47 protein-coding genes (1 of these 47 running past the window's edge) are annotated in these 57,671 nt (G+C 30.1%); 25 read left to right on the plus strand and 22 right to left on the minus strand.

Annotated features, from left to right (window positions below; translation table 11 throughout):
* Positions 1-178: 178 nt before the first annotated feature.
* Positions 179-532 (minus strand): DsrE family protein, encoded by a 354-nt coding sequence (locus ACXLDF_RS10640; protein ID WP_457558562.1) that lies wholly within the window; start codon positions 530-532, stop codon positions 179-181.
* Positions 533-666: 134 nt separating this feature from the next.
* Between ACXLDF_RS10640 and ACXLDF_RS10645 the strand changes: the two genes are divergently transcribed.
* The 3 genes from ACXLDF_RS10645 to ACXLDF_RS10655 all read left to right on the plus strand — a co-directional run bounded on the left by ACXLDF_RS10645 (position 667) and on the right by ACXLDF_RS10655 (position 3,128).
* Complete coding sequence (locus ACXLDF_RS10645; RefSeq protein WP_457558507.1) at positions 667-1,701, plus strand: ATP-binding cassette domain-containing protein; 1,035 nt, start codon at positions 667-669, stop codon at positions 1,699-1,701.
* Positions 1,702-2,553: an ABC transporter permease gene (locus ACXLDF_RS10650; RefSeq protein WP_457558508.1), complete on the plus strand. Its 852-nt coding sequence runs from the start codon at positions 1,702-1,704 to the stop codon at positions 2,551-2,553.
* Positions 2,554-2,846: 293 nt separating this feature from the next.
* On the plus strand, positions 2,847-3,128 hold the full coding sequence (locus ACXLDF_RS10655; protein ID WP_457558509.1) for a hypothetical protein: 282 nt from the start codon (positions 2,847-2,849) through the stop codon (positions 3,126-3,128).
* 66 nt (positions 3,129-3,194) lie between these two features.
* Here the strand turns inward: ACXLDF_RS10655 and pepT are convergent, their stop codons facing one another.
* The 4 genes from pepT to ACXLDF_RS10675 all read right to left on the minus strand — a co-directional run bounded on the left by pepT (position 3,195) and on the right by ACXLDF_RS10675 (position 6,936).
* Positions 3,195-4,439 carry a peptidase T gene (gene pepT, locus ACXLDF_RS10660; protein WP_457558510.1) on the minus strand — a complete coding sequence of 415 codons (1,245 nt, stop codon included), beginning with the start codon at positions 4,437-4,439 and terminating at the stop codon, positions 3,195-3,197.
* Between the two features lie 109 nt (positions 4,440-4,548).
* Complete coding sequence (locus ACXLDF_RS10665) at positions 4,549-5,544, minus strand: hypothetical protein (RefSeq protein WP_457558511.1); 996 nt, start codon at positions 5,542-5,544, stop codon at positions 4,549-4,551.
* Positions 5,545-5,657: 113 nt separating this feature from the next.
* Positions 5,658-6,230, minus strand: a complete 573-nt coding sequence (locus tag ACXLDF_RS10670; RefSeq protein WP_457558512.1) for a macro domain-containing protein — start codon at positions 6,228-6,230, stop codon at positions 5,658-5,660.
* Positions 6,231-6,273: 43 nt separating this feature from the next.
* A complete protein-coding gene (locus tag ACXLDF_RS10675; protein WP_457558513.1) occupies positions 6,274-6,936 on the minus strand; it encodes a hypothetical protein in 663 nt (220 codons plus the stop codon).
* A gap of 157 nt (positions 6,937-7,093) precedes the next feature.
* Here ACXLDF_RS10675 and ACXLDF_RS10680 point away from each other — a divergent pair, with 157 nt between their 5' ends.
* Complete coding sequence (locus ACXLDF_RS10680) at positions 7,094-7,900, plus strand: CDP-alcohol phosphatidyltransferase family protein (protein ID WP_457558514.1); 807 nt, start codon at positions 7,094-7,096, stop codon at positions 7,898-7,900.
* Between the two features lie 13 nt (positions 7,901-7,913).
* Here ACXLDF_RS10680 and ACXLDF_RS10685 read toward each other — a convergent pair whose 3' ends face one another.
* Both ACXLDF_RS10685 and endA read right to left on the minus strand, forming a co-directional pair.
* The gene (locus tag ACXLDF_RS10685; RefSeq protein ID WP_457558515.1) at positions 7,914-9,641 is read right to left on the minus strand and encodes a PINc/VapC family ATPase; all 1,728 of its coding nucleotides are present in this window, start codon (positions 9,639-9,641) and stop codon (positions 7,914-7,916) included.
* A gap of 44 nt (positions 9,642-9,685) precedes the next feature.
* Entirely contained in the window at positions 9,686-10,342 is a 657-nt protein-coding gene (endA, locus tag ACXLDF_RS10690; RefSeq protein ID WP_457558516.1) for a tRNA-intron lyase, read from the minus strand.
* A 197-nt stretch (positions 10,343-10,539) separates the two neighbouring features.
* On the opposite strand from endA, the gene ACXLDF_RS10695 reads away from it, so the two are divergent.
* The 5 genes from ACXLDF_RS10695 (at position 10,540) to pepD (ending at position 16,771) form a co-directional block, all read left to right on the plus strand.
* The gene (locus tag ACXLDF_RS10695; protein ID WP_457558517.1) at positions 10,540-11,586 is read left to right on the plus strand and encodes a dihydrodipicolinate synthase family protein; all 1,047 of its coding nucleotides are present in this window, start codon (positions 10,540-10,542) and stop codon (positions 11,584-11,586) included.
* 36 nt (positions 11,587-11,622) lie between these two features.
* Entirely contained in the window at positions 11,623-12,879 is a 1,257-nt protein-coding gene (locus tag ACXLDF_RS10700) for a hypothetical protein (protein ID WP_457558518.1), read from the plus strand.
* Between the two features lie 87 nt (positions 12,880-12,966).
* The gene (locus ACXLDF_RS10705; protein WP_457558519.1) at positions 12,967-14,361 is read left to right on the plus strand and encodes a hypothetical protein; all 1,395 of its coding nucleotides are present in this window, start codon (positions 12,967-12,969) and stop codon (positions 14,359-14,361) included.
* Positions 14,362-14,375: 14 nt separating this feature from the next.
* Entirely contained in the window at positions 14,376-15,239 is an 864-nt protein-coding gene (locus ACXLDF_RS10710; RefSeq protein ID WP_457558520.1) for a rhomboid family intramembrane serine protease, read from the plus strand.
* Positions 15,240-15,262: 23 nt separating this feature from the next.
* Positions 15,263-16,771: a beta-Ala-His dipeptidase gene (gene pepD / locus ACXLDF_RS10715; RefSeq protein ID WP_457558521.1), complete on the plus strand. Its 1,509-nt coding sequence runs from the start codon at positions 15,263-15,265 to the stop codon at positions 16,769-16,771.
* 64 nt (positions 16,772-16,835) lie between these two features.
* Here the strand turns inward: pepD and ACXLDF_RS10720 are convergent, their stop codons facing one another.
* The gene (locus ACXLDF_RS10720) at positions 16,836-18,119 is read right to left on the minus strand and encodes an MFS transporter (protein ID WP_457558522.1); all 1,284 of its coding nucleotides are present in this window, start codon (positions 18,117-18,119) and stop codon (positions 16,836-16,838) included.
* A 144-nt stretch (positions 18,120-18,263) separates the two neighbouring features.
* Between ACXLDF_RS10720 and ACXLDF_RS10725 the strand changes: the two genes are divergently transcribed.
* On the plus strand, positions 18,264-19,064 hold the full coding sequence (locus ACXLDF_RS10725) for a helix-turn-helix domain-containing protein (protein ID WP_457558523.1): 801 nt from the start codon (positions 18,264-18,266) through the stop codon (positions 19,062-19,064).
* Between the two features lie 375 nt (positions 19,065-19,439).
* On the opposite strand, the gene ACXLDF_RS10730 is transcribed toward ACXLDF_RS10725, so the two are convergent.
* The 3 genes from ACXLDF_RS10730 to ACXLDF_RS10740 form a co-directional block, all read right to left on the minus strand.
* Positions 19,440-21,935, minus strand: coding sequence for a DsrE/DsrF/DrsH-like family protein (locus tag ACXLDF_RS10730; protein ID WP_457558524.1), 2,496 nt, complete (start codon positions 21,933-21,935; stop codon positions 19,440-19,442).
* 354 nt (positions 21,936-22,289) lie between these two features.
* Entirely contained in the window at positions 22,290-23,282 is a 993-nt protein-coding gene (locus tag ACXLDF_RS10735; protein ID WP_457558525.1) for a class II fructose-bisphosphate aldolase, read from the minus strand.
* A 131-nt stretch (positions 23,283-23,413) separates the two neighbouring features.
* Complete coding sequence (locus ACXLDF_RS10740; RefSeq protein ID WP_457558526.1) at positions 23,414-23,833, minus strand: GIY-YIG nuclease family protein; 420 nt, start codon at positions 23,831-23,833, stop codon at positions 23,414-23,416.
* A gap of 212 nt (positions 23,834-24,045) precedes the next feature.
* Between ACXLDF_RS10740 and ACXLDF_RS10745 the strand changes: the two genes are divergently transcribed.
* Positions 24,046-24,399, plus strand: a complete 354-nt coding sequence (locus ACXLDF_RS10745) for a hypothetical protein (RefSeq protein ID WP_457558527.1) — start codon at positions 24,046-24,048, stop codon at positions 24,397-24,399.
* A 220-nt stretch (positions 24,400-24,619) separates the two neighbouring features.
* On the opposite strand, the gene ACXLDF_RS10750 is transcribed toward ACXLDF_RS10745, so the two are convergent.
* Positions 24,620-25,981: an FAD-dependent oxidoreductase gene (locus ACXLDF_RS10750; RefSeq protein WP_457558528.1), complete on the minus strand. Its 1,362-nt coding sequence runs from the start codon at positions 25,979-25,981 to the stop codon at positions 24,620-24,622.
* 78 nt (positions 25,982-26,059) lie between these two features.
* Positions 26,060-26,530: an OsmC family protein gene (locus ACXLDF_RS10755; RefSeq protein WP_457558529.1), complete on the minus strand. Its 471-nt coding sequence runs from the start codon at positions 26,528-26,530 to the stop codon at positions 26,060-26,062.
* Positions 26,531-26,736: 206 nt separating this feature from the next.
* Here ACXLDF_RS10755 and ACXLDF_RS10760 point away from each other — a divergent pair, with 206 nt between their 5' ends.
* Positions 26,737-27,627 carry a hypothetical protein gene (locus ACXLDF_RS10760; protein ID WP_457558530.1) on the plus strand — a complete coding sequence of 297 codons (891 nt, stop codon included), beginning with the start codon at positions 26,737-26,739 and terminating at the stop codon, positions 27,625-27,627.
* Positions 27,628-27,708: 81 nt separating this feature from the next.
* Here ACXLDF_RS10760 and gpmA read toward each other — a convergent pair whose 3' ends face one another.
* Positions 27,709-28,452, minus strand: coding sequence for a 2,3-diphosphoglycerate-dependent phosphoglycerate mutase (gene gpmA, locus ACXLDF_RS10765; RefSeq protein WP_457558531.1), 744 nt, complete (start codon positions 28,450-28,452; stop codon positions 27,709-27,711).
* Positions 28,453-28,602: 150 nt separating this feature from the next.
* Here gpmA and ACXLDF_RS10770 point away from each other — a divergent pair, with 150 nt between their 5' ends.
* The 4 genes from ACXLDF_RS10770 (at position 28,603) to ACXLDF_RS10785 (ending at position 33,336) form a co-directional block, all read left to right on the plus strand.
* Positions 28,603-29,553: an energy-coupling factor transporter transmembrane component T gene (locus ACXLDF_RS10770; protein WP_457558532.1), complete on the plus strand. Its 951-nt coding sequence runs from the start codon at positions 28,603-28,605 to the stop codon at positions 29,551-29,553.
* Complete coding sequence (locus ACXLDF_RS10775; protein WP_457558533.1) at positions 29,546-31,294, plus strand: ABC transporter ATP-binding protein; 1,749 nt, start codon at positions 29,546-29,548, stop codon at positions 31,292-31,294. The genes ACXLDF_RS10770 and ACXLDF_RS10775 overlap by 8 nt, the downstream gene beginning before the upstream one ends.
* Before the next feature lie 154 nt (positions 31,295-31,448).
* A complete protein-coding gene (locus ACXLDF_RS10780) occupies positions 31,449-32,027 on the plus strand; it encodes an ECF transporter S component (protein WP_457558534.1) in 579 nt (192 codons plus the stop codon).
* 136 nt (positions 32,028-32,163) lie between these two features.
* Positions 32,164-33,336 (plus strand): hypothetical protein, encoded by a 1,173-nt coding sequence (locus ACXLDF_RS10785; protein ID WP_457558535.1) that lies wholly within the window; start codon positions 32,164-32,166, stop codon positions 33,334-33,336.
* Between the two features lie 54 nt (positions 33,337-33,390).
* On the opposite strand, the gene ACXLDF_RS10790 is transcribed toward ACXLDF_RS10785, so the two are convergent.
* Positions 33,391-34,713, minus strand: coding sequence for an adenylosuccinate synthase (locus ACXLDF_RS10790; protein ID WP_457558536.1), 1,323 nt, complete (start codon positions 34,711-34,713; stop codon positions 33,391-33,393).
* 234 nt (positions 34,714-34,947) lie between these two features.
* Here ACXLDF_RS10790 and ACXLDF_RS10795 point away from each other — a divergent pair, with 234 nt between their 5' ends.
* Positions 34,948-35,688 carry a hypothetical protein gene (locus ACXLDF_RS10795; protein ID WP_457558537.1) on the plus strand — a complete coding sequence of 247 codons (741 nt, stop codon included), beginning with the start codon at positions 34,948-34,950 and terminating at the stop codon, positions 35,686-35,688.
* Between the two features lie 6 nt (positions 35,689-35,694).
* Here the strand turns inward: ACXLDF_RS10795 and ACXLDF_RS10800 are convergent, their stop codons facing one another.
* Positions 35,695-38,577 carry an Eco57I restriction-modification methylase domain-containing protein gene (locus tag ACXLDF_RS10800; protein WP_457558538.1) on the minus strand — a complete coding sequence of 961 codons (2,883 nt, stop codon included), beginning with the start codon at positions 38,575-38,577 and terminating at the stop codon, positions 35,695-35,697.
* Between the two features lie 193 nt (positions 38,578-38,770).
* On the opposite strand from ACXLDF_RS10800, the gene ACXLDF_RS10805 reads away from it, so the two are divergent.
* Together ACXLDF_RS10805 and ACXLDF_RS10810 are read left to right on the plus strand one after the other, a co-directional pair.
* Positions 38,771-40,825 (plus strand): hypothetical protein, encoded by a 2,055-nt coding sequence (locus ACXLDF_RS10805; RefSeq protein WP_457558539.1) that lies wholly within the window; start codon positions 38,771-38,773, stop codon positions 40,823-40,825.
* Positions 40,826-40,938: 113 nt separating this feature from the next.
* Positions 40,939-42,450 carry a CoA-binding protein gene (locus ACXLDF_RS10810; protein ID WP_457558540.1) on the plus strand — a complete coding sequence of 504 codons (1,512 nt, stop codon included), beginning with the start codon at positions 40,939-40,941 and terminating at the stop codon, positions 42,448-42,450.
* 2 nt (positions 42,451-42,452) lie between these two features.
* On the opposite strand, the gene ACXLDF_RS10815 is transcribed toward ACXLDF_RS10810, so the two are convergent.
* Positions 42,453-43,379, minus strand: a complete 927-nt coding sequence (locus tag ACXLDF_RS10815; protein WP_457558541.1) for an ADP-ribosylation factor-like protein — start codon at positions 43,377-43,379, stop codon at positions 42,453-42,455.
* 158 nt (positions 43,380-43,537) lie between these two features.
* The gene (locus tag ACXLDF_RS10820) at positions 43,538-44,851 is read right to left on the minus strand and encodes an aminotransferase class I/II-fold pyridoxal phosphate-dependent enzyme (RefSeq protein ID WP_457558542.1); all 1,314 of its coding nucleotides are present in this window, start codon (positions 44,849-44,851) and stop codon (positions 43,538-43,540) included.
* A gap of 119 nt (positions 44,852-44,970) precedes the next feature.
* On the opposite strand from ACXLDF_RS10820, the gene ACXLDF_RS10825 reads away from it, so the two are divergent.
* The 3 genes from ACXLDF_RS10825 to ACXLDF_RS10835 all read left to right on the plus strand — a co-directional run bounded on the left by ACXLDF_RS10825 (position 44,971) and on the right by ACXLDF_RS10835 (position 49,860).
* Entirely contained in the window at positions 44,971-47,667 is a 2,697-nt protein-coding gene (locus ACXLDF_RS10825) for a hybrid sensor histidine kinase/response regulator (protein WP_457558543.1), read from the plus strand.
* Positions 47,668-47,713: 46 nt separating this feature from the next.
* The gene (locus ACXLDF_RS10830) at positions 47,714-48,781 is read left to right on the plus strand and encodes a hypothetical protein (RefSeq protein ID WP_457558544.1); all 1,068 of its coding nucleotides are present in this window, start codon (positions 47,714-47,716) and stop codon (positions 48,779-48,781) included.
* Positions 48,782-48,855: 74 nt separating this feature from the next.
* The gene (locus tag ACXLDF_RS10835; protein ID WP_457558545.1) at positions 48,856-49,860 is read left to right on the plus strand and encodes a protein kinase domain-containing protein; all 1,005 of its coding nucleotides are present in this window, start codon (positions 48,856-48,858) and stop codon (positions 49,858-49,860) included.
* 27 nt (positions 49,861-49,887) lie between these two features.
* Here ACXLDF_RS10835 and ACXLDF_RS10840 read toward each other — a convergent pair whose 3' ends face one another.
* The 3 genes from ACXLDF_RS10840 to ACXLDF_RS10850 all read right to left on the minus strand — a co-directional run bounded on the left by ACXLDF_RS10840 (position 49,888) and on the right by ACXLDF_RS10850 (position 52,890).
* A complete protein-coding gene (locus ACXLDF_RS10840) occupies positions 49,888-51,087 on the minus strand; it encodes a Cdc6/Cdc18 family protein (protein ID WP_457558546.1) in 1,200 nt (399 codons plus the stop codon).
* A 394-nt stretch (positions 51,088-51,481) separates the two neighbouring features.
* Complete coding sequence (locus tag ACXLDF_RS10845) at positions 51,482-51,685, minus strand: hypothetical protein (protein WP_457558547.1); 204 nt, start codon at positions 51,683-51,685, stop codon at positions 51,482-51,484.
* A gap of 464 nt (positions 51,686-52,149) precedes the next feature.
* Positions 52,150-52,890, minus strand: a complete 741-nt coding sequence (locus ACXLDF_RS10850; RefSeq protein ID WP_457558548.1) for a spermidine synthase family protein — start codon at positions 52,888-52,890, stop codon at positions 52,150-52,152.
* Positions 52,891-53,001: 111 nt separating this feature from the next.
* Here ACXLDF_RS10850 and ACXLDF_RS10855 point away from each other — a divergent pair, with 111 nt between their 5' ends.
* The gene (locus ACXLDF_RS10855; protein ID WP_457558549.1) at positions 53,002-54,459 is read left to right on the plus strand and encodes a CoA-binding protein; all 1,458 of its coding nucleotides are present in this window, start codon (positions 53,002-53,004) and stop codon (positions 54,457-54,459) included.
* 354 nt (positions 54,460-54,813) lie between these two features.
* The gene (locus tag ACXLDF_RS10860; RefSeq protein ID WP_457558550.1) at positions 54,814-56,187 is read left to right on the plus strand and encodes a hypothetical protein; all 1,374 of its coding nucleotides are present in this window, start codon (positions 54,814-54,816) and stop codon (positions 56,185-56,187) included.
* A 75-nt stretch (positions 56,188-56,262) separates the two neighbouring features.
* On the opposite strand, the gene ACXLDF_RS10865 is transcribed toward ACXLDF_RS10860, so the two are convergent.
* The gene (locus ACXLDF_RS10865) at positions 56,263-57,180 is read right to left on the minus strand and encodes a hypothetical protein (protein WP_457558551.1); all 918 of its coding nucleotides are present in this window, start codon (positions 57,178-57,180) and stop codon (positions 56,263-56,265) included.
* A 193-nt stretch (positions 57,181-57,373) separates the two neighbouring features.
* Between ACXLDF_RS10865 and ACXLDF_RS10870 the strand changes: the two genes are divergently transcribed.
* Positions 57,374-57,671 carry the beginning of a hypothetical protein gene (locus tag ACXLDF_RS10870; RefSeq protein ID WP_457558552.1) on the plus strand. It continues 431 nt past the right edge of the window, so the window shows 298 of its 729 coding nt (coding positions 1-298); it begins with the start codon at positions 57,374-57,376; the stop codon falls past the right edge of the window.

Raw genomic sequence — 57,671 nt, forward strand, 5'->3', positions numbered from 1 at the left:
TCCTCCAATGAGTAAAATGAGAATAAGAATGCTCCATATCCACATAATAAAGCAAAGATTCGAGGAGATTTAAATGATTCGATTATAACACATAAGTGCGATGATCAAAAAACTTAGGTCTTACAAAGAAAAATATTTTTTTTACAAAAAATCAATAAAAAAAAAGAATAATCATTCTCTAAAATGTAATTATCTTATATCCTCTATCAATATAGGATACCATTGAAGGATGTCCGTTCATGTCTCCGACAACAGGGAGGTTTTCTGCTCTAACATCATCAATGACTCCCATTTTAGTAGAACAAACGCGACATACTGCTGAAATCAGACCTGCTTCTTTAACCTTTTTATACAAATCAAAATATGGATGATCTGGTTGATCTCTAAATGTTTTTACTAATTTTGTTGCAGTTCCTTCAATTACAATTGTTACATCATAATTTTGGGAGCGCATATGTAAAGCATTAAGTAGTACATGTGTAAAACACATCATTTCTCCATTAAATGCAAATAAACAGAATTGTAAGGACATTTGAATCAAATAAAAATATACGTTTAGCTTGATAAATAATTCTTTTTAAAGATATTACAATTTTTATATATTGCGGTGTCTTATCTACATTCAACCAGAACCTTTAAAAATAGGATGCGTTTGGTGAAAAAACAATGAATTCTGATGATGTTGTAATTGAACTTCAACATTTAACTAAAAATTTTGGTAAATTTAACGCGGTTAAGAATATTTCATTAAAAATATATAAGGGTGAATGTTTAGGATTTTTAGGACCAAATGGTGCTGGAAAATCAACTACTATGAAGATGATCGCCTATCTTTTACGACCCAGTAAAGGAACTATTAAAATTAGGACAGATAGCCAGTTAAAATCTTTAAATGGACAAAATAAGGATAGATTATTGGAACAAGTTGGATTTTTAATTGAAAATCCACGTTTTTATAAAAACAGTACACCTCGACAAATTTTGACATATTTTGCTAAATTGAAGGGATATCCTCGTCAACAAATTAAATCACGGGTAGAACAAATTGTTTCTATGATGGGATTAAATAAGTGGATTGATGAAAAACTGCATAAATTTTCGAAAGGAATGCGACAAAAAGTTGGAATTTTGAGTGCGATTGTTCATGATCCAGATATTCTTATCTTTGATGAACCTTATACTGGATTAGATCCTGCGGTTAGAATAGAAGTACGAGATTTAATATTAAAATTGAAAGAAATGGGAAAAACTGTTTTCCTTAGTAGTCATCTATTATATGAAATCAGTGAGGTTGCTGACCGCATTGCGATAATTTCTCATGGAAGAATTATTGCATGCGATACTTTAGAGAATCTAGAACAACAAGCTCAAAGTAGTAAAATTCATTTAGAAGTTTTAAATGCCAATGAAATAGGTTCTACGTTAATTACAAAATTATATAAAATTTTACAGAATTTTATTGCAGCTAATTCTATTTCATATTATGATGATGGATCCTATTATACAATCAATTTCGATGGAAATCCAAATAAACAGCATCAAATCTTGAAATTATTAATTGAGAATGATATTAAAGTCCTTGAATTTTCTGTTCCTAAAGCAGGATTGTTAGAATCTTTATACCTTGATTACATTTCAAAAAGCGAAAATCAAGCTTTACAAGAGCAGAAAATGGCAATTAAAGTGGAGGCGATTCTATAAATGGTATTTGAATTACAAAAAGAGCAAGATCGTATCTATAGCCGTCAAAAACGCCTTACCCAAATAATTGATACAATATATTTTGAAATTCAATTAAATATTCGAAAAATGATGATTTTAGCTATTGTGGCATTAGGGATATTCATTTTATCTTTATTTTTAGGTTTATGGCAGTTGAATAATAAATCTAATGCTTTTCCTACAGTAGAATCATACATTTTTAACTATTTTTCTTTTATTCGATTGTTTATCTTAATTCTCGCTGTTAGTTATGGTTCTGACATGATTGTTATAGATTTTCAAGAACAAACAGGTAATATTATTTTTCCAAAAATATCAAAAGATCGGCTCTTTTTAGGTAGATTTTTGAGTCGGTTCTTCCAAGGGGGAATCATTATCATCTTTTATTATTGGTTGGTCCTTATCCCGATTTATTTTGAATTTCATTTGATTCCAATTGAATTTTGGAAAAGTTTAGGATTTGCACTTTTTTATTTTGTTGATCTCCTTGCATTCTGTGTTCTTTTTAGTGCTGTTGCAAAAAGAACAAGTGGTGCTGTAATCATAAGCCTATTAATAATTATCATTGCATTTCCAATTATTAATTCTATTATATCTCTAACAACTGATGTTGAACCATTATTTCTTTTAGATTATTATGGAAATATCATTTCTTCTATTTTATCTATGCCAGATCCTCGTTTTTCATCAATGGAAATAGAAGGGTTGACTACATATATTTGGTATACTCCCAGTGTTGGAAGTGCACTAATTGGATTAAGCGTTTATCTTATAATTATGGGGGGAATGGCTTTTATTATATATTTTTTTCGACAAGTAGAAGAGCAATAAATTAGTCAATTTCCTTTTTTTTTATGATATTTTTTTTATTTATATACATTTTAAGGAATTATTTCCAATAGGATTTCTAAGAGAGATACAAAATATAAGAGTTAAAATAAATAATGTCGTTAGTTAAGAGATTTTAATATTAACCCATTAACTTTTTTCTTAAATATTTCGATCTTTAATTAAATGACTATTTGAACAAAAATTGTCTCTTTTTTCTGAATATTAGAAAAATTCGAATTGGAAATCTTAAATAGATTACATTTTTTTATTGATTATTGTTAGGTGTATTTTCAATGAAAACATTTCTAAAAAAAAAGATGGCTAAAGCTGCAGAGCAAAGAGAACAAGAGTTACATTATCTATTAGATGGATTTTCTGCCGAATTAGAAGAAATGAAGAAAAAATTAGCCAATTTAACTTATCAAATTGAATTTTTCGGAGCAACTCCAGAATTAACCGAAAAAAAACAAGACTGTGAAGTTATGATGGCTTGGATCCAAAATCAATTTGAAGAAATTAATAAATCTTTAAGTTCTAATTCATCTTCTTATTCTCAACCTCTCTATACAAGTTGAGACTAAAAAATAAAAAAGAAAGTATTTTTTTTTGAAAAATTAAAAGAATTGATGAAAAAAGGCATTTTACGAGTATTTTTCAACATACAACTTAATTATATTCAATATTACCTGCACTGCTTTTTCCATAGCCATGATAGGAATAAACTCTTTTTTACTATGAAAATTATATCCACCTGTAAAAATATTGGGTGTAGGCATTCCTTCGAATGAAAAACGTGCTCCATCGGTTCCTCCCCGAATTGGTTCTTCAATAACTTCTAAATCTGCAAGTTGAATCGCTTCTTTGGCAATTTGAACCACTTCTGGGTATTGATCAAGAATTACTTTCATATTTCGATAAGATTTCTTAATTTTCACTTCAATGGGAAAATCAGGATGATTTGATTGAATTTTCCTTACTCCTTCTTTAATATGATTTATTTGCCGTTCTAAATCTTGTTCATCAAAATTTCTTAGAATAAACATTAATTTTGTTTCATCGGTAGAAGATTGAAGGTGAATAGGATAGTAATATGGTTCATAATCTTTTGTTGTTTCAGGTGCTTGATCGAGGGGGAAAAGTGCTAATAATTCAGGTACTAAATGCATGCTGTTTTTCATTTTTCCATAGGCGGAACCTGGGTGAACATTATAACCTTTTACTATTATTTTTCCACTGGCTGCATTGAAATTTTCTATTTCAATTCCCCCCATTTTGCCTCCATCAATTGTATATCCATATTTTGCACCAATTTCTGAGACAGAAATGGAATCTGCACCTTTTCCAACTTCTTCATCTGGAGTAAACACTATTTTTATCGTTCCATGTTTGATCTCTGAATGTTTTGAGAGAAATGATAGCGCTGTCATAATTTCAGCAATTCCCGCCTTATCATCCGCGCCAAGTAAAGTCGTTCCATCAGTAACAATCAATTCTGAATTAATAAAGCGGGATAAATCGGGAATTTCTTCAATACTAATGGATAATTCCGGATTATTTTCTAAGTAAATGGGTTCTCCAGTAAATTTGACGATCCTTGGGTGAACATTTTCACCTGGTGCTGCAGATGAAGTATCCATATGAGAATTAAAACATATAATTGGAATTTTTTGAGCTATTTCATTTGATAAATTGCTTGGAATTGTTGCAATTACGACTCCTTTTTCAGTTAACTTCACATCAGAATATCCTAAATTTTTAATTTCATCTACTAAAACTTTTCCCAAATTGAATTGACGATCCGTACTGGGGATTTTATCAATTCCTTCTTGGCTGGTTGTATGAATTGATACGTATTTAAGAAAACGTTTAACTACTTCGGAATTCATGGTTGAAAATTAAGAAAAGGAAACAAAAAAAGGTTATTTATTTTGATTTAAGTATTTTCAATTTTTTATGGTTTCTTTCTGTATCAATTGATAAAATTATACGAATAGATTAAGCAGATGGAATCTTCTTTAATTCACGTTTTTTTTTGGAATTTTCCTTCTCTTTCTTTTCATCGTTTGATTTTTTCCCCTTTTGGTAAATTTCGATACCTTGTACTTCATTGTTTTTACAATAAATTCTTAGTAAATTTGATTCAATATCGATATTTCCGTCTGGAATATTCTCCATCTTAGACCATTGAATTTCTTCGACTTCTTTACCGAAAAGAGTTGAAATCATTCGTTTTGGCGCATAAACTGAGTTTCCTATAATGATGTTCATTCGAGTTAAATTTTCGGGAGGAGTGGATTCAAGTATTAAATCTAAGATTTCTTTTTCAATTTCTTTAGAAAATTTGGATGATGAATATGTTTTAGGTGAATATGATGGAGAGACATGTCTTTTTCTTGGAATAGGATTGGAAATTATTGTTTTGTTATAAGGTGATATTGAACTACTTTTTGATGAAGTGAAGTTTTGAGTTCCTTTTGCTGCTACTTTTTGTTTGGCTTTCTGGACTTTTTCTAATTGCTTTTGCTCTTCAAGAATTGGGCTCCAATATTCTTCTTTTTCTTTCTTTTTAGTGTTTTTTCCTTGCAATAATTGTTCTTCTTCTAGTTTTCTTCGTTCTTCATTGCGTAGATAATACATATCTTCAGGTTTTTCTTCTTCAGAAACTTCATAAGAATTGATATTAAACGCTCGTAAGAACTCAATCGGTTCGTCACCAGCATCTACACTTACAATTTTTAAATGCATTCCTAATTTTGCTGATTCTTCTTGAATTTTACTTCCTACCCGAGAAGAGATAAATCTTTGACGGACTGGAGATTTTGGACCCTTCCATATAAAAATTCTGCGGATATCATAGCGAACTAGTAAAAATACTCCTTCACTTGTAAATAAACTGGACACTTCTTCCATCGGAATATCCAATTCTTCCTTATCGCCTTCGTGCGTCAATTGAAATACTCGGAAATCCCTATAATCTGAATCTAAATTCATTCGTTTCTCCTCATCTAAAGAATAATCAATATATAATTCGTATGTTGCTCTTATAAAAAATACTTTTCTTTAGAAATTTTTGAAACATTTTTCGAAAAAATCTAAGAAAAATTTCAATTTTCTATTAACTTATCCTGAAGTACTTGATAAAATACTGAATAACTTTCTTGTGTGAATAAGCATAAATAAACATGTAGATGTTTTGAAGAATTAGTTAAATGATCAAAAATTTCTGTAATCATATTTTTAGCCGCTCTCTTTAAAGGAAATGCGAATATGCCCGTAGAAATTGCCGGAAAAGCAATTGATGTAAGGTTAAGTTCAATTAATTTTTTAAGAGAATTTGATATTGTATTTCGCAATAATTTATCCGCTTCTTTTGGTGAATAAGAATGATATCTTGGGCCAACTGCATGAAATACAAATTTAATTTCTTTTAATTTCCCTGCAGAAGTTACTGCTACTTCACCTACAGGAGTATATCCAATGTGAATGCATTCTTCTTGAATTTTTATCCCTCCCTTTCTTCTAATTGCTCCTGCTACACCTGCTCCTAATCTTAACTGTTCATTTGCTGCGTTTACAATAACATCCAATTTTAGATTTGTTATATCTCCTAATACTAATTCTATTATTGGTTTGTGTGGGAAATTTTTAAGAATAATCTGATAACTATTTGGGGTCATAATTCTTCAGTAGATTAATTTTAAATTTAGATTAATGAATGTATTATTTAATAATTGAAAACCCACTGTCAAGTGTAATTTGTTGTTGTTTATTGATTTCTCTTAAAATTGGATTCGTTCTTGGAAGATTATTCTCAATTAATAGTCGTTCTTGAAGGGAGGATTCATAAATTAAACGCTCTTTCTCATAATTTTCTATTTTTTCTCCCTTTCCAAGTCGAGATGCTATTTCAATTGGTGGTTTTAAATAATATCCATAAACTTTTTGAAGTGAATTAAAGTTATAATTTTGCTGTTTGCAGTATTCAAATAATTTCTGGGCATAAGGGGGTAATTGTTCAAAGAGAAAAGGATCTTTGGATATGATTTTTATCACTAATGGCATATAATCGAGCTTTTGAGTGTAAATTTCATGAAATTTAGAGTGAATAATGTTCTTTTTTGAGACTAATCCAAATTTTTTTGCTAAAATAAAATTACGATACCATGAATATGGAAATAAAAAAAGAGAAAATCGCAATAAAAATATATCAATAATATAAAAACGGCTGAAAATTATGAAAAGAAATTGTAATAGTACTACTCCTAAAAAAATATATAATAGTGGAAGCCAAAGTTTGTATTGAATGATAATAAGTGTAATATAAATTAGAAAAATACTTATTAACGATGAAAGTATGGCTTTTTTTATTCGTTTTATTAACATTTAAATCCCAAAAGCTTTCAGTAATTTATTGATTTTTATATTAATTAAAAAAAAAAAGAAAGTTTATAATTTTAAGGCTTTGCATTTTGTATATTCACCTTATTTTTATGAAAAAAAAGAAGCTAATTTTTTAATGGAATAAAAATCAAAGAAATACATGCTAAAAAATCTGAAGCTTAAAGATTATGCAACCTTGCTAGGAACATTATGTGGCACTTTAGCGATCTATCTTTCAATATCTCCCTATAGAGCATATAGGGGTGCAATGTTCATGATTTTTCTCGGGGTTATTGCAGATCTTTTTGATGGATTTATCGCTCGTAAAACACAGCAATTCAACAAGTTTGGAATAGAAATAGATTCACTAAGCGATGCTATTGTTTTTGGGGTTGCACCAACTGTTATTTTAATTATGAATTATACAGAACCTGATGTTGTTATCATTGTTCCTGAATATTCTGTCTGGTTAATAATAATTCCTGGTTTTTTGCTAATTTCTGCAGGAATTGTTCGATTGGCTTGGTTTAATATTTCTGAGAATAGTGAAGTTTATCAAGGCATGCCTATTCCAATGACAGCAAGTGCCTTGTGCTTAATTATGTTGAGTGATTATTTTGCATGGGCGATAAATCAAGAAGTAACCCTCTATAATCGCATTATTTATTGGATGATGCCAGTAATTGTCATATTTTTCGCTTGGACTAACGTTACTGATCATATTTTATTCGGAAAGACCTATCGAAAGAAGTCTGGGTTTTTAAAGTGGATATATTTATTTTTAAGCATAAATTTCTGTATTCTTCCAGTACTTGTTTTTATTGATCGGTTTAAATTTGCAATAATTGTTTTCATTGCAACTCTTGTATTTTTAGGAATGTACATATGGTTTCTAATAATTGGATTACGCACTGCAAAATTAAAAAGAGATCAATTAATAGGAAATGAAAAAAAAGGAGGATCTTGATTCTCTTAATCGCTTAATTTCTTGATGCATATAAATTTCTATTTTTTTTTAATAATGAAATTATTTTTGAATAAACTGGACTATTGTTGCGAATGGATAGATCTCCTTGCTTATTTAGTGTTGCAGAAAACAATAATTTATCATTTGCATAAAAATTCACATATTGATTCGCAAGTGAGGGATCAACTGAAAGAATATACGCTTTTTTTCTTCGATAAATATCACAAGGAATCATATCATCGTTATAATTTTTTTTCCAATTTCGCCCACTTTGACCTTCTAATGGTTCGTAAACTTCCCTTTTAGAATAATTATTTCGTTTTTTCTTTGCACCTACTGGGGCTACAATTACATCAGAACCAAAGGCATAAATTTCATAATATAGTTCATTTGACAGGAAATTTCGCACTTCTATTACAGGTCGGGAAAGATCTCTATCAGCAAAGCCACTCGGTTTTTTCACAGTCATTTCTAAACATAAAATCTGAACAACCCTCCCAGCATCTATAAAAATGATAGTATCTATGATATTTGGAATAACTCCCAATTCAACCCGTCGAATAAATCTTTGTACGGCATCTACTGGACGAGAAGCGTGAACAACACCTACCAATCCGATTCCAGCTAAGCGCATATCTGCAAAAATCTTGAAATCTGATTCTACTCGCACTTCATCAAATATAGTAAAATCTGGACGAATTAATAAGATTATATCAGAAGTTTGTTCTAAACTTCCATTTAAAGGACCATATTGGGAGACCTCTGGTGGAACATCTAAATCTCGAACACTTTCAAGAGTTTTAACTAACTTATTTTTTTTCAAGTAATATTTCGAAAGTGCTGCAATAAATGTACTTTTTCCTGCTCCAGGATTTCCAGCAACAAGAATACCCTCTGCAATTTCTAAGCGATCATAAACCTTTTGAGGAAGATTATAATCTTCTAATGATAGATTAACCAGAGGTTTTACAGCTGTAATTTCATAAGAATTGCTAAATGGTGGACGACAAATCACAATTCGGAATTTTCTTAATTGAATAACAGTTACTCCTGATTCATTTCGTTCAATAAATGATTTTTCATCATTTTTTGCTTTACGAATAATTCTATTTGCAATTTCTGCGATTGTAAATGGTTCCATAGGTGTGTCTGATATCGCTTCAAGTTTCCAATCACCAGGTCGACCCCGTTTGGCCATTGGTAAACAATGTCCTCGAAGATGAACTGACATAGTATGATCATCAAAAAAGTCTTCAATAACTGCATTACTTAAGTCAGAATGAATTTCTTCTTGAATTTCTGGAATGTTCATGGTAAAAAGAACATCTACTCCTTGGACTAAAGCAATGGAGGATTGGACTTCATCAGCAGTTATTAAGATGGCTTTTACATCAAACGCATCTTTCCTAATTTGAGCATCCAATTCACCACCTGGATTAAGTTTAATTTGTTCTAATGTTGGTCGATTTCCAAATGTTTCAAGTTGAATTAGTCCTTTTTTTGATAAAGCATATAATTCTTGAATTACTTCTAAACCTACATTTTCTTGAGGTTTTGTCTGATTTGCTTGATTTTCAACTTCAGCTAACATAATTCGAGAAAGAATTATAGTTAATTTCTGAACTTCAGTAACTCTTTCTTTTTCAATAGGTATATATTCTTGTAAAGTTCCATTTTGAATTAAATCGATGATTTTTCGATTGTAAATAACAGAAGTATCAGGTAAAAATGTATAAGGCATAATATTTCACTTTGTTTCTTGTTTTTTATTTCTTTAATTTTTAATTACCAGTTTAATTCTTTATTTTTATTTAGAGAAAGGCTGAATTGTTCTAATTGATAATATGTTATATCTCCTAAACGATCTACTGTTGCAAGAATTAAAATTTTACGAGAATTAATTGATTGTTTTGTTATTTTATCTAATAAATCTAATCGAACTGCATTATCTTCTTCTAAAATGAAAATAAAGTACTTTGCAATATCAGTTTGGGGATTTGCACCTCGGGGAAATATTCTAAAATGTATATCATCTCCATAACCCAATCGCACAATATAACCTCGTTGACGTAGATCTCGATATACTAAATATCGGATCCAGATTTGTGGATCATCTTCTGCAATTTTAGTAAGTATTTGATCGCTACGAATCTGATTTCCATCGTTTGTATGAATTTTTAGTCGATTTCGTTCAACAAGTAGCAATGCTTCAATTATACTTAATTCCAATCTATTATCTGGTAAAAGTTCGCCAAAATAATTTTTTTCATGTAATATTTGTGCAGTTGGTGAATTATCTATTAATACTTTGTTTTTTGTCCAAAGACCAGTCAAAATTTCAATTTCTAAAGATTGAGAAGTGCTTTTATTTTCAACAATTAATTCTTCCTTTTCGTTAGGATAAATATCTTCTTGTGGAAGATTGAATTTGTGGGGGAACATTCCAAATATCCTCAAAATTTTCTTATTTACAGGCATATAATAGTAAAAATACAAAATAAAAAAGGAGACAATTACAAAAAAGTTTGTGATTTAAATTTATTATTAATATTTCCTACAAAATTCCTTCATATTATTAAAGTGAGCAAGAGATCAAGATTCCTCAAAATTTTTAAACAATTAATTCAAAAATTAAACAAATGTCGAATTTTGATCTGAAACGAAAGGAATATATTCAAAAACTTTTTCCTACTGGAATTCCCCCGTTATGGTGTCCTCCATTGACTCATTATCAATCTGATAAAAGTATTGATTTTGAGCGAATGAAGAAACATATCAATCATATCGCACCTTATATAAATTCTTTTTTAATTCCAGGGAGTACAGGGGATGGATGGGAGATTAATTTTGAAGAATATAAGCAAATTCTGCAATTTATTTTCAAAGATTTCACACCAAAATGCGAAATTAACGTTTTAATTGGTTTGTTACGAACCGAACCCGAAGAAATGCAGAAGTTTTTGGATTATGCGATTCAGTTTTTGCATGAAAATAATATAAAAACAGATATCGATCAATATACACCATCTCGATTTAAGGGATTCGTTTTATGTGCTCCAAAAGGGAAGGATTTATCCCAAGATGAAATAAGTAAGGTAATAATTCCTATATTAGAAAAAAACTATCCAATTGTTCTTTATCAACTTCCCCAAATCACAGAAAATGAATTAAGTCCCACCTTGATAAGTGAGTTAGCTGCTAAATATCCTAACTTTTACATGATGAAAGATTCAAGCGGCCAGGATAAGGTGGCAAATGCTGGACTAGATTATCATGGTGTTGTCCTTTTACGAGGTGCAGAAGCTGATTATCATAAGCATTTAAAAGCATCTGGAGGCGTCTATGATGGATTCTTATTAAGTACCGGAAATACTTTTGCAAAAGAACTGAGACTTATTGTAGATAATATATTATCTGGGGAAATATCTAAAGCAGAGGCAGAGTCTATTTCTTTAACACAAGTAATAAATAAAGTTTTTGAAATCGCAGCTAAAATTCCATTTGGGAATGCCTTTACAAATTCAAATAAGTTATTGGACCATATATTTGCATATGGAAATGAATGGTTAAAAGCCGAAAGACCCTTAACACATGCTGGAGAAAATCTCTCTGAAGATACTTTGCTAAAAGTAGATAAAATTCTAAAGAATAGTCCCTATTATCCTAAAAAAGGTTATATTATGTAAGTGCGAATAAGTTTTTTTTTTAATGAGGTGAAAAAAATGAGTTTACAGAACAAATTACGAATTTCAGAAGAAAGCGTTAGAACAATCAATGATTTTTTGCTGGATCCTACAAATCCATTAATCCGAAAATTTTTAGACGTAGTGGAAAAATATGGGGGTCCTGAAGCAATTAATGAAAAAGCCGCCAAAGCGCGTCAATTAGATCATTTAATGGAGCAGTTAAAAGCAAAAAATTCTCCATATGTAAAAGATTTAGAATGGTTAATTGAACAGCGTGATTCAGGAAAGTTTATTAAATTGGAAGAATATTATAAAAAAATTCTTGGGAATAATTATAATCCTGATTTGATTAAAAAAGATTTCGCAGTCACCTTAGAATTGAGTGCATTGCAGTATTTTCCTTTTTTAATCGAGCAGGCTAAACAAGCCATCGCAAATCAAGAGTTAATGCCTGGTCGAATTATTCGTGTACGAAAAATGAAAGAACAAGAATCAGATGATGATATTCTCGCTGTAGCCGCTGCAATGAATATAATTGGTGCATCATATGTCGAGACTCTTGATACTAAAGGTACAGATGGATCAAATGTCCATTTAGGGGGCCCCGAAACAATTACGGGCTATTTTGGAGGTGTTGGACAACCTAATGATTATCCAATTAAATGGATTGATGAATTTCTTTATTATTATACCACATATGGTGTTAGGCAAGTATTAAACATAAATCCTGGAACAGTATTATTGGGATATTTCTTACATAAGATTGGTGTGGATATAGAATTTAAAATTTCAGTGTACATGGGGAATGATAATCCATACAGCGTACTTTGGACGTTAATGACAGCCAAACTTTTCAGTCGCGAAGATGGAACCACCTCGTTAATCGGATTTAATTTCTCTAATTCTGTGAATAATGAAACCATTGAACTTAGTGCCATTCCAAGAAAAGCCTTTGGATTGGAAGATGTAGTTCGTTTCGAACATCATATTACAGAAACCTATAAATCAATTGTTCGCCAACCCTACAATCGCCGTGATGAGCTTGTAGAAGTTGCTGCAAAAGTTAAAAATATTAGTGCAAAACATGAAGGTGCTGATCCTGAGATTGATGAGAAACGTGAGCATCCATCAGATATTTTAGATTATTTTATGGATAAGGAAGATGTTCTCAAGCAAAACTTGATGGACAAATTGCTTAGAAACTATTTAGACAAACATGAAGCAATTGTAAAAACCGCCAATGCATTAATAAAACATAATATTCCCGTAATTCCTGCTAAAAATCTTCATTAATTGATTTTGGAAGATTTTTATTTTTTTTTTCTTTTTCGATAGATTCATAATCTTAACCGAATTGCATTTATTAGGAGTAAGAAGTGCATGCGAAAGGATTATTTTTTAGTAGGATTGGGTTTTCGATTTATTATGCTATTATTTTTTATCCAATTAAACGAAGAAAATCACTATAACGATGCATCATTAATTATCTATAAAGCTTTTCTTCATTTATTGGATGGTAAAAATCCATATTCTTTTATCTATGAACTTCCATGGGGAACTGGAACATTCAGTCAACCTTTTAATTATGGACCTATGATTTTTTTTATATATTTACCCGCAATGTTACTCCCTATTTGGTATCATGATTTATGGATTGGAATGGCTGTTATGATTAATTTATACAGTTTTGGCATTGCAGAAATTCTTTCCCGTATAGGTTCTCAAGATTTATATTTTCAAGTTAATTCAACTTTATCCATTACTGATAAAGATTCTCATAAAAATCGTTTATTATATTATGGAGGCTTGTTTTTTTGGTTGATTCCTTTAGGAACCACAGTAATTTCTGTTTTTATTTATGCTCCCATATTTTTAAGTACATTAGCTTTTATTTATAGAAAAAATCCATTAATAACAGGTTTTTTCTTGATGAGCGCAGCATTAAGTTATCAAATAGTTCTCTTATTTGTTCCCATTTTTGGAATTTATTACCTAAAACAGAATTGGAATGATACTTTAAAATTTGTTATTGGTTGTATTCCTGCGTTTTTAATCTTGTGTTTTTTCATTTTCTGGCAGTTTCCCTCTGGAACCATTGATAGTCTATTTTTCTATACCTCTAGAATGCCTTATATAAAGTGTGAAAACTGCGGAAATGATCTTGATAAATGGTCCATTTTTTCCATTCCTCATCTTTTATATGTATGGAGTAATGGGGTGATCCAAATTGGCAATTATTTTCGCTTGGGTGTAATAATAGTTTTAGGTATTTATTGCATTATAATATTATTTAAGAAAGAAACCAACAACAAGCTTGCGATTACAATTATTAAGTATCAAATTTTGTCTATTATTCTTTTTACTCTCTCAACTAATTATGGGCAAATTCATTATTTATTCTTTCTTATTGTTCCGTTACTATATTATTTTCAATATTTAAAGCCAGATTTTCAAAAAAAAAGATATATTCAAGATATTCAAGAAGGAAATTTAAAAACCACTAAAAAAGAGAAGATTTTTCAAATTGAAAATGAATTTTCTTCACTTATTTCTTTATTATTTATCATTGTTATTGGAATTGTATTATTTTTTGGATTATATACGATTAATCTATTAAGACCAGAAATTTTAAATGAACTACAATTAGATGGTTATCTTAATCATCTTTGGGTAAAATGGGGAACCTTTTTAATAGGAGTTCTCAGCATTATATCAGGTTTTTTCGTCTACAAACGAGAAAAGACTGTATATCAAAATTTAAAGAAAAATACTTAAGGATTTGAAAAAAAATGGCTATCGAAATTTCAGAAGAATCTATGAAAAATGCACAATTTACCTTCTCTCTTATTATTATAAATATTTTGATTTTTATTATTGTAAATCTCATTTTAGGTTCAAATGTTGTATTATTGTTAGCTCAATCAAATCACCTTATCGTTAATGGTCAAGAATTATGGGGATTATTTACATCTATCTTTATTCATGCTGATATATCCCATTTGATTTTTAATATGATTTCTTTATTCATTTTTGGAATATTTGTCGAGAATAATTATCCCAAATGGCAATTTCTTCTTATTTACTTGATTTCTGGTTTAATTGGATCAATTTTTTCATTTTTTTATTATCTTCTCATCTCTCAAGGTGTCTATTATCCGATCTATGGATTAGGAAGTTCTGGTGCTATTTATGGTTTAATGGCTGCTGCATTTGTCAAAATTCCACGATCTAATTATTATATGTACATTTTTGGGATAATTTTTGTAATTTATCGTATTTTAAGTTCATTAGATAATTGGGCGCATGTTTTTGGTTTTTTAAGTGGATTTCTCATGGCCCGGATATTTGTACATCAAAAATATCATAATTTGTCAAGATTTCAGAAAAAACCTAAGAATTTTAGGGAAGAATATCGGAAAAAAGAGTCAAAATCATCAGAACGGAAAATTTTTGATCGTTTTTGCTTAATTTTACAGATGAATAATCCAATTTCTATCAATACTATGGCTAATTATTTACAGTTAACTGAAATTGGTCTAATGAAACGTTTAGTTGTTTGGAAAGAAAGATTACCATTTCTAATTAAAAGGAATAAAATAATCATTCCTAATATGGATGAATTTCTCCTTGCACTTGAACGGATCCCCTCTTAAACTATAGGCACTTATATTCTAATATGGTACTAGAACACTTAAATCCACAAATTGTATGGGATATTTTTGAGAATATTTTTTTAGCAACTCCTCACGAATCAAAACATGAAGGACCAATTCGTAAAAAAATAAAAGATTGGATTGATTCAGTTGCAAAATCCAAAAACCCCGCAATTATTATTAATGAAGATAAGATTGGGAATCTCTTTATTTCTGTTCCTGCATCACCAGGATATGAAAATATTCAACCCTTGCTTTTACAAGGACACATGGATATGGTTTGTGTTTCCAATGAGCCCTTTAATTTTCAAACCCATTCCATCACTCCCGAAATCGAATCCAATGGAAAATGGATTACAGCTCATGGGACTTCTTTAGGTGCAGATAATGGAATTGGGGTTTCAATGGCTCTTGCTCTTCTAATCGATCCTGACCCTGATTTTCAACATGGACCCTTGGAAATATTGATTACAGTGGATGAAGAAACTGGTTTAACTGGTGCTTTCGAATTGGATGTTGAAAAATTCCAAATTAAAAGTCGAGCAATGTTAAATGTTGATTCTGAAGAATTGGGCGTTATAACTATTGGGTCAGCAGGTGGTGGAGATTCAAAATTAGAGAAAAAACTTCCAACTTTGTCAGATTTTTCTAAATTTAATGCATTCTTCACCCTAAATATCAGTGGATTAGTTGGTGGTCATTCAGGAGGTGATATTCATTTACCTAGGGCGAATGCCAATAAATTAGTTGCACGGATGTTAAGCAAACTCATTATTGCTAAAATCCCATTTGTAATATCTAAATGGAATGGCGGCACAAAACATAATGCAATTACACGCAATTCAAAAATTGTATTTGGGATTCAAAATGAATATGAAGATCAAATGAACCAAATTTTAATTGATGAAAAAAATGCTCTTTTCAGCTATTATCAACAAGGTGAAAATCCATATGAACCAAATCTTTCAATAACTATAGCATCAACTAAACTTGAACCCTATTTTTCACCTGAAGAAAGTGCTTTAATTATTACAACTGGAAATTTAATTCCCAGTCAAGCAATTGTCCTTTCACCAACAATTCCAGGTTTGACAGAAACATCAAATAATTTTGCAATTGTTAAAACTACAGATTCTGGAATTATATTCCACTTATCCAGCAGAAGTTCAGTGCAAGCAGATCTTGAATGGATTCGAGATCAACTCGAACAATTGGCTTTAATTACAAAATGGCATTTTATCCGAGAGAAGGCTTATCCTGGATGGAACCCTGATCCTCAGAGTTCATTTTTGGCTTATGTAAAGAAGATATATATGCAGGAACTTGGTAAAGAAGTGGAAGTTGGCGCAGTACATGGGGGATTAGAAACTGGATTGATTGGAGCTAAAATTCCAGGGATGAAAATGGTTGCAATTGGACCGGATATTCGTAATCCACATTCTCCTGATGAACGTGTGAATATTCACAGTGTGGAAAAAATGTATCAGATTATAAAAAGTATAATTAAGGAATTTAAATCATATAATTCTTAGAATAAATGAAAAAAGGGAGATATTTTGATCTTTATAACTAATCTCTCGGTGTTGTGACAATTTTTTAATTTTTAATCTCTTCTTTTAGTTGCTTTTTTGAACTTTCAGTATCATTAATTGAATAGCTTTTGAGTAACCAAGGTATAATGATAACACTAAAGTATAGGGTAAACGCTATCAGTAATGACTGCATAGGAGACAATCCAAATATGTATAACCCATCCAAACCAAGTCCGATTAAGAGTGCTAAGCCACTATACACCAAATTTAATGCAAAATTAATAATCGATAATACAGTTGCCCGCTTGTTTGATGGGATATGATCATTGGTGTATTTATCCAAAACTGTCCATGTATAATCTCTTGTAAAGAATAAAATGAATAAGAAAATTACACTAAATGGTTGCATGAAAATAGCCATTAGCAAGAACATGACTGCAAAGACTCCAGTAATTAGGAAAAGAGATCCTTTTTCTCCCAATTTTTGTTCAATTTTATAGCGTAATGGACCGAAGAAACCTATTACACCGCGAGTAAATGCAAATATTAAACCAAAATATATTATTGGTACTGCTGATTGCTTAAGATAAGGCTGTTCCATAATATTTACAAAGACCATGGGAATCATCAGAACAAAAATATTGAAAAACAATAGAAATCTCACAATTTTTGATTTCCACGTGAAAGATAGTGAGCGTGTAATTAACTGGAATTGTGATGCGATTGATTTCTGACTTTCTGATTCATTTGGTTCGATCATGGTAAAAATAAATATTGCTGCAATTAAGCTAGCCAAACCATGCAGATAAAATGGCAGTGAAATATTGATTGAATATAATATTCCACCTAAAATTGAGGATAGAATAATCGAAAAGGCAGTAAAAAGATCACGTTTACCAATATATTTAATATATTGTGATTCTCTTCCTAATTCTTTAAGAGTATCATAAAAAAGGGCTCTTTCTGCTCCAGAGATAAGTGAATCACTTAATCCAATTAAGATTCCTGCAATAAAATATACCCAAAACTCTGTTGAAAATGCAATCATAAATAAACTAAATCCCAAAATAGAGAATCCTAAACCAGTTGATAGTTTTCGTCCAAATATGTCTGCAAATGCACCACTGGGAATATCTGTGAGTATTACAATAACTGCTATTATAGATTCAATTACCCCCATTTGGAGATATGATAATCCACGATCTTGAAAATAAATAATTCCAACAGGCATAGAGATCCATAAATTCCGGAATATCATTGCTAAAAAATATTTCGGAATGTTCTTTTCCAATTTTTGTAGAGAATGTTGTTTCTTCTCCATAATATTTGTATCAATGTTTGGAAACATTTATAGAAAACGATTTTTGAGAAATGTTTCTTTTACTTTTTAGAAAATTTATATAGTACTTTCTTTGATCAATTTTGTGCTTTTTTTTGAAACAAAAATGATTACTTTTTTAATTCGCTTTAAATAAATAATTATTGACATAGGATGACAAAAAAAGGAGAACAAATTCAATCTCAAATATTACGGTTTTTAGAAAGGAATCCTGATGGACTCCGAATTGGCCAACTTACCGAACTTTTAGGGGTTTCGAGGAATTCTGTTTATCGATATTTGGATATTCTTGTAGAAAACGATTTAGTTCGAAAACAATCTAATAAATTGTGGGTTTTAACAACTCCTCTAAAACCACAGACTATTTTAGGATATCAATACCAAGCTCTATTACAAGGACTGTGTCATATTGGGGGAAATTTATGGGATATAAAAACTGAAATAGGGAGGTCAAATTTCAAAGAATTAGGTAAATGGATTTCACCCCGTATGAAGGAATCTACTAAATTAGATTTAGAAGAATTAAAACAAAAAACTCATTTTTTACAAGATATTCTTGAATTTGGTATGAAATTAGTAGACGAAGCCAGTTCAGTAGAGCAATTTACAACAAGTTTTTCCTTAGATGCAAATGGATTTCCTAATGAAAACACTAATCTTGCTGCTGTTGTCAGTTTTCAAGGTGGTTATGTACAAACATCAAAAGTTCAGGGAAATGGGTTTGCTCATTATTATATTATAGCTGGAATTATTGAAAGAAGTATGGAACAAATTATCCCTGCAATTTATGGGGGCAGAGTATATGTAGATATTTTGAATATGGATGAAGAAAATCAGCATGTCGAGCTAGGACTCTATGTAATTTTTGATAAAATAACCCCTTTTATTGATCCATATACAAAAAGACGAATTCCTTTTCCACAGCGCGAAATTCGCCTCCATGGACATTATTAATAGAAGTGCGGATAAGTGTTAGTAATTAGAATAAAATATAATGCTATCTATTTTAAATAAAAAAAAAATTAAAAAAAAACGCCAAAAATTAAAAAAGTGGAAAATGGGTGGGAGAATGTGTGAAGTTCTCCCACAAGAGCTATGGATGTGTGATGATAGATTTACAAAGTGGTTCCTTTTTACAGCTCCACTGTATTTTTATAATTTATTCTATTATTTTTTCAAATTAGAAAATGCACACTATTTTGATCTTCTCTGAATATGATCGATTTATTATGAATTATAAATTTAAATCGAGATAATTAAACAATAGAAGAAAAAAAAAAGAACAAATCAAATTTCCAATTTATTTATAAAAGGTGTGTGTAAATTAGTTTAAATAAACAATGTCATATTAGAACGATCAGAAGCACCTAACATTGTTGCAACACCACCAATTTCTACTCCATCTATAAGTTCTTCTTTTTTAATTCCCATTAAATCCATGGTCATTTGACAAGCGATTAATTTAACTCCATTCTTTTGAGCAGATTGAATTAATTCTCGTAAAGATGCAATATTTTGGGATTTCATTAAGGACTTAATGAGTTTTGTTCCTAATCCACCCATATTCATTTGAGAAAGGGATAATTTATCTGAACCGCGTGGCATCATTTTACCAAAGAGTTTTCCAATAAATGATTTTTTTACCCGTACTTTTTTTGGTTTACGCAGTATATTTAATCCCCAAAAGGTGAAAAACATATTTACTTCCTTTCCCATGGCTACTGCACCGTTGGCAATAATAAATGAAGCAATTGCTTTATCAAGATCACTACTAAAAACGATCATATTCTTTGCATCAGGAAAATCAAAACTGGATGATGGAATTGCAGATTTCTGTTTTGGAATTTCTTTTTTCAAAAACGCTGTTATTTTTCCTGCTTCTCTATCAATTTTCAATAACTTATTTTGAGTTGTTTCTGCCCAAATTTTAATATCATTATAAAACCCAGGATCTGTGGCTATGACCTTCAAAACTTCGCCTGTATTTAAACTTTTAATATGTTCTGCTACTCTCATAATTGGCCCAGGACAGGCAAGCCCACATGCATCAATTTCAATGGAGCTTTGAGAATCAGGAATTTCATCTGAACTACTAACTTGTGTTTGTACTGCATGAATAACATCATCTACATGAATACTGAGATCATCAAAAATTCCTTCATTTGATTGTTTTTCTTGGATAATTTTATAAGCTTTATATCCACCACTTAAATTTTTAACTTGAAATCCATTTTGAACGAGAATTCGAGCGGCATAATACCCTCTTTGACCTGCTTGACAATAGACCCAAATTTCCTTATTTTTATCCAATTCGTTTATTCGATCTCTAAGTTCATCTAAAGGAATGTGGAGAGACTCTGGAATTGCACCAAGTTTTACTTCTTCATTTGTCCTAATATCTAACAGAATAACTTTATTGATATCAATAGAATTCATATCCTCTGGATAGAATACCTTCATATCTCCCTTTAAAATGTTAGATGCCACAAAACCAGCGATATTTACTGGATCTTTGGCACTGGAATATGGTGGTGCATATGCTAGTTCCAATTCTTCTAAATCGAAGACTGTTAAGTTCATTCTCAGTGCTGTCGCCATTACATCAATACGTTTATCTACTCCTTCATAACCAACAATTTGACAGCCCAATATTTTTCCATTTTCAGGAGAGAAAAGAAGTTTTATTGCCATTGGAATTGCATTTGGATAATATCCTGCATGAGAAGAATTTTGGGTGTATGATTTTCGATAGGGAATGTTAAATCGATGTAATATTTTTTCATTATTTCCTGTAGTAGCGATAGTTAAATCGAATATTTTTGCAATAGAAGTACCTTGAGTTCCTTTGTATATTTCTTTTTTACCTGCAATATTATTCGCTGCGATTCTTCCTTGCTTATTTGCTGGTCCAGCTAAAGGTATTAATGTATTTTTTTTATTAACTAAATCTTTTACTTCAATAGCATCGCCTATAGCATAGATATTAGGATCAGATGTTTGTAGATATTCATTGACTAGAATCCCTCCTCTCTCACCAATTGTCAATCCTGCTTCTTCCGCCAATTTTCGTTCTGGCTTGACTCCAATACCCAAAATGACCATATTGGTTTCAATAATTTTTCCACTTTGCAATTCAACGCGAATGATAGTATCTGAGACCTTTTCAAAAGCTTTTACTCCATCAGAAAGATATAATTCAACTTCATGCTGTTTTAAATGTTGATGTACATAAGCAGCCATTTCTGGATCAAGTGGTGCCATTACTTGTGGTGCCAGTTCATTTACTGTGACTTTTAATCCTGCGTGAGCCAGGTTTTCTGCCATTTCTAAGCCAATAAATCCTCCTCCGATAACTGTAGCGTGAATTGGGTGGTTATTTTCAATATATCTTTTAATTGCACGCATATCTGGAATATTACGTAATGTAAAAATATTCGATGCATTGATCCCAGGAATTGGAGGTCGAAGTGGTTGTGCTCCAGGGCTGAGAATTAGTTTATCATATTGTTCTTCATATTCATTATTATTTGTCAAATCTTTTAATAGAATTGATTTTTTTAGTGGATTTATCGACATTGCTTCGGTTTTAATCCGAACATCAATATTAAAATTCTTTCGCAAGTTGTCAGGCGTTTCTACTAACAATTTTTCTTCATCTTTAATCACATCTCCAATATGATAAGGAAGTCCGCAATTAGCAAATGAAATATATTCTCCACGTTCGATCATGATGATATTTGCATGTTCATCCACACGACGTAAACGAACAGCAGCAGATGCTCCTCCTGCGACTCCTCCAATTACAATGTATGTTTGTTTAGACATTGCTTTCACTTTTTAAAATAAAGAGAGTTTATTTAAGTAAAAAAAGCAATTTTTCTACTTAGGTTTTGCTATTATACTGCACAACTAAAATCTTATGATAACTTTACATCAAATTTTTTAAATTTTTTTAAGAAAGAGATAAAATTCAGATGGAATTGATCGATTTCTATCAGATATCAAATAAAAATAGATCATTTTGTTAATATTTCAGAAAAAAAATAAATAAAATTTTCATGGAATGAAAATCGATAATTAAAAATTCTCAGCTAAAAAATTATAATTTATAAGAGAAAAAAAAATATTAACTTATACTAATTCAAATCTATTCTATTTTGTGTAGATGATTTATTTAAGTTATTCTGTAGAAGGATAGGCGCCTGCACACCCTAATACTTCCTTATTTTTACGTTTCATCATCTTTATTAACTCATCTCGAGCTGGTCCTAAGTACTTGCGTGGATCAAACACTTTGGGCTTCTCATTGAAGATTTTTCGGATAATTGCAGTAACAACCAACCGACCATCAGAATCAATGTTAACTTTTGCCACTCCATATCTAGTGGCTTCCCTAATTTGATCTTCGCGAACACCAAAGGCTTTCTCCAAATTACCCCCATTATCATTAATCATTTTAACATATTCTTGAAGGACTGAGGAAGAACCATGTAAAACGATTGGATACTTGCGGCCCAATTTTTGCTGAATTTCCTTTAAAATGTCAATGCGTAATGGAGGAACATCTTCGACTCGATCAACTTTAAATTTATATGCACCATGAGAAGTTCCAATTGAAATTGCCAGGCTGTCACATCCTGTTCGATTAACAAAATCAACGACCTTATCTGGATCAGTGTATGTGCTCTCTTCTGCATGAACATCATCTTCAATTCCTGCTAGAACGCCTAATTCTGCTTCAACTGAGACACCACGGGCATGAGCATATTCCACTACTTGTTTTGTTATTTTGATATTTTCTTCATAAGGTAGGTGAGATCCATCATACATTACGCTCGAAAATCCTGAATCGATGCAAGATTTACAAATCTCAAAATCTCCTCCATGATCTAAATGTAAGGCGATGGGAATCTCCGATTTTAATTCTTCACGGACCATTTTTACTGCCCCTTGCGCCATATAGATTAACATAGTTGAATTTGCGTAAGCACGAGCACCTTTTGAAACTTGTAGTATCACTGGAGATCCACTTTGTGCACAAGCTGTAACAATTGCTTGGAGTTGTTCCATATTGTTAAAATTGTATCCAGGAACTGCATAACTTTCATTTAATGCTTTTTCAAACATTGCCTTGGTGTTTGAAAGACCTAATTCTTCGTATTTAAATGGCATAGTACAAAATAGGTGTTCATTCCATTTGAATTTAGGGGAGTGAAACATATTTGAACTTATTTTTTTGAGTCCTATCATTTAAGGTGTGACTAAATAAGGGTAAGATAGACTGAGTGTTGATATGTTTCTTGTTATAAAAGAAGCGAAAACTCGTTTCTAAAATTGAAATAGAACAAATGGGAATTACAACTACAATCAGAACTCCCAAATTTAGGAATCGAACAATCTGCATAGTTTTGTAATATTTGAGCAAAATCACATTCATAGCGATCAGTCGAGGGAAAAATGAACAATTTTTCTATTATCAACACTGAAGGAGAACATTGAACAAAATAATCAATATGCCAATGAACTTTTTTCTGAGTAGCAGGTTTCACATGACGGAGTAATCGGTGGTACAAGCGACCTTTCAAAGCCGATCCCACATAAATATATATTCCTGCTTTGAAAATCAATTCGCCCAACGCGCCAACTTTAATTTTTTGAGAATAAGATAACTTCATTAACAATAGATATGTTCCAGATATTTTAGGAAATTCTTTAGAATCCATAATATTATAAGAAATATAATTTTCACTTTGAGATAACTTTTCTTATTCAATATAGAACTAAATCATTTAGAGTAATTATTTGTGATTTTGAGATGTTCATCAATATTATATGATAATTATTTTTTATTGTATTGAAGTGTCATAATTTTTCAATTTCTCGCAGTTCTTAAAGTAATTCCAATCTATATTAATGGAGGTGAAATTCTATGGTGTTGTCGAAACCGAAACAGAAAAATCAAGGTGCAGTTCTGGAAGATGATCTTGAAATTCATAAGAATTTAGCAAAATATGTTGAAAATTTTGATAATTTTCAGTCAGGAAAAGATGATAAAAAAGAAAAAATCGCAAAACAAAAAAGAAGAACAAATCTTTTGATCTATTCTGCTGAAGAACTTAAACATTTAAGAAAACAGGATTTAGTTAAGTTGGTATTTCAAGTAAATTGTCAATTCGTAGATCGTTTCTTTAGAAAGGATTATTTTTCAAAATTAATCAAATTATCTAAAGAAGAATTGGAAAAAATGGCACTTCACTTAAATCAACACACAAATCTCCTATTGCTCTAAAATTAAAGCATTGATCAGGTTTGCTTCTTTTATACATTACATTCTCTATTTTTCAAGGGCAATTAGAGTCTCTTTTGCCCTCTTTTTTTTTGAATCTTTGATCGTATTGCTTCATTTTATAAAAATTTCAAATTGTGGAAATATAACTCATAAATAGAGAAATAAGAAGCTATAAAATAACATATTAATTAAAAAATATTCACAACTTATAGCAGAATAATTATTTTAAATTCTTTCGGGCAATATTAGCTGCAATTAGGATAGGATCCCATACAGGAGCAAATGGAGGTGCGTAACTTAAGTCAAGTTTTTGAATATCTTCAATTTTCATATGAGCTGATAAAGCTGTAGCTAAGACATCAATTTTTTTTGCTCCTAATGGACTGGGTGCAGTAATTTCTGCTCCTAATAGGTGGTGAGTGCTTCTATCATAGATAAGCATTATCGACATTTTTTGAGCATTTGGATAATAGTGTGCTATTTCATTATTGGTAATTAATGTGGACCCAACATCAAATTCTGCAGATTTCGCTTGATTTTCAGAAATTCCTGTACGCGCACAATAAAGATCAAATACCTTAAAAATTGCAGTGCCGACCACTCCTCCGAATGGATCAGTTGGTTTTCCAGCAATATGTTCTCCTGCAATTCGACCTTGTTTATTTGCTATAGGTGCTAAGGGTAGGTAGATATTTTTTTTCAAAATTGTGTGATAGGATGTTGCACAATCACCTGCTGCATAGACATTTTCTATATTTGTCCTACCATATTCGTCAATGACAATCGCTCCATTTGGTAACATCTCCAATTTTGAATTCCGAAACATATCTGTGGCTGGAAGAACTCCTATTGATAACTGAACAGCGTCTGTAGTAATTGATTCTCCATTATTTAAAATTACCTTAAGTTGGTTCTCAGAAATAATTTCAACATTTTGAACCCTGACTTTGAGTTTTATTTGTATCTGGTGTTTTTCTAATTCTTTTTGAATAAATTCCTGACTTTTTGAATCAAAATTTAATCTTGGACCAATAAGGATAATGTTTTTTACTCCTTGAGCTTCATATGCTTCTAGCATTTCCAATCCGATGTAACCACTCCCAATTACCACAACATTTTCGATTGGAGTTCTGGTTAAGAATTGTTTTAACTTCTTGGCATGTTCTAAAGTATGAACTCGAAAAACTCTTGGATGATGCAATATTTCATTAGTTATATTAATTTTTTCGATGTTTGATTTTCCGCCAACAGCAATAACAAGATAATCGTAATTTTTCGTGAATTCTGTTCCAGATTTTAAATTCTTTATTAAAACTTGTTTTTTATCAAAATCAACATTAATTACTTCATAAAAAAGATAGACTGGTATTTTACGTTTTTTTTCCAAGATTTCTGGTGTCAAAGTCATTAATTTATCAAGTTTTTTCACACTATCTGCTACATAATAGGGAATTCCACAAGATCCATATGATATATATTCTCCTTTTTCATAAACATCAATATCCCAGTCTGCATGAGCTTTACGAATAGCACTTGCTGCACTTAGTCCCGCTGGATTTCCTCCAATTATAATTACTTTCATTTTACTTAACCCTTTTTCAATAATTTGTTGTAGTATTAGAAATCTTTATTGTTTTTATTTCTATGTTTAGCTATGAATTTATTCCTTTACAATAATAATATATTCATTAGTGATTTTTGATTTAATTGAGTTTCCTAATGCACATCTTTTTTCTGCAATTTCTAGTACCTTTCTGGCTTTTCTCTCACGAGTTTTAGGTGGAACTATTAGAGTAATTTTCTGGTGAATTTCAGTTAATCGTTTAACACCATCAATCTCTTCTAAATTTCCTTCTGTTTCAATTTTGATTGATTCATATTTTAAATTAGAATTGGTAGCAACTACGCTGAATGTAGTATATAAACAACCTGAAACTGCACCTAAGAATAGATCTTCGGGAGTATAGCACACGCTTTTTCCATTTTTATTCGTTGGACCACCATAGGCTATGGGTAATTGAATTGAAATCGGTTCAATATTATCTGCTACAAATAAAGTATTTACACGTTTAAGGAGATTTTCTGATTTTTTATCTTCTTCTCTCTGCTTCAAAGTAATATGGAATTTCATAATATCACGGGGAGCGTTAATTATACACAGTATATGAAAATTACTTTTTTATTATATAAATATTAAAAAAATTAATAGTAAAATGAATTTAGAAAAAATAATATGTAAAAAGTAATCAAAGAAAATCAATCTATTTTTTATGAATACTCTTTTAATTATGAAAAAATTTTATTAGTTAAGTTCTATTTTTTTAAAGCGAGTTAACTATGGGCTTTGATTATGCAAATGATCCTAAAGAAAGATATCCAATTGTAAAGTGGGATATTATCTTTAATATAGTATTCTTTTCTGCTTGGCTTTGGTATTCAAATAAGATATATCTCCAAATACTCGCCATTTTTCTTTTTCTTCAAGTGTATATGGCATCATACTATATTTTTCATTATTATAAAATTTGGATTCCTTTACTGTTAACTGGAATTGCAATAATGCTTTGGTTTATTTATATTATTTCTCATACATTCCTAATTCCTGTTGCACGAGAGGCCTTTTTGTTCATTTGTATTGCGTCTTCAATTTATGCAGGATTTAGTTATATTATAAAGGAGAAGAACTATAGGGCATATTTAAAAGCAATTGGTCCACAACCTTGTCCTATTTGTGGTTTAGAAAAATGGAAACATGTTTTTCACTTAGGTCAAGACATGTGTCAAGAATGTTTTGAAAAACTTGCAACTACTCAAGTTTATTATCACAATTCACTTGTTTATCAGTGGGATTTTGATGTATTAATATTTTTAGAAAAAGAATTGAATAGGGCAATTCCAGCCTTAGATCCTGTTTTAAATTACACGAATCCAAAAGAAATTAATCCAGATGAATTATTTGGTTTTGTTCTTGAAGATCGCAACATTTCACGTCTCTATTTGAATAACCAAAACTTAAAACATTTACCCCCTTTTATTGGATTACTAATTGATCTTAAAGAGATCCATGTAAAGAATAACAAACTTGCTACACTTCCTGTTTCTATTATTGATTTAGTAAATCTGAAGATTTTAGACTACAGAAAAAACCCGATAAAATATCGTTCAGGGGACTTAGAACGTTCTCTCTTGAGTTTGACTAAACGACGTTGTAATATTTTAGAAGATTAGCCTTATTTTATTATTTTTTAAATTAACAACACGCAAAAGAATAAAAGAAAGAAAAAAAATTAAAACTAATTTATTTCGTTTTTATTGTTTTGCTTGATTAGCCACTTTATTCGTTGCTTTTTCGATTTCAGCTTGATTACCCAAATAATAATGTTTAATGGGTTTAATATTTTCATCCAATTCATAAACAAGTGGAAATCCTGTTGGAATGTTTAAATGAGGTATGTCTTTTTCACTTACATCATCCAAATATTTTACAATTGCTCTTAGACTGTTACCGTGAGCAACAATTAATATTTGCTTGTTTTCTTTGATCATTGGGACAATAGTTTCATTCCAATAGGGTAAAACTCTTGCGACTACATCTTTCAAACATTCAGTTGCAGGAAGGTATTCTTTTGGTAAGTTTTGATATTTTAATTCATGGCTTGGATGGCGTTCATCTGAAAGTTCCAAAGGTGGTGGAGGAACATCATAACTTCTTCTCCAAATAAAAACTTGCTCTTGTCCATGCTTTTTTGCGGTTTCTGATTTGTTTAATCCTTGTAATGCCCCGTAATGACGCTCATTAAGCCGCCAATGGCGTATTACAGGTAGCCACATTATATCTAATTCATCCATCACAATCCACATTGTACGGATAGCACGTTTTAAAACTGAAGTGAAAATAATATCAAATGTAAATCCTTCTTGTTTTAGAAGGTGTCCTGCGCGTTTAGCTTCTTCATACCCGTTGGTGGATAAATCAACATCTGTCCAACCAGTAAATCGGTTTTCGAGATTCCAAAGACTTTCTCCATGACGCAAAAATACTATTTTAAACATTGTATGTCTAAATAATGTAAAAAGAACATGATTTTATACATTGCTAATTAAAATTGATTAATATTTTAAACCAGTATAGGTTAATTTATCCTATATATAAGAATTATTTTTCATATTTTATTTAAGTAATTGATCTAATTGGTCTAAATAATGCAAGATATAACTTTAAACAGAGAGAATCTTACACAATCATCTAAAAATATTAAATCCTTTTTACTTTTTCTCTATTTAAGTGAATATTTTGTTTTTGCGTTTTTATTCGATAATCCAATCATTTTGGTTCTTTTATTTATATTACTTATTATTATTATTTGGATTTTTAAAATTCAAAAAAAAATTGCTATGTTATCCAGAATGATTTTAGTTATTTCACTTTTTATGATGTTGATCAGTACTCTGTTGAATCCAGGTGGAGACCACGTAATTATTACTTTGTGGAAACCAAAACGCGTTTTTCCTATAATAAATATTACTCTCGAAAATTTAGTTGGAACAGGAATTAATATTCTTCGTTTATGTATTGTTTTATATTGCTTTGGAATCTTTAATATTCTTATTAATAATGATGATTTACTCCGAATTTTAATGAAACTCCATATACCTCACAAAATTATTCTTTTAATTACACTTTCTTTGAAGTTTTTTCCATTGTTAAACAGAGACCTTAATCATTTAAACGATATCCATAAACTTCGACGATATTCAGTAGAACCAAATAAAAAAAATCGTAGAAGTATCATACAGATTAAGGGAGAAATCCTACTACCATTACTGACGAATTCGCTAGAAAGATCTATTCAAATTGCTCAAGCTCTTGATGTCCGAGCTTTTGGTTATAGTAAAAAGAGAACTAATTTCTTTCAATATAAAATTAGTAAATTTGATATTATTGCTATTATAAATTTAATTCTCTTAGGAACTGGGGTCATTTATCTTTGGTTAATTGGATTGTTAGAATTTTCTGTATATCCAAGTATTTCCTCAAGTATTTTAGCACAGTTGGATTTATTTGCAATATTATTCTTATTTTTTCTAAATCTCTTTTTAATTTTATATTTCTCATTCTCAAAAAAAGATTTTCAGGAGGAATTTAATGATTAAAATATCAAATTTCACTTTTCAATATAATTCTAGTTCAAACCCAATATTAACTAATATAAATCTAAAAATTAAATCTGGTGAATTTGTTCTTCTCTTAGGTTCTTCAGGAAGTGGAAAATCAACTTTATTACGTGCATTAAATGGATTAATTCCACATTTTTTCGGTGGAATATATAAGGGTGAAATATCTATTGATGATAAGAATCCAATTCAACATCCTCCAAATCAATTGGCTCAAAAAATTGGCTATATCTTTCAGAATCCTGATAATCAGTTATTAATGGAAAAAGTTTTATCTGAATTGATATTTGGACTGGAAAATCTGGGCTTCTCCCGAGATGTAATCAAAGATCGAGTTAAATACCACATTAACCAATTCAATTTGGATCCTATATTAAATCAAAAAACATATAATTTATCTGGAGGACAAAAGCAAATTGTAGCATTAGCCTCCATTTTAGCTATGTCTCCTAAGATTTTACTTCTAGACGAGCCAACTTCTGAGTTAGATCCATTTGCGCGCGATCATTTTCTACAGAATCTTTTTAATTTACATGCAACACAGCAATATACAATAATTATGATCGAACATAATATAGAACATGTAATTGATTATATTGATCGTATCATATATTTAGAACATGGTAAAATTATTTTCGATGGAATTCCTAAACAATTTTTCAACCAATTTGCAGAAAATTCTATGATCCCTACAACTTCTCTAATCAAATTAGCTTATCAAATCAAAAAATATAAGAATAGGAATAATAATTATTGGAAAAATGAATATCTTCCTTTCAATAGACAGCAGTTTTCATCTGAATTTTCAGACTTTTTTCTCACAAGAAAGGAAAAGGTTTTATTTAATTTCCAGAATCCCTTAAAAAATAAGCAAGATTGCGATGATTCAACAAATTACCGCTTAAAAGTGAAAAATCTTGAATTATCATATACTTTAACAAACCCTCTTCTACAGAATATTTCATTTTCTGGTTGTTCTCATGAAATAATTTGTATTATGGGTAAAAATGGGTGTGGCAAAACCACATTATTAAAATCAATTGCTGGTTTAATCCAACCGAGTAATGGAACAATTAAAATTAGAATAGATAAAAAAGAAAATGCTTCAGATTTTCAATCAACATCGCAAATTAGTCTTGTATTTCAAAATCCTTCCATTCAATTTTATCGAGATAGTGTATATGAAGAATTAGATGCGCAATTACTTCCTTTTTGCAATTCTAAAATAGAACGTGATAAAAGAATAGAAAATATTCTGGATTTTTTTGATCTCAAGCAATTAAAACTAAAATATCCCCGTTATTTATCATTGGGAGAACAACAAAGGCTGGCGTTAGGTTGTGCTCTAATTACAGAACCTGCAATTTTATTACTAGATGAACCCACTCATGGAATGGATCAAAAACAAAAAACTCGGCTACTTCAATATATTGGAAAGATTAAGGAAAAAGGATGTTTAATTCTAATTGCTACACATGATTTGAAGTTAGTTTCTTCTATTGCATCGAAAATTTTGTATTTAGATGATAAAAAGATTAAATGGCAAGGAATTCCCCAAGAAATTCTCCCTTATTATACTCCATTTACTACTGAAATCAACTCTGCCATGAATCTTATTTTTCAACAACCGACTCCTTTTTTAACAGTAGAGAACGTTATTGAAGTATTTATGGATGATGTAAAAGAATGTTTTGAGCAGAATGTAATGGATGTGTTGTAATATGAAGAAATCGAGAATAATTCTTTTCCTTTTAGTTATATATAGTGTTTGTTTGCTCGTTTTCCAAGATTTAATAACATGGCGTTTTCTTGGTAGTAAAAATTCTATCTTTGGGATTTTGATAAACATATTCATTATCTTTTTCTTTCTAATCATGGGAGTATATTTTCATTTAGAAGAAAGTACTCTCTCTTCAAAAGAGATTACATTAATTGCCATCTATAGTGCTTTTACAGCTCTTGCCAGGGTACCGTTTGTGGCTTTACCAAGTGTTCAACCTTGCTCTTTTCTAATATTTGTTTCTGGTATTGTATTTGGCTCATTTATTGGTTTTATGATAGGAGCAAATACTGCCATTTTATCAAATATGTTTTTAGGACAGGGTCCATGGACAATTTATCAAATTATTGCTTGGGGTTTTATTGGAATTGTTGGTGGACTGTGTCATCCTTTACATCGTAAACTATTTTTCAAAAAGTACTTGTATTTTCTAGCCATTTTGATCTTCATTTTAGGATTTATATACGGTGGTATAATGAATATATGGTCTTGGCTCTTAAACGCCCCTTTAACCATAACTTCATTTTTGGTATTGTATCTTTCAAGTTTTCCGTTTGATTTGGCTCATGCTATTTCTAATGTCATATTTTTTATTTACTTTGGGGAGAAAACTGTAAATATATTAAATCGATATCACGATCGATTTTACTTTCAAATAAATAAGAATAAGTAAATCTACAATTGAATCCAAAATTGAATCCAAAATTTTAAATTTACCAATCTTTATCATTCCCTTATTAATCAAATTTAAAGGTGTCTTTTTGAATTATCAATTTCCAAAATTATTAAAATTATTATTTGTTTTCATAATGATTTCATTTGTAAATGGCATTTTCTTCAGTATTCTTTATTTAAATTACGATAAATTAGAAAATCATGATAATTATGAAAAACAAAATAAAGAAAATATGGATTTTATTCTTAAATCTCCAATAACAGCAGATTTGGATTATCCAATTATTGCTGATCATAGGATTGCAAATATAGTTCGCTTAGATCAAATCCCTGAAGCTGCTATTGAGCATGCTAAACAAAATCTTCATATTGCATATCAACATACTTCCCATGGTTCTCAGATTATTAGTGGTATGAATTATCTTCCTAATTTTAAAGAAAATAATCAAGGAACTGTTGGATTATATGCATGGAATGATGGTCCTTTAGAAGGGTTTCTTGACATTGATGATAATTTTGCAGGTTGGGGTGATTTAGGTCATTTGGGTGATTTAACTTGGGCTGAGCAGACTCGGAAATATCTAAATGATTCTAATCATGCAGATGTTAATGTAATAATCTGGTCCTGGTGTGGTGGTGTCTCAGATAATACTGAAGAAGGAATAAATATTTATTTAAACGAAATGAATTCACTTGAGAATGAGTATCCAGATGTCCTTTTTGTATATATGACAGGACATGCAGATGGCTCAGGAATTGAGGGGAATTTACATATAAGAAATCAACAAATTCGTGATTATTGCATTGCTAATAACAAAATTCTTTATGATTTCTATGATATCGAATGTTATAATCCAGATGGGATATATTTTGGGGATAAGTATATGAACGATGCTTGTGCTTATGATTCAGATGGAGATACATACCCAGATTCAAATTGGGCAGAAGAATGGCAAGCAAATCATACTAAAGATGTTGATTGGTATGAATGTAGCCCAGCTCACGCATCAACTGCACACGTAATGGGAAATATGAAAGCCTATGCCGCCTGGTGGCTTTTTTCTGTTCTTGCAGGTTGGAATTCCACTACAATAACAACAAATACAGAAGCTACTTCAACTTCAACCACTTCTTCAGATACTTCATCATCTTCATCTGATTCAACTAATGATACAAATAACTCAGAAAATGCAGATACATCTGATAATTTATTTGATAACAAACCCGCGTTAATCGGTTTGGGATTTACTATGGGGATTTTTGTTCTATTAGGAGGTGTATATAGCTTAATAAAGAAAAATTGGTGAAAAAAAAAATAAAATACAAGAAATAAATAATAAGCAAAAAAGAAAAAAAGCAATTTAATCCCAAAACATCTCTTTTAATATAGTATCAGTTCGATTTGGACCTAAAGAAATGATTGAAATACGGGTTTCCAAGATTTCTTCAATTTTTTTAATATAATTTTTTATTTCATTTGGTACTGCTTCAAATCCTTGCTGTGCAATTTCTGACCATTCTTTTGAGTCTCTTGCTTTCCATCCAGGCATTTCAATATATTCTGGTTCGCATTTTTCAATAATTTCAGAGTGAATCGGCCAAGACTCTAAAGATTGACTATTATATTTATAGCCTGTGCATAATTTAACCGGATTTACATTTTCTAATGCATCTAATAATGTAATTGCCAAAGCATCATAGTGATTTATCATTGTTGCGTATTTAAGATTGAAAAGATCAATCCAACCTACTCTTCGAGGTCGTCCTGTTGTAGTTCCATATTCATGTCCTTGTTCTCTAATTTGATGAGCTAAATCTCCATCTAATTCTGTTGGAAGTGGACCTCCACCAACACGAGAAGTGTACGCTTTAATTACTCCAATGATTTTGTCAATTCTTGTAGGACTTACTCCAGTACCGCCCGGAACACCTCCTGCCCAAGTAATTGAAGATGTACCAAACGGATACATACCATGATCAATACCTAATAGGCATCCTTGTGCACCTTCAAAAAGAATTCGTTTGCCTTGATTCAATGCAGTATTAAGATAATATGCTGAAGAAACTACATAGGGTTTCATTTTTTTCCCAAAGGTTAAATATTCTTTGATTATTTCTTCTTTATCTAAAGGCCATAATTCTGAAGAATTAGTAAAGGTTTGATACTGTTTCAATTTTAATTTATATAATCTATTGAATTTTGGTAGAAAAATTTCTTTATCTAGTAAGTCAAAAACACGAAGGCCATAACGGGCTGCTTTATCGGAATATGTGGGCCCAATCCCACGTTTTGTGGTACCTGCTGCATATTTTCCTTTTGTTCCTTCTTCTAATCCGTCTAGTAATTTATGAAAAGGGAATATAATATGGGCTGTGTCTGAAATTCTTAAATTAGGTGTAAATCCTTCTTTTTCTAACATAGTCAATTCTTCAAACAACACTTTTGGATCAATAACAACACCATTTCCAATCACAATGGTTTTATTTTTGATCGCTCCACTTGGAATTAAATGAAATTTATATTTTTTTCCTTTTACAACCACTGTATGGCCGGCGTTGTTACCTCCTTGAAATCTGGCAACAATATCTGCTTCACTGGCTAAAAAATCTACAATTTTTCCCTTTCCTTCATCCCCCCAGGAAGCTCCAGTAATTACAATAGTTTGGGTTTTTTTTTTTGACATCGAAAGGTTCCCTATTTCTTAAAAAACCGATAAAATTTAAGATTTTTCACAGTTATTTCAATATTCTTAATACTAAAAGAAATCTAAACCAACAGCAGAAAAAATCAAACACTAAATTTTATATGTTAAAATAATCAAATCTTAAATAATAATTAATTTGGATATACATTAGATCAGGATTAAATGTGATCATCTTAATAAATTTTATAATCGATTGTAAACGAGATGTTTCGTGTGGTTAAAGATAAACTTAATCAAATCATTAAATTTCTTTCCGAAGGAATGGATGAACTATCTGATACTTTAGAATCAACTGCCAAAGCAATCACTGCATTTCAAAAATCTTTAATTAAGGTAAAAAAAGATCTGAAGCGAGTAAAGGAAATTAAAAATAAGGAAGGAACTACTTCAGTTACAGTAGAAAAATCTGTACCTATATTGGGGAGATCAAAAGGTAAAGAAGTTGCAAAAGAGAAAGCAGCTTCGCTTTTATTTAATATGCTTTCTGGTGGGAAAACGGAGATATCCTCCAGTTCTCCTGCTACTACATCAAGTTCATCTGCAATTAAAACACCTTCTGAACCACCTAAAGCAGGACCTCCAAGTGGACCTCCTAGCGGACCACCAAAAGGACCCCCTAGCGGACCACCAAAAGGACCTCCCTCAAGTCCATCTGGAGGAATGCCAAAACCTCCAAAAATGCCTCCAGCAGCATCAAAAGGCTTACCTTCCCCACCAAAAATGCCCCCTTCAGGTCCTCCAAAAGCTGTTCCTTCAGCTCCACCAGGTGGTCTACCAAAACCTCCAAGCATTCCCCCTACAGGTCCACCAAAAGTTTCTCCTCCGGGTGCACCTCCATCTGCAACTGGTGCTTCTCCAAGTGGGGCAGCAGCTTCAAATGTTGGATTAGGTGGGTTGAGGGAGGAAATGTTAAAAGAATTAGACAGACTGAAAAAAATAATGCGAGGAACTTAATTTACCTTATTTGATTTTTTTCTTTTTTATTCTCATTTCGATAATTTTGAGAAGATCTTGATGAAATTGCTGTATTTGTACAGAACATTCAAGAATTGTAAGAATTTTCTGATCTAGCTTAATTTTTTCTTTTCTTCGAATATCTTGACTAACTGGTAAGAATTTTAAATTTAGGATATTTTGTGATAATTTCGTTAATTCTTTTTTTTGAGATACATTTAATAGGTCAATATTTAAAACCATTATTTTTGCTATATCGAAACTTGCAGTATCGAGAGCTCCACCTCCAAAATTAGTTCTACCATGTAATTCTATGCTAAAGGGAAATAGTGAAGATAATAATATTGCAATAATTAAATCTCTATCTTGAGAATATGAAGGAAAAAGTTCTAAACGATAAAATGTATTATTTGCAATAATATCTGATTTAGTAAGAACAATTCGAAAGGTATCATTGAATATCTTTTGGATATAAATATTTTGATAAAATTTGATTTTTGATTTTGTAGGAAAATTATTTAACTGTTTTTTTTTGTTTTTTGGTTGTAGACAATACCATGAATTTGGATCTTTCTCATATTTTTTATGAAATGAAGCTAAATTATTGATACCCTGGATGATCTTTCCACGATTTACACCTTTTTTGATTGTAATTCTTTTTGATTCAGCATATTCTATATATTCCAAGGTATGATAAAAGCCTTGTTGTTGAAGTTCGACTTTACTCAAGTTTGTATAGAAAAGATATGTATCTAGATCTTTCCTGTTAAGTAAAGGAATATTTACCTGTCTCGGAGAGAATAAAAATGGACGAAGAACTTGATCTTCAAGAATAATAATATCACCATAACCATTTTTATAAGAATTATCTGACATTTTTTTTAACACAAAAAAATCGTTGCAGTTAGTCGTAATTCCTCTCGTAATCTTTCCATAATCTCCTAAATATGCTAATTTTATACCCAAAAGACTTCTAAAAATAAAAAAACTTTTAGGAGCAATAAAAAAATAATTTCCCCATTGATATCCTTCATAACTATTATCATTTATCTTTTGTCTTATTCTTTTTTTGCCTTTTCTTTCGTTTGTCCAATTAAACATAGTTCTTGAAGAGATCTGGAGTAATCTAAAGGAAAAATCTTTAGGATATATTATTGACCAAGAAGTAGAATTATCATCATAAGCATCAATTAAATAAGAACTTTGATCTCCATCTATTACTTGATTATTTCTTTGTTTGGAAAGAATCAGTTGAAGATATTTATTAAAATCTTTAAAATTTAATGAATGAAATGGTTTTTTCCAGCGTATAAAAGAATTTTCAATTTTAAATTTTGGAAGAAGGTATTTTTCTTCTTTATTTTTTACTTTTTTACTAAAAAATGATATTACTGTATTGATCTCTGCAAATTCAAACGAACGGGCTGAATTATCTGCTATTTGCCATATTTTCATGAAACGGAGTAAAAATTCTTGAAATTGATAGCCATATTTAACATTCATCCATGAATTAGATGTGATGAATGATAAAACACCGTAAGGGGATAATAATTCGGCGCTATGCAGAAAAAAATACAGGCTGTAATCCATATGATTGTTAAAATCTATTTTAAATTGATTCTTGAATTGAATTAATTTTTTGTTTAATTTATCTCTATATTGCTCAGGAGAAAGAAAAGGTATGCTTCGCATATCACGCAAGTCTCGATGGCGAATGTATGGAGGATTACCAATAATAAGATCAAATTTAATAGATTTATTTGGTAACTTCTCATTGAATTCAAATAAATAATCTGCTTGAATTAAATGAACAGAATGATTAATAAATTCTTGAATTTGATTAAGATTTTTCCCAAAAATCAAGAATAATGCGCACCAAATTCTAAAATTAGTTATATAAAGTGCAGTTAAACGTAAATCACATCCGAATATTTGAACATTTTTTAATATCTTATGATTATCTTTAAAATTATTAATAGTGGGAATTATAAAGTTAATTAATTGGAGAAATCTAATAATAAAGGTACCAGATCCACAAGATGGATCCAAAACATTAAAAGAATTTGATAGAAATAGTCCTTCTTTATTAAAAATTTGATTTGTAAGTATTTTTTTTCTAAAATTCATAATTTCATTTTGGTTAATTATAAATTCATTATCATGTTTTGATTGAAAAACGCGTTGAAATAAAAAAATAATCCATTTTTCTGCAGTAATTTGCTTATTTTTTATGAATTTATCCGAAATATTCAAAATGTAATAAACTAAACTAAATAGGATCGAATATGAAACCTCTGCTAATGGAGAGAAAAATGTTCCACTATGAGCTAGATCTTGCTCTTCATTTAGAATTATATGTTGATAAAAGTAATCTAAAAATGCAGGAGTAATTTTAATTGTAGTATTTGAATTATTTTGATGAATATCAGAAGGTTCTTTTATATCATATAAAATTGATGATTTTTGCAATTTTTGAAAATCTTTGACTATATCAAAATTTACTAAAATGGTTTTTTCCTTTTTAACTTCACTTTCTCGCTTTTGAAACTGAAATATCTCTGGAAGAACATTTTTCTCACAATGAAACATATTTGAAAGTTCTTTTTCGAATGCCTCTTCATTAACAAGATATAATTGATCATCATTTGATTGCTTCTGTTTTACAAAAAGCATTGAAGTAATATTTATAGTTTTTTTTTGGGAATACAATTTTTGATACTTTGCTGATTCCAAAATCATAAATCCCACAAATCTTAAGAAGAATAGATTAATTTTGCTTATATTTTGTTTTAAAATCAGCGTTTTATCTTTACTCGCATTTATTCTTTGAAAATTTATCCACTTTTTGCGAATTGTATCAAGTTGTTGGATCCATTCCCTTATTTCCATATAATTTCATAGGTATATAGCTTTCTTTAATAATATCTTTTTTTTTGGTTTTTTTAATTGAATAATTATTTAAAAATGAAAGGGGGAAAAGTGTGCTATACTTCTTTTATATAAATACAATGTAAATATACCCAAGCCTCCTTTTATGTTGTTTTTCATCATAAAAGAAGGATAAGAAATTTAGGGGAATAATATGAAAAATAAATATTTTTCAGTTTTGTTGGTTACTTTTCTCGTATTGGGGATATTCGGGGGAATATCTTATGGGATATTTTTTAAGGGGGATCAAGTTGAGACAGATTTAATCCCTATTGATATAGGTCCTGAATTACGAGACAGAAAGGTTTCAAAATTTCCAAGCACACAGACATCTCAATCAATGGTAAACGTTCCACAAGCCAGTCAAAGTAATTACTATGAAGTTGGGGATACTCTTGAATGGTATTGCCTTGACGATTATAATCCTGATATTGAAGGGGGAATATTTACAGATCTGTTTGAATTACGTGCAATTGGGGATATTGCTGAAGTTTGGGTTCAAGTCGACATGTCTTATCCAGATAGTCGTGAAACACCTGTAATAACCGATGAAGAAGCGAATTTATTCTTAGAAATCTTTGAAAATAATGTATTTCCAAAAGACACAGAATATTTTGGCGAACCAGCATTTCATAATGGCAACAATTCTTTATTAGATCCATCAATGTACTATGAACCAAATGGAAGAAATGTGATTCTCGTTTCAAATATTCGAGATCAAGCTTATTATGAAAAAAATTATCCATATTACATTGTAGGATTTTACTGGGGTATATTTGAAGATGCATTTGATCGTAACATAATTTCTATTGATTGTGCTGATTTCTCAGATCGGATAGAAAGTGTGTATGCACCAACACTTGCTCATGAATATCAACATTTGATCCATGATGATTTCAATCCCTTAGATGGTTCATGGATGAATGAAGGATGTTCAATGTTTGCTGAACCATTATGTGGATACAATATTCCTTGGGGAGATATTGAAGCCTTTTTATCAACTCCAGATAATTCATTAACTGAATGGGGTGATCAAGGAGGAATTAATATTCTAGCAGATTACGGACAAGCTTTTATGTGGGCAGCTTATTTAGCAGATCATTTTGGGGCTGAATTTCTTTCTTATTTTGTTCAAGCTGGTATTCCCGATGTCGCTGGAATCAATAATGCACTCAATCATTTCGGATATACAGAAACCTTTGATGAAATCTATTTAGATTGGACCTTGGCGAACTTACTACACACAGATGCAATCGGAGATGGAAAATATAACTATCAGATGTTTGACTTAAATACAGTTGACTTTTTGCGTATTTATAGTGTTAATAAACCATATTTGACTCAAACAGGAGTTGATTTTGGAGAAACTGTAAGTTACTTAAATGATAAAACAGGATATTATATGCTTGGCTCATATGGAACAGATTATATTGAAATAGGAAATATCCATGATCAATTTATCACTCATTTTGATTTTGATGGAGATGATTATGCAACTAAAGCAGCATGGGAATTGGTTGATGAAGATGGAGACGGCGATTTTGAATGGTATTCTACACCTTCTTCCCCAGAAAGTGATATTTCAATATATACTGAAGTTGATTTAAGTAATTATGGTGAAAATCCATTTTTGACATTTGATACTAAATATATCATTGAACCATATTGGGATTATGGATTTATACAAGTATCTGAAGATGGTGGAAATACATGGATCTCATTAGAAAATTCTTATACAAACTACGATATTGTTGAAGATGGATATCCTGAAATCGCTGAGCAATTACCAGGCCTTTGTGGTGATTCTGGTGGTTGGATTAATATGGGTTTTGATTTATCTGCCTTCTCGGGGAAAGTCATCCAAATTCAATTTAGATATATGACTGATTGGGGTTATGAAGATCCAGGATGGTGGATAGATAATATTGCAATTAATGGTATTCTAATCGATAATGCAGATGATATAATTTCATTTATTGTTCCACCTGCAGCAGAGACAGATTTCTATGTAACCATTGTTACAGCTGTAGAATTCCAAGGCATGATTGAATATCACGAAATCATTCCCCTCACTTTAAGTGATTTAACAAATGCTTTAGAGGCACCCCTTAATTTAATGGATTATGTAGATCCTGATGAAATTTGTTATATTCTTATAAGCCCAACTATTGGACTTGCTGATTATGAATTTTCTCTAATTAAGGGATAGAATAATTTAAAATCCTTCTAACTTCTCTTTTTTTTTGTTTTTTTATTTTGTTTTTTTTCTTTTTTTTTCGTTTTAATTTAGAATTCTGAAATTTGATGTGATTAAAAATTTAAATGATGAAACCCAACAAAATACAAATGGACTCCCCATTTTCTGTATCTAAAACAATCGTTGAACCTGAATCTTTTCATACTCTATTTAATCCTAAATCCATTGCAATAATTGGCGCATCTAAAAATCTTATTGGTGGAAGTAAATATTATATTGCGCTAAAATCATCAAGATATATTCCAGATAAGGGGAAAGTCTATTTAATTAATCCAAAAATTGATATTCTTTTTGGAGAACCCGTTTATCCAAGCATCTTAGATCCTAGACTTCCAAAACCGATTGATCTGGCGATTATTGCAGTTTCAGCAGCTATTGTTCCTAAAATTCTATTGGAATGTCATAATAATGTTAAGTTTGCAGTGATATATGCATCTGGTTTTGGAGAAGCAGGAAATGAAGAATTGGATAGAAATCTTAAAAAAGTTATTGCTCAAATCGATACTCGAGTAATTGGTCCAAATGGTTTAGGGATATTAAATCCTTATTCAAAAGTTCAAATCTACCCAGATTGGTCTCCATATAAAGGAAATTTATCGTATATTGCCCAGTCAGGGGGAACTATGGCTCGTTTATATTTATGTTTAGGCCCTTTAGGTATTGGATTTCATAATGTTGTATCCATTGGAAATGCTTATGATATTTCCATAGCTGAATTAATTTCATATTTTAATCAAGATACTCGAACCAAAACCATTGCACTTTATTTAGAATCAGTTCCTAATGGACGAGAATTTATGCAAATTGCGAGAAAAATAACTCCCAACAAACCGATTGTGCTATGGAAAGGGGGACAATCAGAAAGGGGAGTGAAGGCAACTTTTTCTCATACTGGAGGAATGGCCGGAAGTTACGATGTTTGGAAGGCAATGTGTAAACAATCTGGAATAATGATGGCGGATCATTTTGAATTATTCCAAGATTTAGTTCAAACAATATGTGTCCGACCATCACTGCCTAATGGATTACGGGTTGCGATTTTAGTAGCTGGTGGAGGAATAGGTGTTGAATTTACGGACACTTTTGAAAAATTCGGATTGGAAATTCCTGATTTTGATCCAGAAACGGTTCAAATCTTATCTAAAATCTTTCCTCATGTTAATACTAATTTTAAAAATCCGGTGGATTTAGGGGAATGGGGCTATAATCCTATATTGTTTGAAAAAGCATTAGATGCTGTTGCGAAAGATAGAAATGTGGATATTGTAGTTTTCGTTCGAGAACCTGAACGATTTAGAATAATATCAGAATTACTCAATATTGCTGATGCACAAAAAGAAACAATTGATTCTTTAGCAAGGATTGCGAAAAAGACAGAAAAACCATTATTCTGCAATCCTAGTATGAATAAAGATGATACCGAATCTTATAAACTGCGACATGAATTTCAAATTGCTATGATTAAAGCAGGTATACCTGTAATAAATTATATGTTAAATATTCCAAAAATAATATTACAACTTTGGAATTATCGTAAATTCCTAAAACATGAAATTTTTGATAAAAATATTGCTTAAATCTAGACATATATTGGATCTGGTTCAATACCAGGGCTGATTAATAATTTCATTGTTTTTTTTAAGACATTAATACTATTCTTCATTTCTAATGAAACTTGTTCTGGAGATTTCCAAACTACATACAATGGGTACGTCTTGCCTTTTTTCTTTATAAAAAATTTAGAAAAATATATTTTACAATCATTGATATTGATTTCTAATTCGTTAATGATATTCAGTGATTCATCGATTTTTTGCAGATAAAATAAGATTTGATTATTTAATTCTCTATCGATGTCGATTTTTTCAGAGAAAATTGCACCAACTTGATAAAAATTGGATGTGAAGAGAAAAATTTCGTTAATTTTCCAATTAGATGCAAAATTTCTTAATAACATTTTCACAGGTTGTCTATATTCCATTTCATCAAATATCGGATCTGAAAAGGCTGATATAATTGAGATCGGATGCTTGATTGATGTGTTAAAAAATTGATATTTAAATTCTTTTGAATTAAATAAATCTATTATCTTTTTTTGATAAGAAGAAACTATTTTATTATATTCTGGAGAATCTGGTTCATCAAATTTATGAAAAAAAATAGAAAACCTTTGGAGATGACTTAAATTAGAATTTTTAATTAGTTGATCAAGAAAATGAATGTTTTCGCGAAAACGCTCTTCATCTTGAATATCAATAACCAAAATTGCTAATTCAACATTATTTAATTCAGACTTTTCATCTTGAATAATAAATTCACGAAAATGAATTTGACCTGGATAATCTGAAATTATTAAATGATTTCCAAGAAATTCAGAAAAATAGTGCTCGATATTGGTAGTAGGAATATTATTGAAATATGATTGGTAATCTCCTCTTAAAATATGGATAATTGATGTTTTCCCTGCATTATCTAATCCTAAAAGAGCAATTTTTTCTAGAGCCAATTTTGATTACCAATTATATATAGGAATAATAAGAATTTTAATGAAAGTTCTTGCAAATATTCCAAATATAATTCCAAATTCTTAATAAATTTCCAAATTCATATTATGGTTTCAGATATGCATACAAATTATGAAAAAAAAAGAGTAAAAATAAAATTTTAAACGCGATTACTCTCATATTCAGAAAAGAGCGTTGTAAATATCTCCGGAATTAAACGCATTTTTTCAGGTGTTTCTACATATGCAATCCGCATTTGAGTCTTTCCTGGATTATTCTTAGGATCTTCTACGCTATAAAATCCCGCCATTGGAGCAACTAAAAGAGTATATGATTCTCCATCGATTGATACCTTTCCTTTTGTAGTACAATACATAACAAAATCTGAAGCATCAAAACCTGGTTTAGCAACATTTCTAACATCTATAACTGAATATATTGAAGCATCTGGACTTGAAACAATTAACCCTGGCATCCATTCACTAAATTCTTCTTTAAGGGTTTTTCCAATTGATTTATAATAATTTCGCTGCTTTTCAAACCATTGATTCAATTGTTCATGAGACTCGTGAGCTAAGGCTCCAAATACATATTGAGCTAAAACAGGAGCACATAGATTTGCTGTTTGTTCAAAAACACATTTTTGATGAAATTCTTCATTATCTGTTACAATCGCACCGATTCGTAATCCGCAAGCATTCCATACTTTACTTGCAGTCTCAATACTGATTCTGCGACCTTCAATTCCTGGAACAATATCATCGGTAAGTCCCCAGATACTTGTGGGTTTCGCATCAAGATAGTATAATTCTCGGTAAGCTTCATCACTAATCATCCAAATGTTGTATTTGACACACAATTTGGCGAGTTCTACCAATGTTTCATGATCCAAAAAGTGTCCAGTTGGATTATCATAAGGAATAACGACCAAGGCTCCTGGTTGTTTTTCTTTAATCAGTTTTTCAATTTCTACAATGTCTGGCAATGCAAATTTTCCATTTTCTAACAATTTTCGAGAAATTGAAATCGTTGCCCTTCCAGTGCGGTTGCACATAGATTTATAATTTGTATAAGCCGCATCTATTAAAAATAAGGGTTTGATATTAGTTCCTGCATTTCCACAGGTTCCAACAATTACTAATTCCATAGCATGACTCCCTCCGTCAGTAATTTGTGAAAATAAATTTTGAGTAGGGAAGCCACTTGCTGCAATAATATTTAAAAAGGCTTGATTTGTTTCATCTAAGCCAACAGTCGCAGAATATTTCAATATACCATCATGAAATGGGCTATCATTATTTGTTATATTTTGGAGGCGCTTAAACATCGTAGGATGCATAGGTAAACTAACATTTCCAATTGCAACATTGATAGGTTGAACCTTATCTGTTCGCTTTGTAAATTCAATTTGAGCCATTCGAATATCTGATGGTTTCCGATTTTGAAATAGATTTGAAAGATGCGGTTTTGCCATAAGAAAATCAATTATTAAGAATTCTACATTATTATTAAACGTTTTAAGGAAGGTATTATTCCAAAGAATATTTTATTAAGTTTTTACTTCATAATTTAATATAATAATTGGTGAACTTCTTGAAAGATACTCTCCAAAAATCACATAACTATAGGAACTCATTTATTGAAAGCCTTATTCAGAAATTTAAATTAACATTGATTGTATTTTCTATAAATAAAGGAGTGTATCATCTGGATTATATCTCTGAAAGCATCAAATTATATGGCTATACTTCAAAAGATTTTAAAAAAGATAAGAATTTTATGAAAACGATTTTTTTTCAAGAAGATTATTCCTTTTTAATGGATAGATATCGTAATGCAATAAAAAATCAAGAAAAGTTTTTTCAAAGTGAATATCGAATTTGGTCAAAAGATCGAAAATTATTTTGGATTCGCGATTTAACTTATTTAGATTATAATTCTAAAGGTGAATTGATTAGAAATGAATCTATATGGATGGATATAACTAAAGAAAAAATAAAGCAGTTTGAAATTGAAGATTTAACAAGAATGAACCAAAATATCTTGGAATTAATGAATGATGCTATAGCAATTACTAATAGTGATAATAAATTTACTTATGTAAATCCTGCTTTTTTACGTTTATTGGGTGAAGATAATAAGTGTTTCATTAACAAAAATCTTTTAACAATCATTACATCTGAATATCGAAATCAACTTTATACTTTTTTGAAACAAGAAGGGAAAATCATCAAAAAAAGTTGGGAAACTAAAATTGTTACTTCAAAAAACATTGAACTTGATGCAGATGTTTCTTTACAGAAATTGTATAATCGAAATGGTGATTATCTTGGAGTTTTAATGGTAATTCATGATATTTCAGAATTGAAAAAAGCTGAAAATGATTTACTTAGAACACAAACCCGCTATTGGTCATTATTTGAATCTGCAAATGAAGCATTCTTTGTTATAAAAGATGATAAAATCGAAGAATGTAACAAAAAAGCTGAAGAGTTGTTCCAATATGATAAAGAAAAATTAATTGGGATGTATTTTGCAGATTTATCGAATAATGAAGGCATTTCTGATGATATTTTTCGCAGAAAATTTCATCAAATCTTTAAAAATCTAAAATATGGGGAAGAAATTGAATTTCAATACACATACTGTAAAAATTCAGGTAAAACATTTGAGGCTAATACAAAATTGTCGCATATTCAAAATCTAGATGAATCATATATATTTGCTATTTTAGATGATAATAGTTTTCAACGAAATCTTCAAATTGCTCTTGCAGAGGAGAGAAATCTTCTCCAAACTACTTTGAGTAATATTCAAGAAGCTCTTATTTCTTTGAATGCTGAAGGAAAAATCCTTCTCTTTAATCGCATGGCTGAAAAATTAACTGGTTGGAAAGTTAAAGATGCTTTGGGTAAAAATTTAAATGAAGTCCTAAAGTGTTTTCATTTTGAAAATAGTATTCTTTCACTTAATCTATTCAATGAAATTCAAGAGAAATTAATCGGTTCAAAATCCACTTTTTATGAAGATCGAATGATTATTTTAACTAAATCTAATTTCATCCGTAAAGTTTCATTTCATTGCTCTATCATGACTCAGTATAAAAAAAAAATTCAAGGTTTTGTAATTGTTTTTCGGGACATTTCAATTGAAGAAAAAATCCGAGAAGAAGCATTCAAATCACAAAAAATGGAATCAATTGGACTTTTAGCAGGAGGAATTGCCCATGATTTTAATAATATCCTAACTTCTATTTTAGGAAATATTTCAATTGCAAAATTAGAAATAGGCTCAAAAAATGAAGAAATGCAACAATTACTCGAAGAAACTGAGAATGCAATTCATCGCGCAAATCGATTAACAAAACAATTGTTAACATTCTCGAAAGGTGGGGCGCCAATTAAAAAAATTACTTCATTAAAGGAAGTGATTGAGGAAAATGCTAAATTTGCTTTAAGGGGTTCCAAAATAAAATTATTTATTCAAATTGCACCTGATTTATGGAATGTTGAAGTTGATGAAGGTCAAATTGGTCAATGTATCCATAACATTCTTATTAATGCATTACAAGCTATGCCTGATGGTGGAAATATTATAGTTGAAGCGAGAAACATTAAAGAATCAGAAAAAATACCCATAATTCCAGCAAATCAAAAATTCATTGTTATTTCAATAATGGATCAAGGATGTGGGATTCATCCTGAAATACAAGCTAAAATTTTCGATCCTTATTTTACAACTAAAGAAAATGGAACAGGTTTAGGTTTAGCGATTGTCTACTCTATTATTTCAAACCATAATGGATTCATTACACTAGATTCAAAAGTCGGAGAAGGGACTATTTTTTACTTATATCTTCCTGCAGTTGAAAAATCAGTCAGTGCTGAACCTAAAAAGAAAAAGGCTCTTCAACGTAGATCAGGAAATATTTTAATAATGGATGATGATCAAAATATTCGAAATATTTTCGAAAAAATGTTAAAAAGATTAGGATTTAAGGCAGATTTCACAAAAGAAGGCAGAGAATTAATCTCATTCTATAAAGATCAATTATCAAAGAATAAAACGTATGATTATCTGATTTTAGATTTAACCATTCCAGGAGGAATGGGGGGAAAGGAAACAGCAGAAAAAATTCTTCAATTAAATCCAAGGCAAAAAATAATAGTCACATCTGGCTATTCTACTGATCCCGTTATGGCAAATTATAAATCATATGGATTTATTGCTCGATTAGAAAAACCATTTAATATTTATACATTAAATAAGATATTCGAAAATTTTAACTAAACATACACTGTATATTTTTATAACAAATACATAAGAGGGAATATCGATGGAAAACTTACAGAATTTGTTAAAACTAAAAGAAACTGAGATTGAAAAATTAAATGATATCAGAAATACTCTCAAAAGAAAAGTTATTGAATTAAATGATAAAATTTCGCTGAAGGAAATGAAAATTTCCACTCTCAGTAAAGAAAATCAAGAAATTAAAGAAAAATTGAATAGTCTAGAATCTGAAATCCAAAAAACGAAAGAAGATCTAAAGAAACTTTCATCCATCAAATCATTAAATAAACAAGAAATTACAAAAGAATTAGATAATAAATCAACTGTTTCTTCCACTTCAGTTAAAGTGGAAAAGTTAATTCAGAGTCTTCATGAGAAAATTGATTTTTTGAATTCTACTTTTATCCAAAAAATTAATTCTATCGAAAAAAAAATCGAAAAATTAAGCCATTCTTTTTCAGTAAATTCAATAATTACTGATGATTCGAAATCTTTTGAAAAAAGTAATTCAAAAGGCCTTAGTTCTTCTTCATCTACTTCTTCTATTAAAAAAGATCTTGAGTCAAGTAAATTTACTCGAAATTATCGAAAAAATCTAAAGCCAAGTTCTTATAAAAATGAAGTAGCTTATGAGGAGAAGAAGCCAGCTCTTAAAAAACAAATATATCCTGATTCACGTGAAAATCTAAAACCTATTAAAAAGAAAATAATTGCACCAATTGTCAATGCAGAAAAAATCAGCCGAATCGTTAACCAAAAACCTAATTTCGAAACAGAGAGAAAAAATATCTCGACTCAACCCCAACCATCCATACCTGATGAGTACACTGAAGCTGATATTCTTTCATCTACTATATCTCAAAATCATACTATACCTTCTAATGGACAAGCAAGTATTGATGCAAGTTCTCATTATTTTGCAAAAATGGGAAAGTATGGAGTCCCCACAATTCCTTATCCTGAAAATGGTTTTATTAAATGTCCAAAATGTGGCGGTAATAATTTTCAAGAGATGGAAAATAAAAAGAAAATAGTGATGTATAATCCTCGCAAATATGGAAAGAAATATTACTGTAGAGATTGCCGTGCTGAATGGGATTATGAATATTAGTATATTTTTTTAAATTTAGATAATTTAATGAAAAACTTGATCACTTCGAATAACTTTCATTTATGTTGATAAATATGCCGATTACAGTTGGAAAACCGATTACAATTGATGGTGATACCTATTTCATCGAAAGAATATTAGATATAGGTGGGCTTTCGAGAGTATATTTGGGAATAAATCAAGAAACTCAAGAAAAGGTCGCGATTAAAGAATTTATTTATCAAAATTTTTATAACAAGTTAACTCATGAAAATGATATTGATGATTTTTTCGACAATGAAGTTATTAATACTCAAGCACAAGCACGTAGTCCATATAAAACGATGAAAGTGCTTCATTATGAGAAACGTCTAAATTTAGAGACTCCAGAGTATTATATTGTTTTTTCTTATATTGAAGGAAAAACATTCCTTAACTTTTATCGTGAATTTATACAATCATGTAGGGGATTAGCCCATCTGGATTTAGCAAGCATTGTACGATATATATTTTTACCTCTTGTTGATTTACTCGATTACTGTCACAATCAAGAATTTATAATTCACCGAGACTTTTCAGTTAAAAACATTATGATTCAAACTAATGAAGAGGGTGATTTTTGGCCAATTTTAATTGATTGGGGTGTTTCAAAATATGTTGGATCTGAATGGATTTATTATACTCCAAAACCTTATATGACTTCTAAAATGCCTCGAGATATTCCAATTAACCAGAAAGGTGCACCTCCTGAAATAAAATTTGGATATATGCCAACTGCTGCTTCTGACATTTACTATTTAGCTCACCTAATGTATTTTGTATTTACTGGTGGAATAATGCGGGAAGATTCTGAGATTTTAAGTGATGAATCTTATGTATTATCTCCAAAAGATGTTAATTGGTTTATACCTGATGGATATAATGAAGTTGTTAGAAAAATGACACAGTATGAACCTGCAGATCGCCCAAAAAATATGAAAGAAGTACGAAATATGTTGGAGGAATTAGTAAACATTCAACATATTCATTTTGATTTTGAATTTTTTATGCAACAACCTGATACAGATGAACTAACAGGAGAAAGGATTTCATCTTCATAAAATCCAACCTAATTTGATTTTCAATACTTAGGGTTCTTTTGGTGGAATTCGCTTTTCAAAATATTCACAGAGCTTTTCTGGTGGAATATCGATAATCTTTACTTGAATTTGTCTTCCCTTTTTTTCTGCTGTAGGGTTTAAATATTCTTTATAAAGTGCTTTTACTCCAGCTAAATTCCGAATATATTTACGAAAACTCATTTCTACATGTGCTTTGTATCCGAGTTCTTCACATATCATCTTATAAAAAACGTAAGATTCATCTACTTTTGTAAAAGGATCTCCAGTATGCTTGAGTGCTGAAGCAATTGCCCATAATGTGAGTTGTTCATGAAGGGATAGGCTATCCAGAATGTCCGCTCTAAAACTTGGGCTTATTGATTCACGAGATTGGAGAACTATATCGCTTGTAATTGACGATAATAGATGTTCATCCGCATGTAATCCACAAGAGCGCAAAATATCAATCCCTGTTCGCATATTTTTTTGTTCGTAAACAATATCTGCAATGAGATCAAGTACATTATCTTCTAAAACACCATCTCGAAAGGCAAGATTTCTACGATATTGGAGAATTTCGAAACTTTCTTCTTTATTATAAGGTTGCATTCGAATCACTTCTTGAATTCGACTGCTAATTTTTTCATTATCTACCTTATACCAATCAGATTCCCGAGAAATACAAATTATACAGAATCTTGTATTTTGTTCACCAAAACCAATTGAAGCATTTAATAAGGCTAAAATATCATCAGATGGGAGTTTATGCACTTCATCCAAAATAATTAACAAAGATTCTTTTCTTTTAATTAATTCTTTCAATATTTGCTCCATGATTTCGTTATCGGAATACCCATGTCCAGCACTATAATGTAAACGTTCAGAAATATGTCTTAAAATACTACTTTTTGTTCGATGTTGTAGACAATCATAATATTCAACAGTTAGTTTTATATCGTCTTTTAGCGCTACTTCTCTGAATTTCTTTCCAAAATAACGTACAGTTAGAGTTTTACCAATTCCACCTTTTCCGAGCACAAGAGTATTTGTTGAAAACTCTCCCCTTGTTGTGATAATTGGGCGATGGATTAGTAATAGTTTTTTTAACTCATTTTGCCGACATAATAATTTTTGTTTGTTATTTGGAACCCAAGCTTGATTTAAACTTTGCTGATCCTTAAAAACTGATTCTGTTTTCAAATATTTAGAAAATATTTCATCGTCCATGCTAAAATCTTATCCTCGATTGGTGATTCTCTGAACTGTTATCCCTTTCTTAGTACTAGTGAAATCTTATTCTTCTAAAAATTTACCTCTTTCTGCATAGATATCTTCCAATTTGTTTTTATGAAAATTCTTTTAAATTTATCATATAAATCATCTTTCAGATCGGAGTGTAGTTCAGGTAAAATAGCGTATATGTTGGTAAATGATTAATAATTTTTTGATATATGGAAAAACTGGAAGACTTTTAAGGAATTATATGAGAAAAATGGAAAAAATAACCGAGTTACTCTCGGTTAGTAGTCATCTTTACCTAGATATGGATTATCCAAACAAGATTATTCATTAATAATTACTGTATGTTTTATAATATGCTTTTTTAAATTATAAGTGGTATTCAATGTTTTTTACTACTTTCATACCATTTGAGATATTCGTTATTTCTACGGCGTCGATTATTTTCATTATCACGCGAAAAATCTCGAACTTTTTCCCATTCTCTATCGTATTCAGAACCTGTAAGTGATAGACCACATGTCTCACAAATTTTACGTTTCATCCGAGAGATCATATTCCCTCCGCATTCTGGACATTTAGCCATTTATTTTCCACCAATAAAAATTTATGTTAAAAATTTATAATTATTAAATAATAGTACATTGCATTTCAGAAAAAATTCACCTTTTTTGAAAGAACTATATTTTTATATTAAATTTTTTTTGTATTTTCTTAATAGTTTTTCTGGAATATGCAAATACTATGCAAATACTAAAAAGAATTATTGTAATATTCTTAGCATATGAAGTTCTATTCATAAAAAAGGATAAGATCTTGAAAAGATTATTTGATATTTATTATAAAACATATAATTTCTATAATATTTTGTTCCATCCATAGAATAAAGAAATACTTTGATGATATATCTGTTTAATATCATTTAAAAATGAATAAATTTTCAAAAAAAACTGTTGTTTTGAATAAAAAGCTAAAAAATTGGGATAAAATAAGTATTTTGATAAAAAATTTCTCTTAATTCTTATTTTTAATCTTTAATTGATTTTTTATTTACTCAGTTGTTTTCTTTATCTGTTTTGTTGATTTTTTCTTTGTTTGTTTCGATTGACTTTTCTTTATTTGGGATTCACTTGTTTCTTTAACTGTTTTAGAAATATCTTTCTTCTTTTCTTTTAATTTTTTCTTCACTTCTCTATTAAAATCTTGGTTTTGAAAATTAAAACGATCAACTCTCCAATGTGGTTTTACTGGACCTAAAAAGAGAATAAATAAAACACTGATTAGAATAAGTAATCCTCCAAAGATATATAATCCAATTGTAATTCCTAATGCAATGATAAGTACTTTTGGGAATTGAAATTGACCAATCACGATTGAATCATATGCTAAAAAGTGATATTCTTTTCTTTCAACTTTTGTAATATAAAGAATGGAATAATATAAAAGAAGAATAACAGCACCAGTAGTTAAAAGAAAAATAATAAAATACACAAATTTAAATTGAAATAGAAGGATAAATGACAAAATCCATAATCCAATTCCTATCAGAAGGTTTACACGCCATATCCATGGCCAGATTAAAGTAAATATTCTTTCCATTTTTTGCCAGTTTTCAGAACCTAAAACTAATTTGTTTTCTGTATCTTCTCCAATATCTGCAGATGATTCTTTCTTGGACTGTGTTTTTTTTGAAGATTTAGAATGATCAATGATACTTTTACAAGTAGGGCAAATTTCTTCGAGTGTTAACATTGTTCCACAAACCGGGCAATATTGTGTTAAAATAGACAATTTTTTCACCATAAGAACTATTATTAATTATATTCACATAGGTAAATGATAGTTAAATATGTTATAGTGTTAAATAAATTTTTATGCCATTATCATTTTGATTACTTATTTATGACAGTTCCTAATCATCTTTCCTTTTTAGACGCTTTCTTTCATTCAAAGTCGGTTGCAGTTTTTGGAGCTTCGACCAATTCACAAAAAAGTGGTTATAAGATTGTAGAAAACTTAATGAATCATCACTATTTAGGAAAAATTTATCCCATTAATCCTAGAGGTGGAACAATTCTTGGATTACCTTTGTACAAATCTGTTCTTGATGTCGAGGATTCCATTGATTTGGCAATTATTTTCGTTCCAAATATTCATGTTGTTCAAGTTGTAAAAGACTGCATACAAAAAGGGGTGAAAGCTGTTATAATTGAAGCTGCAGGTTTTGGTGAAGTTGGAATAAAGGGAAAAAACCTTCGGGATGAATTAAGAAGAATAACTGAAAATTTCACCAAAATTCGAATTTTAGGGCCAAATTGTACAGGAATTACCGCGGTGGATAAAGATGGTATGGGTTTTTTTTCATCTTTCATTCCCATGGCTAAAACTAAGACTGGAAGCTTAGCTATTGTTTCACAATCAGGATTCATTAATGGTGCTTATTATCCAGATTTTACAGGAAGAAATCCACAATTGGGACTAAGATATGTTGTTGCAATTGGAAATAAGTTAGATATTAACGAAAATCACTTATTAGAGTATTTTCTTTATGATGAAAGTGTTTCAACCATCGGTATATATATAGAGTCTTTTAAGGATGTTCGGAAGTTTATTTCTTTAACTCGACAAGCTCATCAAAAAAACAAAGATGTAATTCTTTTACGAAGTGGTTTTTCCCCTATTGGAGCAAAAGCTACAACTTCTCATACTGGCTCACTAGCTGAAAATTCCTCTTTGATTAAAGCTGTAATTCACCAAAGTGGGTGTATATTAGCAGATGATTTCTGGGAATTATTTCAAATTTGCCGTACAATTAGTTTTCTAAAAGACACAGAAACTAATTCTATTAAATTACCTAAAGCTGCAATCATAACTATATCCGGTGCTGCCGGTGCCATAATGTCAGATTGGTGCCATAGAAATGGTTTGATCATTCCAGAATTTGATGAAGTGAGTTATAGACGATTAAAAGAACTATTTCCACCTTGGATGGATCCCAATCATTTTGCATTGATCGATTACTGGCCAGCTGTTGAACATTTGAAGTCATATGAAAAGGTTGTAATCTCCGCTACTGATATTGCCTTAACATGTCCTGACATTCAAGTTGTTTTCTTGACAGTATATTATAATTCTACTTCTTGGATAGTAGATTGGAGTAAATTGAAGAGCTTGATTGAAAAGCATAAGAAACCAATATTTGTTTGGATATTTGGAGATTATAAAGATATTTTAAAGGCAGAGATAATTTTTCAAAGGATTAAGATACCTGTATTTACTTCAGAAAAAGAAATTGTTCAGATTTTTAGCAAAATCTATAAATCTAGAGCGTTCAGGGCAAAGATTAGCAATTTTTTTTAATTTCTTTTTGTTTTAAGTGAAACTAATCTATACATAAGTATTAAAAAAATTATTTTGTAATATTAATGACATTTTTTGCTTAAATAAATGTTTAAATAAAATAAACTCCTAAATAAGTTGAAGTAGTGTTTCAAACCATGCATTTTATCTTTTACAAAAAATTTATGGGAGATTTTTTGAAATTAAAGGAATGACTAATAGAATATTAAATAAAAATAGAAAATATTGATTATTTTGATCTTTAAATCACAAAAATGTTCTATGTAGAATTAACAAACTTTAAATACTTGAATCGACTATATAGAATTAACAAAGTTAATTATGTAGATTTAACAAACTTAAAAAATGATTTTTATGAAACGGCTTCATTCGCTTGATATTCTTCGGGGATTTATGATGGCATACATCATCATTCTCCATGCTCTTATTCAAAGAGTTTTTGTTTCAGATCCAGCTGCTTTTGCAACTACGGTCGATAAGCTCCCTGTTTTGCTTGTTTTAGCCATTTCTCCCTTAATCTTAATTTCATTATGGGGGTCTGTATTTAGTTTTATTACAGGAATTGCCACTGCTTATCAAATGGGAGGAATTATGCGAGATTCTTCGAAAGATCTGGTAAAACAAAATCGATTTCTTAAGAATCGATTTGCTACTAGTATTATGATATATATAGTATACATTTTAAATAATATCTTCTTCTCTACTCGTTCGATTGAGCATGGTTTCCCAACTCAATCATTATTCACTGGTTCACTAGAAAATTTAAATATTAAAGCACCAACATTTTTCAGTTTAACTGCAACTAGTACTTTAGAAACAATTGCATTAACTGGAATTATTATCACTTTAGTTTTACGTTCAGCTTTAAAGAAACATCATCGAAATCCTGCTCAAGTTATCAAGCGTCTTTCAACAATTGCATTATTTATTTTTGCGATTAGTGTAATTTTACGGAACATTATTGGCGATCCACTACCAATTCAGCACCAATTACTTGAAAACGATCACTATTTCCTTTATTTCATATTTATGCGTATATATCCTTCCAGATTTGCACTATTTCCTGTATTAGGGTTTGGATTTATGGGTGCAAGCTTAGGTTTACTTCTTAGTCAAAAAATATCCTATAAAGAATATGCAAAATATGCATTTGGTTATGCAGGATTATTCCTTGGTATATTTGGCTTATATTTACTTAATGGTTTCAAGATTATTCCACATTTTGCTGAAGAAATGACTCCAATGCCATTACAATTTATGAATATGGGGCTTCAGATCATAACAGTTTCTGTATTGGTTTGGATTTTTGACTATTCAAAAAGTGGAAAGCAACAAAAGCGATTAAAACGAGTAAAATTTCTAAAAATTTTTAGTGATTCTTCTCTTTCGATATTTGTTTTTGAACCTTTAGTAGCAAGTGGATTATATCTTGGATATCGTTCCGTTTTCGGGGATTTCTCAAATAACTTTGCAATTGTTGTCAGTTTTATGATCAATTTAGGCTTCATTTGGTATTTCTTACTTAGATTGTGGAGACATGTTAATAATAAGGGAAGTTGCGAATGGATTGTTGTAAATGGAAAAAAATGGCTGGTAAAATTACCCATCCTTAATGAGCTATCGATTTCATCTAGACCTATTAAAAAACACGTGAAAATGGAAAATCAACGTATTTTAAAAGTATATATGACTCCATATCATGAAATCCAAGCAATCAATCGACATTAATAATTATTAATCTATAATTGAAAAAACTAATCTACGCTGCATTAAAATGTATTAATTCTTTTTTCCTTACTTATATTAATCCTCTAGGATATTTGAATAGAATATTTTTAATAAATCACGTAAAACCCCCAGATCTGATAAATAATCCCATTTTCTAAGTAGAAAAGGCATAATTTCTTCCTGCAAAAATTGAAACCATGTGAGTTTTTCTTCAGGATTCGTGAGAATTTCTTTAATTGATTGAATAAACTGTTGAAATATCATATAATAGACTGCTTTTAATAAGGATTCTTCTAATCCAATTTTAGGATTTGATTGTATAATATTATGACCTAAAGAAGAATTAAAAATAATCTTTTCTTCAGATAAGTTAATTTTGGGAATAAATAGTTCTAAAACTTCAAAAGCTCTGGTATTCACATAATTTCCATAACGTTCCTTAAGTCGTGGGGAATTGCTATGAAGATCAAATAATAGACGTCTATATTTTTTGCCGTGAATGTGGGTTTCGATAAAATTACATATTTTTAAAATACATTTTTGAAAAATACGTAATAAATCAAGGATTTTTCCTAAATCCAAACTTTTATCTGCAATTTTCCATTCTATGCTTAATTCATCTAAAACTTCTGCGAAATCAATAAAAAGATCTAAATCTATTGCTGTTTGGTCCCAAAATTTTGGAGATATTTGATACTTTTGAATGAAAATAGTATCAATGACCGATAATCGAGCACGCATTACATTTGCATTACTCTTTCGTGAATCTGCTCCAATTAATAGTAAATTATGCTCTGGATCATTAAAGTAAACCCACTTGAGATCATGCATATTGATTGATTGAATTCCTCTTTTTTGAATTTCGATTTCTGAGAAAGAATTCATTGCTGACAATAATCCTGAGACTAAAATTGCTTTAAATGGAATATTATTATATGAATGATAAAAAAGCATCGTGGAAGAATCTTTTTTTACAATCCAAACATGTTTCATTATTCTATCCTCGTATAAATAATTCTCTTTCAATTAAGAGAAGAAATTATTGTTTTAAATATATACACATACTCAAAAATATCAATAATATGTATATTTATTGACTTTTTATTTTAAAATGTGTTGTTTCTGTAATTTCTTCAAGAAAATTCATAAGTTAGGAGTTTAAATTCTTTTTTCTAGTATAAAGAAAATGAATTGGGACATAAATGGAGAGATTTTTAAATCACTAGAATTAAATCATTTTATAATCTATGAAATGCAGCAAAAAACTGAGATCCTAAATATTTTAAATGCTTTAAAATTACCCGAAATATTCATAAGCAATATATTTCTCTTGACTATTCCGGATAACCAAAAGAATTTATTTCTTAATCATTATGAAATCATTCAAGAAGAAAATCCATATCTTTTAAATCCATTTAGTTTTGATGATTTCATTTTAGCCTATATTGCTGCGGAATTTAATTGGAGTGTAATTTCATATGATC

The sequence above is a fragment of the Candidatus Harpocratesius sp. genome, assembly GCF_054039255.1.

Bases quoted from the DNA above. Each gene is read 5' to 3' on its own strand.
- ACXLDF_RS10640 (WP_457558562.1), bottom strand. From the start codon at position 532: ATGTCCTTACAATTCTGTTTATTTGCATTTAATGGAGAAATGATGTGT.
- ACXLDF_RS10645 (WP_457558507.1), top strand. From the start codon at position 667: ATGAATTCTGATGATGTTGTAATTGAACTTCAACATTTAACTAAAAAT.
- ACXLDF_RS10650 (WP_457558508.1), top strand. From the start codon at position 1,702: ATGGTATTTGAATTACAAAAAGAGCAAGATCGTATCTATAGCCGTCAA.
- ACXLDF_RS10655 (WP_457558509.1), top strand. From the start codon at position 2,847: ATGAAAACATTTCTAAAAAAAAAGATGGCTAAAGCTGCAGAGCAAAGA.
- pepT (WP_457558510.1), bottom strand. From the start codon at position 4,439: ATGAATTCCGAAGTAGTTAAACGTTTTCTTAAATACGTATCAATTCAT.
- ACXLDF_RS10665 (WP_457558511.1), bottom strand. From the start codon at position 5,544: ATGAATTTAGATTCAGATTATAGGGATTTCCGAGTATTTCAATTGACG.
- ACXLDF_RS10670 (WP_457558512.1), bottom strand. From the start codon at position 6,230: ATGACCCCAAATAGTTATCAGATTATTCTTAAAAATTTCCCACACAAA.
- ACXLDF_RS10675 (WP_457558513.1), bottom strand. From the start codon at position 6,936: ATGTTAATAAAACGAATAAAAAAAGCCATACTTTCATCGTTAATAAGT.
- ACXLDF_RS10680 (WP_457558514.1), top strand. From the start codon at position 7,094: ATGCTAAAAAATCTGAAGCTTAAAGATTATGCAACCTTGCTAGGAACA.
- ACXLDF_RS10685 (WP_457558515.1), bottom strand. From the start codon at position 9,641: ATGCCTTATACATTTTTACCTGATACTTCTGTTATTTACAATCGAAAA.
- endA (WP_457558516.1), bottom strand. From the start codon at position 10,342: ATGTTCCCCCACAAATTCAATCTTCCACAAGAAGATATTTATCCTAAC.
- ACXLDF_RS10695 (WP_457558517.1), top strand. From the start codon at position 10,540: ATGTCGAATTTTGATCTGAAACGAAAGGAATATATTCAAAAACTTTTT.
- ACXLDF_RS10700 (WP_457558518.1), top strand. From the start codon at position 11,623: ATGAGTTTACAGAACAAATTACGAATTTCAGAAGAAAGCGTTAGAACA.
- ACXLDF_RS10705 (WP_457558519.1), top strand. From the start codon at position 12,967: ATGCGAAAGGATTATTTTTTAGTAGGATTGGGTTTTCGATTTATTATG.
- ACXLDF_RS10710 (WP_457558520.1), top strand. From the start codon at position 14,376: ATGGCTATCGAAATTTCAGAAGAATCTATGAAAAATGCACAATTTACC.
- pepD (WP_457558521.1), top strand. From the start codon at position 15,263: ATGGTACTAGAACACTTAAATCCACAAATTGTATGGGATATTTTTGAG.
- ACXLDF_RS10720 (WP_457558522.1), bottom strand. From the start codon at position 18,119: ATGTTTCCAAACATTGATACAAATATTATGGAGAAGAAACAACATTCT.
- ACXLDF_RS10725 (WP_457558523.1), top strand. From the start codon at position 18,264: ATGACAAAAAAAGGAGAACAAATTCAATCTCAAATATTACGGTTTTTA.
- ACXLDF_RS10730 (WP_457558524.1), bottom strand. From the start codon at position 21,935: ATGTCTAAACAAACATACATTGTAATTGGAGGAGTCGCAGGAGGAGCA.
- ACXLDF_RS10735 (WP_457558525.1), bottom strand. From the start codon at position 23,282: ATGCCATTTAAATACGAAGAATTAGGTCTTTCAAACACCAAGGCAATG.
- ACXLDF_RS10740 (WP_457558526.1), bottom strand. From the start codon at position 23,833: ATGGATTCTAAAGAATTTCCTAAAATATCTGGAACATATCTATTGTTA.
- ACXLDF_RS10750 (WP_457558528.1), bottom strand. From the start codon at position 25,981: ATGAAAGTAATTATAATTGGAGGAAATCCAGCGGGACTAAGTGCAGCA.
- ACXLDF_RS10755 (WP_457558529.1), bottom strand. From the start codon at position 26,530: ATGAAATTCCATATTACTTTGAAGCAGAGAGAAGAAGATAAAAAATCA.
- ACXLDF_RS10760 (WP_457558530.1), top strand. From the start codon at position 26,737: ATGGGCTTTGATTATGCAAATGATCCTAAAGAAAGATATCCAATTGTA.
- gpmA (WP_457558531.1), bottom strand. From the start codon at position 28,452: ATGTTTAAAATAGTATTTTTGCGTCATGGAGAAAGTCTTTGGAATCTC.
- ACXLDF_RS10770 (WP_457558532.1), top strand. From the start codon at position 28,603: ATGCAAGATATAACTTTAAACAGAGAGAATCTTACACAATCATCTAAA.
- ACXLDF_RS10775 (WP_457558533.1), top strand. From the start codon at position 29,546: ATGATTAAAATATCAAATTTCACTTTTCAATATAATTCTAGTTCAAAC.
- ACXLDF_RS10780 (WP_457558534.1), top strand. From the start codon at position 31,449: ATGGGAGTATATTTTCATTTAGAAGAAAGTACTCTCTCTTCAAAAGAG.
- ACXLDF_RS10785 (WP_457558535.1), top strand. From the start codon at position 32,164: ATGATTTCATTTGTAAATGGCATTTTCTTCAGTATTCTTTATTTAAAT.
- ACXLDF_RS10790 (WP_457558536.1), bottom strand. From the start codon at position 34,713: ATGTCAAAAAAAAAAACCCAAACTATTGTAATTACTGGAGCTTCCTGG.
- ACXLDF_RS10800 (WP_457558538.1), bottom strand. From the start codon at position 38,577: ATGGAAATAAGGGAATGGATCCAACAACTTGATACAATTCGCAAAAAG.
- ACXLDF_RS10805 (WP_457558539.1), top strand. From the start codon at position 38,771: ATGAAAAATAAATATTTTTCAGTTTTGTTGGTTACTTTTCTCGTATTG.
- ACXLDF_RS10810 (WP_457558540.1), top strand. From the start codon at position 40,939: ATGATGAAACCCAACAAAATACAAATGGACTCCCCATTTTCTGTATCT.
- ACXLDF_RS10820 (WP_457558542.1), bottom strand. From the start codon at position 44,851: ATGGCAAAACCGCATCTTTCAAATCTATTTCAAAATCGGAAACCATCA.
- ACXLDF_RS10830 (WP_457558544.1), top strand. From the start codon at position 47,714: ATGGAAAACTTACAGAATTTGTTAAAACTAAAAGAAACTGAGATTGAA.
- ACXLDF_RS10835 (WP_457558545.1), top strand. From the start codon at position 48,856: ATGCCGATTACAGTTGGAAAACCGATTACAATTGATGGTGATACCTAT.
- ACXLDF_RS10840 (WP_457558546.1), bottom strand. From the start codon at position 51,087: ATGGACGATGAAATATTTTCTAAATATTTGAAAACAGAATCAGTTTTT.
- ACXLDF_RS10845 (WP_457558547.1), bottom strand. From the start codon at position 51,685: ATGGCTAAATGTCCAGAATGCGGAGGGAATATGATCTCTCGGATGAAA.
- ACXLDF_RS10855 (WP_457558549.1), top strand. From the start codon at position 53,002: ATGACAGTTCCTAATCATCTTTCCTTTTTAGACGCTTTCTTTCATTCA.
- ACXLDF_RS10860 (WP_457558550.1), top strand. From the start codon at position 54,814: ATGAAACGGCTTCATTCGCTTGATATTCTTCGGGGATTTATGATGGCA.
- ACXLDF_RS10865 (WP_457558551.1), bottom strand. From the start codon at position 57,180: ATGAAACATGTTTGGATTGTAAAAAAAGATTCTTCCACGATGCTTTTT.